Raw genomic sequence first — 50,959 nt, 5'->3', positions numbered from 1 at the left:
CGTGACCAAGGTGATTATTATGCCTTGATCTGATCACTACATATTCTATAAGTTCAATTTATAATGATCTTGCCGTGACTGTGCCATCAGGTAAGGTAACATCAACGTTAAATACAGTGCCTTTTTCAAGTACAGTGAAGGTTTCAACATCGTTACCGTCTTTATCTTTGATAAGTTGACCGCCATCAGTCCAAACTGGAATACTGCCTTTTGAGGTATCCCATTTATATGGCTGCATTGTCGGTTCATGAATATAAAGTGGACCACCTGCTAACGCACCTGTTGAAATAGTTGCAAGGGTTAATGCTGCTGCGATTTTAGAAAATTTCATTATTGTTGTACTCCAGACAGTTTACCTACTAAATCCATAAAAACTCCCACATCGACTGCACCAGGTGTGGTTAAGAGATTTTGTTGCTCTGCTGATAAGCTGCTGGTATCTAACCCTTCAAAAACTCCTTTGTTAGCAAAAATGTTTTCTACTTTGCCATTGCGCACTACAAATTTACCTTGAGCAAGGCCTACGGTCGTTTGAAAACCTGTGATTGATGCTGGCTTATACATAAAGGCAATCACTTGTTCGCCTTCTTGCCATTTAGAAAAACCTTCAGGCGTTGCGCCTAAATACACTTTGCCATTGCCCATAGAGCGAGGTTTTATCAGGCCAAACTGACGAAAAGTGTAATTTGAATCGTCTTTTAACTTGCCTTTTGCATCTGACGAAACCTGAATAGTCACTTCGGTATAGGGACGATTGTTATCAAAACCATCTGTTACGCTTACCACCTGGCCAGCAATAATGCTCTGTGACTCAACAGCCATCTCTTGTAAGTTTTGTTGTTTTAGTTTCATTGCATTGGCTGCGGGGCTCAAAGTCAGCATAGTGCCAAGTGCAAAAGCTGACGCGCATGACAACTTAGAAAGTGCACTGCGTAGTTTCATTGTTCTCTCCTTTGATTATTCAAATTAAAATGAAAGTAAGATTTTTTGTTTAGAAAAAATCAACTCACTAATATTTTATGATTGAATTAGTTCAGGAATTCACGAAAAACCATGTAGCGTTTTGTACACTTGAATTTAACATTTCGATTACAATTTTATTGTTGCTATTTTTCTCTGAAAAGATAGATTAAATTCACACAAAAAAGCAAAAACAAATCATTTTCAACAATTTAAAATAACATCACTTTATCATGGGTAATTAGCTTACCCATGATAAAGTGAACAAAAAGCTAACAACGAAGTGGTGTTTTTACATTTTTTAAATGTGTTATAGAGAAGGTAAATTTATACCAATTAGCTTAGTTGGGTGAGCAAATTGTAAGCGAGTAGAGATTAGGTATGTCAGCAGAGAAGCCCGCTGAAAATAGCTGATTAATAGCAATTTAAAACAGCTGAACTTCTTCAGTTTCAAGCGCAAAGGTTTTGCCGTTTGCAAAACTAATATCGATATAAAAAATATGGCTACTTTCAACTTCAGGAGCTTGGTTAGGCTTTAGTTCAATAAATATGGGTGCAATAGTGGGGAATACGTTTGTGAAGTTTTCAACACTGGCATAGTTGCCATCACTGTAATAATCAAAATCACTATTATACATTTCTTTGATATCAAAAAGGCTATTTAAACTCGTACCCGCAGTGAGTTCATTGTTGTAATCAGCGCTTGAGTAAATATTAATCGCTGTAATGGTGTTCGCGCTCCCTAGTACCAAAGCTGGGATAGCACACTCTGCATACTCTTTATCAGGATCGGGCTCATTTCCTTCACTATAAACGCCTTCGCCAATACCACCTAGTTTAATGGTATAGGCATCATAGGCGAGTGCTGTATTAGCTTCGCTTTGCTCTGGGGTGACAACATAATTATTAATATCGATTGCAATGGGGTAAGGAGAGCACTCAAGCTCATCGTTTGAGTCTGAATTACAGCCAGCTAAACAGCTTGCAAGTAAACTAGCCAGTAAAAGATTTTTCATTATTGTCCTTATTAGTTTTATCATTTCCTGAGTTAATAATTGCCTATAAAATAGCCCACAACAAGTACTTAACTGCTAAAATTCGCTCACACTTTATACCCGTGTTGCTATACATGGTTAGGGTTCATGAAAATGCCATCAAATGACTATTTAATTAAATTAGGAATTTTCACGTAAAGCGCGTATAATTCGCGCCCGTTAATATTTAACCTTTTAAATTTAAAATTATTGGAGCATAAAGATGGCTTTAGAGCGTACTTTTTCAATCGTAAAACCTGATGCAGTTGCTAAAAACCACATCGGTGCTATCTACAACCGTTTCGAAACTGCTGGTCTTAAAATCGTTGCAGCTAAAATGGTTCACCTTTCAAAAGAAAAAGCTGAAGGTTTCTACGCTGAGCACAGCGAGCGTCCTTTCTTCGGTGCTTTAGTTGAGTTCATGACATCTGGTCCAGTAATGGTTACTGTTCTTGAAGGTGAGAACGCAGTACTTAAAAACCGTGAAATCATGGGTGCTACTAACCCTGCTGAAGCACTAGCTGGTACTTTACGTGCTGACTACGCAGACAGCATCGACGAAAATGCTGTTCACGGTTCTGACGCTGTTGAATCAGCTGCACGTGAAATCGCATACTTCTTCGCTGACGAAGAAATCTGCCCACGTACTCGTTAATTTCGAGTTCACAGCTAAGTCTGTGATGCAGAAGAAAAAGGGCTTTCGGGCCCTTTTTTAGTCATTAGCTAAGCCTATTGTAAATCTGTTTAGCTAATGACTAAGTCGATTAAATAATGTACAATCGCGCACCCAAACTACTTACCACCGTCACTGATTGAGGTTGTTTCATGGCCACTGAAAAAAAGATTAATTTATTAGATTTAAACCGAGATGCAATGCGTGAGCTTTTTGTATCATTCGGTGAAAAGCCATTCCGTGGCGATCAGGTGATGAAATGGATTTATCATTTTGGTGTAGACAATTTTGACGACATGACAAACGTCAACAAAAAGCTAAAAGAAAAACTAAAAGCTGAATGTGAAATTGTTGCTCCTGAAATCTCAGTTAGACAACAGGCAAGTGATGGCACCATCAAATACGCCCTGATGCTACAAGGTGGCCAAGAAGTAGAAGCTGTTTGGATCCCAGAAAAAGACCGTGCAACTTTATGTGTTTCATCACAAGTAGGTTGTGCCCTTGAATGTACTTTCTGCTCAACAGCACAACAAGGCTTTAACCGTAACTTATCAGTATCTGAGATCATCGGTCAGGTATGGCGTGTTGCAAAAGACATTGGTTTAGATGGCGATAGCACTAAGCGACCAGTTACTAACGTGGTAATGATGGGTATGGGTGAGCCATTACTAAACCTTAAAAATGTAGTACCAGCAATGGAACTTATGATGGACGACTGGGGTTTTGGTTTATCAAAGCGTCGCGTTACTTTAAGTACATCAGGTGTGGTACCTGCTCTTGATTTATTAAAAGAGAAAATTGACGTAGCGCTGGCTATTTCACTTCACGCACCAAACAATGAGCTGCGTGATGTACTGGTACCAATTAATAAAAAGTACCCTATCGAAGAGTTTTTAGCGGCGTGTCGTCGTTATATTGATGGCTCTAAAGCAAACAAAGATGTGACTATCGAATACGTTATGCTACAAGGTGTAAACGACAGCACAGATCAAGCACACGAATTGGTTAAAACATTAAAAGGTACACCTTCAAAAGTGAACCTAATTCCGTTTAACCCATTCCCAGGTAATGAATATGGCCGTTCGAGCAACAGCCGCATCGACCGCTTCTCTAAAGTATTACAAGCAGCGGGAATTACCTGTATTGTTCGCCGTACCCGTGGTGATGATATTGACGCAGCTTGTGGGCAATTAGTGGGTGATGTTGTAGACCGTACTAAACGTTTAGCGAAAAAGAAAATGCGCGAAGATAACGCTATTGCGGTAAATGTTCACCAAGCATAAGCGTAACTTTTAAAGATAAGCCTTTGTGACAAACTCGTTATTTTTAAAATAATAGATGCAACACAAAGGCTTTTCGGTAAGATAGGCATACGGAATCAAAGAAGAGATTAGGTAATGCGTTCTATACTTGCCATTACTGTTAGTGCAATAGCATTAACAGGGTGTGTTACAGAAAACAGCTACAATGGTAGCGACAGACCCGTTGTTGAAAAAAAGATTAATAATACCGGTGCTGCTCGTACTCGTATCGCCCTTGCGTTACAGTACTTAAAGACAGGCAACAACTCGCAAGCAAAATATAACCTAGAACGTGCCGCAGACTTTGCCCCTGACCTTCCTGAAGTACACTATTCTTTAGCTTATTACTATCAACAGGTTGATGAACCTGAGCTAGCAGATAAAGCCTATCAACGCGCACTAAAAATCGCCCCTAATGATCCGAACACCTTAAATAACTACGGTGTATTTTTGTGTGGCATTGGCGAATACGACCGCGCAGCAGAAGAGCTTCTTAAGGCGATTTCAATTCCTAGCTATATCCGTGTAGCTGAAAGTTACGAAAACTTAGCCTTGTGCGCGATTGAATTTGATGATTTTGAAAACGCAGAAAAATACCTTAAGTCAGCACTAAATCACAGCTCACAGCGTCCTTCTTCAATGATAAGCCTTGCTGGTTTGTATTACGCAAAAAGCGATCTTCATAAAGCTGAAGATATCATTGAAAAATACGAGTCTTTAGGCCGAGTAACACCTCGAGCACTCATGCTCAGCTACTTAATTCAGCAACGCATGGGCCATATTGAAAAAGCTGAAACAACGGCAGGTATTATTCTACAAACCTATCCAGGTTCAGTAGAAGCAAAAACCATTTCATCTGGACAAACTAAACGCTCAGAATTTGAAGTTCTACGAGAAAAATACCGTCAAGCGCAGCTTGAAGAACTGAAAATCTCAAGCGATAACAGCACGGTTAGCAAAGATCAGCCAAAAATTCGCATCGTGAAAAGAAAAGCACCTGCAAAACAAGCTGTTGTTGCACAGGCGTCAGTGGCTGCTACTGGGCAAAGCCTTGTAAAGACCACAAATGTTCCAACAACTAATGAACAAGCTTCTCCAGTTGAGCAGCCAACTGTAAACAAAACTCAACCCGAGCCACAAACTGTAGCGCAAAGTAATAAACAGGTGCCTACTGAGGTAAACTCAGACAGCGGAGAAAAGCCCGTAACAGAGACACTCGCCTCTTCACAAACGAGCGATACAACGCCAGAGACGCTCACAAAGCAAACTGACGAAGGTTTCCAAACAGTTTCCTCTCGTAAAGTTGAACAAACTCCAGTTATTGCAAAGCAGCAAGCAGACGCGCAAAGCAATGATGAAGTGACCATAGTGTCATTTGGTGCACCGCAAACGCCAAGCGTTCAACAACAAACGCCAGCAAACTCGCAAAATACCAAAAATGATGCCAGCACTGTGGTGTTTTACGAAGCAGAAAAAGACGAAAACGTATTTAGTGGCAGTCAAACAACGGCGTCAACCGCAAATAGCACTGACTTTAGCGTGACAAACGAGCCGCTTAACTTACCCATGCTGAACGCAAATGTACCGGCGCTGAATATCCCGTATCATATTATTGAAAATGGTGAAAACCTCTTTAGCATTTCGGTGCGATACAATGTTAAACTACAGAAGATTTTGCTGTGGAATGGCTTAAAAGAATCGGATCGTGTACAAAACGGTACTCGCATTTATTTGAACGATCCGAACATTTATCACGACATCAATGATGGCGACACACTCTTTAGCATAGCCACACAGCATAGCGTATTGATCGATCAGTTAATGCGCTGGAACAAATTGAGCCCAGATGTCGCCCTAGAACCTGGGCATAGACTCTTATTGGTAGATCCAGACTCATACGCATTATGAATGAAGAAAACAATTTAGAACAACCACAAGAAACGCTCGGCCAAGCGCTAAAAAAGCGCCGCGAAGACGCAGGAATGAGCCTTGAGCAACTTGCTGGTGCATTAAAGTTATCAGTTTTACAGTTACAACGACTAGAAAACGACGAGCACGAACTACTAGGCCCTGCGACCTTCGTAAAAGGTTATATCAGAAGCTATTGCCGTGAGCTTAAAATCGATAGCCAAACCATGCTTGAATTACTGCCTGAGCACGTTGAGCCTGAGAAAAAGTCAAAAATGCAGAGCTTTTCTCGCCGCACAGAAAAAGAAGCACATGACAGCCGTTTAATGCTGTTTAGCTACTTTATCTTAGCGGTGATCATTGGCTCGTCTGTGTTTTGGTGGTGGCAAAATAGCAACCAGAATATCGAAGAGCCGGTCACGACTGCGATGCCAAATCAACTTGAAAGCAGTGATATTTCACCTGACTTAGCTGTAGAAGCACCAGCTGAAGAAACCATTCAACCACTCGCTGAAGGCGAGCAAGAAATCGCTCAGCCTGAAGCTGATGCGCCAACGACCAGCAACGAAGCACAAAATCAAGCTGCATCACAAAACCAATCTGCTGCTCAGCCACAAACTGAAAAGGCAGATCCTGAGCACAGCGAAGTGGTGATGCACTTCAATGAAGATAGCTGGGTAGAAATTCACGATGGCAACGGCGATCGCATCGCTTTTGGTGTTAAAAAAGCAGGTTACATTATGACAGTAACCGGCCCACAGCCGTTTAATGTAGTATTAGGCAAACACCAAGTAGTCGATATTACTTTTCAAGGTCAAGCCGTCGATACCTCACATTTTGCCAAAAATCGCTTAGCTAAATTTACTTTACCGTTATCAGAGTAACCGCAATGTTTTCAGAATCTCCTATTAAACGCAGAAAATCGACCCGTATTAACGTAGGTAACGTACCAATTGGTGATGGTGCGCCAATTGCCGTTCAGTCGATGACTAACACCAACACCCTAGATATCGATGCAACGGTTGCACAAATTCAAGCTATTCAAGATGCCGGCGCCGATATTGTGCGTGTGTCTGTACCAACTATGGAAGCAGCTGAAGCATTTAAAAGCATTAAAGAACAAGTCACTATCCCGCTGGTAACAGATATTCACTTTGATTACCGTATTGCATTAAAAGTGGCTCAGTATGGTGCGGATTGTTTACGTATTAACCCTGGTAACATAGGTAGCGAAGAGCGTATTCGTGCCGTTGTAGACTCAGCACGTGAGCATAACATTCCGATTCGTATTGGTGTTAATGGCGGTTCATTAGAGCGCGACTTACAAGAAAAATACGGTGAACCAACACCAGAAGCACTTCTTGAATCAGCTATGCGCCATGTTGAGATCTTACAACGTTTAGACTTTGATCAATTTAAAGTATCTGTTAAGGCGTCAGATGTATTTTTAGCGGTTGGTGCGTATCGTTTACTTGCCAAAGAAATCGACCAGCCTCTGCATTTAGGTATTACCGAAGCAGGCGGCATGCGCTCAGGTTCTGTTAAATCGGCTGTTGGTTTAGGTATGCTACTTGCCGAAGGCATTGGTGACACATTACGCGTATCACTTGCTGCCGATCCGGTACAAGAGATCAAAGTGGGGTTTGATATTTTAAAATCATTACGCATTCGCTCACGCGGCATTAACTTTATTGCCTGCCCGAGCTGCTCACGCCAAGAGTTTGATGTGGTAAGCACCATGAACCAGCTTGAAGAGCGCCTTGAAGATGTGGTTGAGCCTATGTCAGTGTCGGTGATTGGTTGTGTAGTTAATGGTCCTGGCGAAGCGCTGGTTAGTGATATCGGCCTTGCTGGTGCGAACCGTCGCTCTGGCTTATACATCAATGGTGAGCGCCAAAAAGCACGTATCGATAACGATAACATTGTCGACCAACTTGAAGGCTATGTGCGCGACTTTATCGCTAAAAAAGAGAAAGAAACGCCAATCGACATCAAAATCGTTGAATAATTCGCATATACTCGGCAAACCCTTGGGTTTGCCGTTTACCTTTACCGCTTAGACGGTATAATGACGGGTCAATTTTTTAGTTTTTCTTGAGGCGCGATTTTTTCAGCGCAAGTACAGTATTTAGGATTTATCAGTGGCAAAACAAATTCAGGCAGTTCGTGGTATGAACGATTGTCTGCCAGGCGATACGCAAATTTGGCAGAAAGTAGAAGACATTTTACGTGAAACAGTTTCATCGTTTGGTTATCAAGAAATTCGTTTTCCAATTGTTGAATCAACCGACCTATTCAAGCGCTCTATCGGTGAAGTAACCGATATCGTCGAAAAAGAAATGTATACCTTTGCTGACCGTAATGGCGATAACTTGACTCTTCGCCCTGAAGGTACCGCAGTGTGTGTGCGTGCAGGTAATCAAAACGGTTTACTGTATAACCAAGAACAACGTTTATGGTACATGGGCCCTATGTTCCGTCACGAGCGTCCACAAAAAGGCCGTTACCGTCAATTCCACCAATTTGGTTTAGAAACATTCGGCATTGCCACTGCTGATATTGATGCAGAAGTTATTTTGCTGACAGCCCAATTATGGAAAGAGTTTGGTATCAGTGAGCACGTTCGTCTTGAGCTTAATTCATTGGGTTCAAATGAAGCGCGTGCAGACTATCGAGATGCACTTGTTGCTTACTTAGAGCAACACGTCGATGTACTTGATGAAGACTCTAAGCGTCGTATGCACACTAATCCTTTACGTGTGTTAGATAGCAAAAACCCTGATGTACAAGCTATTTTAACTGATGCGCCTAAACTATCTGAGCACTTAGACGCTGAATCAAAAGAACATTTTGAAAATTTATGTGAACGTTTAGACGCTGCAGGCGTCGAATACACGGTAAATGAAAAGCTTGTACGTGGACTTGACTATTATAACCGCACTGTTTTTGAGTGGGTAACCGATAGCCTAGGCGCACAAGGAACCGTTTGTGCCGGTGGTCGTTACGATGGTCTAGTTGAACAACTAGGCGGTAAAGCAACACCAGCGGTAGGTTTTGCAATGGGTCTTGAGCGTTTAGTGTTATTACTTCAAGCACTAGAAAGTGTAGGTGACATCCGCCGTAGTGCTGATGTATATTTGGCAGCCATGGGCGATAAAGCCAGCATTCAAGCGCCTATCATTGCCGCTCAATTACGTAAAGATGTTGCAGGTCTACGTGTTATGGTGCACGCAGGCGGTGGCAACTTTAAAAAGCAATTAAAACGCGCAGATAAAAGCGATGCTCTAGTCGCAGTTATTATCGGCGAAGATGAATTAGAACAAGGCGTTGTGACTATTAAGTACTTACGTGAGCGTAAAGAACAAGTCACCTTAAAACTAGAAGAAGCGAAAACGCTACTAGCTGAACTTATTTAAGCCCAGCTAGCAACAGAGGTAAGCATGGAAATTTATTCAACAGAAGAACAACAAGAAGAAGCGATCAAACGCTTTTTCCGTGAAAATGGTTTAGCACTTGCAATTGGTATTGTTGCAGGTTTAGGTGGTTTATATGGTTGGAAAGCTTATAACCAAAACCAAATCACCACAGCTGAGAAAGCATCTGACTCTTTCACACAACTTGTTGAAAGCGGTGCCGTGCTAGAAAAAGCGGATACGTTTATCAAAGACAATGGCGAGTCAAGCTACAGCACGCTAACAGCATTTGTAGCGGCGAAAGAAGCTGTTGACAAGAATGACCTTGATGCAGCAAGCGAAAAGCTTAACTGGATCATCACCAACGAGCAAAACCCTGAGCTTAAAGCAACGGCAACAACGCGCCTTGCTCGTGTTCACCTTGCACAAAAGCAATATGAGCAAGCGCTAACAACGCTAAACGCCCAGCTTCCAGCATCATTTGCTGCTGCAGTCGCTGAATTAAAAGGCGATGTTTATGCTGCACAAGGCGACAAAGACCAAGCTCGCAGCCAATACCAAGCTGCTGCTGATAATGGCGGCCTTGAAAACAATCCGTTATTACAAATTAAACTTGATGACTTAGCACAAACTAGCCCAGCGGCGTAAGGGGTTAAGATGAAGAAGTTAACAGCGGCAACACTTGCTCTGTGTATCGCAACCCTGACTGGGTGTTCGTCCAGTGATGACGAAGAAGAACTGGTACTGCCTGAAATTGTTAATCAATTTGAGACAGAAGTGGTTTGGCAAGAATCAATCGGTGATGGTGTTAAGCACTATTTCTCGCGCTTAACGCCGGCTATTCATAACGATGTTGTGTATGTAGCAAACCGCGAAGGTGAAGTTGAAGCCCTATCGCTTGAAAATGGCGATACGCTATGGCAAACCGATGTGCGTGAAAACCCAGCCTTCTGGCCTTGGGAAACCACAGAAAGTGCCAAGCTATCGGGCGGTATTTTACAAGCTTACGGCAAAATTTTCGTTGGTTCTGAGCATGGTTACTTAATTGCTCTTGACCGTGAAACAGGTGAAATCGTTTGGCGCAAAACTATGCCAGGCGAAGTACTTGCTAAACCAGCTGCAGGCGACGGCCTAATTTTTGTAAACCTAGGCTCAGGTAAATTATTAGCTGTACACCCAGATACAGGCGAAGAGCGTTGGAGCTTTGAACAAGAAGTGCCACCACTTACATTACGAGGTCAAAGTTCACCAACTGTAGCCAACGGTGGTGTATTACTAGGCCTTGAAACAGGTAAATTAAGCGTATTAATTTCTGAAAATGGTTACTCTGCGTGGAGTGCTGAAATTGCTTCTCCAAAAGGGGCGTCTGAGTTTGAACGTTTGGTTGATGTAGATACACAAGCATTAATTAGCGGCCCATATGCCTATGCAATCGCCTATAATGGTAACTTAGCAGCCGTTGATATTCGTTCTGGTAATGTTGTTTGGAAACGTGAGTACAGCAGCTACCGTGATTTATCGATGGATAGTCAGTCTATCTATGTTGTTGATAGCGATGGTGTTGTTTACGGTCTAGATAAAACATCAGGTATTGAACGTTGGAGCCAACCGGCACTGCGCGGCTGGTACTTAACAGGTCCGACTGTGGCAGGTAAGTACTTAGCACTAGGTGACCAAGAAGGTAACCTACACTGGTTAGACAAAGAAACGGGCGAGCTTGTATCACGCGAAGACTTTGACAGCTCAGGTTTCTTTATTGAGCCAGTTGTTGCCGGTGACAAATTAATTTTATACACCAGAGATGGTGAAGTTAGCGCGGTTAAAATTCCAAACTAACTTACTAATAGTAAACGTTATTTTTCTAAGGCTTCGCTTGGCGAAGCCTTTTGTTGTTTTTTTAAGAGGTAGTTTATGCTTCCCGTGATCGCTCTTGTTGGGCGACCCAATGTGGGCAAATCCACATTATTTAACCGTTTAACACGTACTCGTGACGCCCTCGTAGCCGACTTTCCTGGCTTAACACGAGATAGAAAATATGGCCAAGCTGATTACGATGGCTATGAATTTATCGTGGTAGACACGGGTGGTATTGACGGTTCTGAGCATGGTATCGAAACCGAAATGGCTGAGCAATCGCTACTAGCGATTGAAGAAGCCGATATCGTGCTATTTTTAGTTGATGCCCGCGCAGGTATGACCGCCGCAGACCAAGCGATTGCTAACCACCTTCGTAAACAACAAAAGAAATGTTTTGTTGTGGCAAACAAAGTGGATGGTATTGATGCAGACTCATACTGCGCTGAGTTCTATCAGTTAAGCTTAGGCGACGTACATCACATTGCAGCGGCTCACGGCCGTGGTATCACGCAATTACTTGAAACAACTCTACAGCCTGTTATTGCAGAACTTGCAGGCGAAGCTGAAGAGCTTGAAGAAAGTGATGACGAATTGGTTGATCTTTACAGCGAAGATGAAGAAGGCGAAGACAACCAGCAAGCCTTTGCTGACAAGCCAGTAAAGCTTGCTATTATCGGTCGCCCTAACGTTGGTAAGTCAACACTTACAAACCGTATCTTAGGTGAAGAACGTGTAATCGTTTACGATATGCCGGGTACAACCCGTGACTCTATCTATATTCCGATGACACGTAACGACAAAGAGTACATTCTTATTGATACTGCGGGTGTTCGTAAGCGTAAGAAAGTAAGCGATGTTGTAGAAAAATTCTCTGTGATCAAAACCCTTAAAGCGATTGAAGACGCTAACGTGGTATTGCTTGTGGTTGATGCTCGCGAAGGTATTTCTGATCAAGACTTAAGCTTACTTGGTTTTGCCTTAAACGCAGGTCGTTCATTGGTTGTTGCTGTTAACAAATGGGACGGCCTTGACGATTACGTTAAAGAACGTATTAAGTCAGAGCTTGACCGTCGTTTAGGTTTCATCGATTTCGCACGTTTGCACTTTATCTCTGCTTTACACGGCACAGGTGTGGGTCACCTATTTGAGTCAGTAGACGAAGCATACGAGTCAGCAACTAAGCGTATTAGCACAGCGATGCTGCGTCGTATCATGGATATGGCACAGGCCGATCACCAACCGCCACTTGTTCGTGGTCGTCGTGTAAAACTTAAATATGCTCACGCAGGTGGTTATAACCCACCACGTATCGTGATCCACGGTAACCAAGTTCATGACTTACCTGATAGCTACAAACGCTACTTAATGAACTACTACCGTAAAGCATTAGGCATTATGGGTACGCCAATCAAAATTGAATTTAGAGAAGGCGACAATCCATACGCGGGTCGCACTAATAAAGTGACTTTATCGCAAAAACGTAAAATCCGTGCATTTGCGAAAGAAAACCGCAACAAGTCGTAATTTCTACAGCTAAGCTTTAAGTATTAAAAAAACCTTGTGAGTATGACTTACAAGGTTTTTTATTGCTGAAACTATGCTTTATTTAATAAACGAACAATAAATAGAGCAGCATAAATGGACTTTTTAAGTCAGGTTATTTACGTCGATAACGTAGAAGAAGTACTCGACTTTTACTATCAAGCATTTGGTTTAAATACCAACCATATCAGTGACGATGCTGAATACGGTGAACTTGTGACAGGATCTGTAAAACTTGCTTTTGCGACCCACCCGCATGCGCAATCATACTTCAAGCAAGGGTATATTCGCGCCCATCCTAAGCAACCAGCTCTTGGTTTTGAGCTAAGATTCAGCTGCCATAATTTAGTCGAAAGTTACGATAAAGCTGTGCTTGCTGGTGCTGAGCCATTGTGCCCGCCAACTAAAAAAGACGCCCAGCATTATGCGTATGTTCGCGCTATTGAAGGCACTTTAGTGTGTTTAGTAGAAGATTAGCTTTTTGTAAGGTCCGTTTTTGTTAGGTCAGTATGCAGCTCAAGGGTTAACTCGCGTAATAACTCGATTCGCTCCAAACTCATATTTGAGCGTGCCATTAACTTAGCCGTTAATTCTTCAGCATCAACTTTAAGTTGCATGCCCTGCTCTGTTAACGAAATTACTTTTTTACGCTCATCTTCATTTGATACCTGACGAGTCAATAAACCTTTGCTTTCTAGGCGCTTAACTATTGGTGTTAAGGTGCCTGAATCAAGGTGCGTGTCATGAGAAAGCGCTTTTAAGCTCACTTGGTTATTATACCAAAGAGAATGCATCACAATATATTGCGGATAGGTTAAGTCATAAGCTTCAAGGATTGGTCGAAACGCTCTGATCAACGCATTGGTTGCACTGTATAAAGTGAAACATACATTGTCTGATAACTTGTTGCTCATGCTGCTACCCTAAACTGAAATACAGCCATATTATTGCCTTAATTTAGTTTGCGCGCAAATTATTTTCCGACGATCTATTGCCTTTTATAGTAAAGATCATTAAATTGATCGCAAATAGTTTGCGCGCAAATGTTTTGTGCAACTTATTAATTGATTCTAATCTAGCAGATTCGAGGTTTATATGGCGACAAGTCAACAAATTCATTTAGTTTCACGCCCAACGGGTGTACCAACACAGGCTAATTTTGCGCAGGTAGAAGTATCACTACCTGATTTGAACGACGGCGAAGTGTTAATTAAAAATACCTGGATGTCAGTTGACCCTTATATGCGCCCACGCATGATCGATCGTAAATCATATATCGCGCCATTTAACTTAAACGAAGTGATGGAAGCCGGTGCTATCGGCGAAGTGATTGAATCACGCAATGATGACTTCCCTGTAGGAAGTAAAGTAAGCCATATTAGCGGCTGGCGTACCATGCACATTAGCGATGGCAGCGACTTAACGTTACTACCTAACGTGCCACTACCAGACCAACTGTTTTTAAGTACTATGGGTATGACTGGGTTAACTGCATGGGCAGGTTTAACAAAGGTAATTAGCCTAAAAGAAACCGATACCGTGTTTGTTTCAGCTGCATCAGGCGCTGTAGGTAGCGTTGTTTGCCAAATTGCTAAGCTAAAAGGCTGTAAAGTGATTGCTTCGGTTGGCTCTGACGAAAAAGCACAAATGGTTAAAGCGTTGGGTGTTGATGCAGTAATTAATTACAAAACGGTAGCAAACCTAACAGAAGCCCTTGAACAAGCGGCACCACAAGGCATTGATGTGTACTTTGAAAACGTAGGTGGCGATCACCTTGAAGCAGCACTCAATGTAATGAACGATTACGGCCGTATTCCTATTTGTGGCATGATCTCAGGTTACAATAATGACACTGCACAGCCAGGGCCAAGCAACCTGTTTTATATCAACTCGAAAAAGCTCACCATGCAAGGTTTTATCGTGATTGATTATTTTGATCAGTTCCCTGAGTTTATTGAGCAAATGGGTGCGTGGATCAGCGAAGGTAAAATTAAATCTGAAGAAACGGTTTACCATGGCATCGAAAATGCCGTTGATGCATTTCTTGGCCTGTTCGAAGGTAAAAATAAAGGAAAAATGCTGGTTAAGCTTTAACGCTTAGCATGCAAATAAAGCCTGTATCTTAGATGGTACAGGCTTCTTATTTTCAGTCATTCAAAATCAAAAAATACGCCACCGCTTTTTGATAAATACACGTTAACGTCGCCAATGCTCACTGCTTCAAGGGCTGTTTTAGTACGCGGGCAAAACATAGACCATCCTTGTTTTATAATTAATTTAGCGCTTTTGTAATTAACGGTTTAAGCGGCTCAGGTAAGCTGATGTTACCAGCTAATACAAAGTCATGTGCTTCATTTGACATTTTTTGCCATGTTTTACGAATAATACCCAGCCATTTTTGTTCATCGTAATCAGGCTTACTACTTGCAAAATCAAGCATGTAATGCTCAATAAAAACAAGGCTTGCAATGTCTTCAATCAATTGGCTATCGGGGTTTCGTTTTATGTTCTTTTTAGCAACGGCTGCGTATACGCGCTCACATTCTTCCGGTGCGTAACCCGCCGTTTTCATAAGGGCTGTTACACGCTCGGCATGAAAATCATATAAAGCCGTACGCCATTGATAATAACCTTGCTTTCCCATAGGAAAATCACTGCGAGGAGAGCGCCAACGCTCAATATGTTGGCCTCGCGCAGCAATATGCATCAACTCATCGGCTTGTGGGTTGAAACGGTTTAGCATGTCGGTCATACGCATTGCATATAAAGACTCTTTTGCTAGCTCTTGAGCATCTTGTTTTACACGATTTGGGTCGACAGCATTCGCTGCATCTATCGCTTTTATAACGGCTTGGTACATAGTGTTTAATCTTACTTGTGCTTGCAATTAATTGTATTTAGGTACAATTATTTTTTTAACTTGCTAAAAATTCAACTAAAATTCTAGCTCTTCGCTAGACAACCAGCTAACCCTAAACTAGTATTTTTAAAAGCAAGCTTAGTACTTAAATACCCACTTAATTCAGAGACGCCATTGCGTAATATTACATATTTTTCGTTGTTATTTACTTCTTTTTTTCTCAGTTTCTGCTTGTTTTCGGCGATAGCACTAAAAGTGTTTTATGATAGACAAGAAATGCATGAGATTGAGCTAAGTGCAGCACTTAACAGTTACAGCAATAAACTTGAAAAAGCCCTCGATAACGCACTCCTTGGTCCTTACCTTGTTCGCGCCGCAATGCGTGACTTTGCATACACACAAACTGAATTCGAAACCCTTGCCACTGAGATATTAACTCATAGTGATGGTAGCCAAACTATTCAACTCGCACCAAAAGGGGTAATTCAATACAGCTACCCGCTAACCAGTCACGAGAGTGCGATTGGTGTCGATTTATTTAAGATGCAAAGCATTCAAGAGTCTTTACAAACAGCCATTGATACTCAAAAAATGCAAATCGATGGACCAAAAGAGTTGGCTCAAGGTGGTCAAGGATTAGTCGCTCGATTACCAATTTTTGATCAAAATGAGTTTTGGGGGTTTGCAATCGCGGTGCTGCGCTTTCCAGAATTTATTGCAAATTTGAGCCCTGAGAGCACCTCCCCCTCTCACCTCTATGAGGTTTGGCAAAAAACAGCGAATAACTACGTGCCGCTTTTAAATAACCACAGTTTTGAGCAAAGCCACTGGTCGACCTACAATCTCGATGTTGAAAATCAGCAATGGGTTGTGGCTATTAAAGACGAGTTTGCTTATCGAGCGCATGTTGAATTTTTAGTATTACTACTCATAGCTCTGTTACTTTCATCGGTTAGCTGCTATTTGATTACGATTACTTGTCGGTTACGTGAGCATGAGCAAAACCTCGAAAAACTTGTGCAAAAGCAAACCTTAGAGCTGTCTGAACAGGCACTTGAATTAAAACAAGCTCAGTCACTCAGTGGCGTAGGTAGTTGGCATCTGTCGCCTGATAAAAGCATTAGGCAATTATCATCACAAGCTAAATCGTTATTCAAAGAACAAAGCAAAGCGCAATCAATTACTGATGTCTGTGAAAAAATCGATAGCTTTTATAAAAATTCGTTTTTAAATTTTATTCATACTAAGCCTAGTAGCCCAACTGAAATTGAGTACACGATTAAACTCAATGGAGAAAAACGCTGGTTTCATGAACACGCTGAATGGAACCCTAAAACCAACACCTTGGTTGGTACGATTAAAGACATCAGTGCTGAAAAACAACGCCAACATGAGCTTTACCAGCAAGCACATTTTGACTCGATCACCGGCCTTGCCAATCGCCATTACAGCGAAAAATATATCGCTAGCTTATGCCCTGAAGACCAGTACAGTAGCGGCCTTACTTTATTGTGTGCCGAGATCAAAGGCTATCGTCAATTAGAAGATATTTACGGTCAAGATTACTTAAATGAACTACAGACAACGATAGCTAACCGGCTAATTGAATTTTCTGACTTACATCAAGCGTTTTGCGCACACATAAAACCTGGCTGTTTTTTAATATTACTAAAAGAAGCCATTTTTGATGAAAATCTCGCCGCCCTATTAGATAAATTACAGCATCAGGTCGGCGGTATTATTGAAACCGCTGGTAGCGCTCATTTTTACCACTTATACATTGGCGTGGGTTATCCACACTTACAAAACATCGATGCGGCTGAGCAAATCAATACAGCTCTCATTGCGATGAATGAATGCCCTCGCACACAAAAACCGTTCACAGTTTATAGCCAATCTCTAAAAGATAAGCTTATCGCACAAAGTAACCTAGAAAGTGATCTACGCCATGCGCTTGCGGCCAACGAACAGCTAAGTATGGTCTATCAGCCAATTGTAAGCGCTCTAGATGGCACACTGATTGGCTGTGAAGCGCTTGTACGTTGGCAGCACCATGTTCGAGGGTTTGTGTCACCAGTGGAGTTTATTACCATCGCTGAGCAATCAGAGCTCATTAATTTATTATCTCGTTGGATTGTTGCTAAGGTTGCTGAAGATTGCCACCGCATGGTTGAAAATAACATTCGTATTAAAGTGTCGATCAATCTCTCACGTAAACAGTTCTCTGATGTGCATTTAGTTAAACGACTGAGTAAAGAAAAAGCTAAGCTATTTCCGGCTAATCAAAAAATTAATCTTGAGATCACCGAATCCGCCCTATTTCAAAATACCCAATACGCCATAAACCTAATGCATGAACTTAAATTAGCAGGTTTTAATTTATCACTTGATGACTTTGGAACGGGTTATTCATCACTGTCGTCAATTCAGCAGTTTCCGCTAGATAACGTTAAGATTGACCGTGCCTTTATTTGTAACTGCGTGGATAACCCACGAGATGGTTTATTTTTACAAACGATGAGTGATTTAGTCCATCAACTTGATTTAACGATTACCGCAGAAGGGGTCGAAAGCTCAGAGCAATGGCAATTGGTGAGTGATAAAGGCATTGATTATATTCAAGGTTACTTAATTTCAATACCCTTATCTATTGATGATTTTATAGCGTTTGACCCGGTTGCGTAAGATCCAAAGCCAAGCTTTGTTTTGGCTTTTCGATCATACGGGTAAGCTCTTTTTCGCCATCAAGGACAATAATGGTTGGTGTATACATTAAGTCGTGCTGTTTTGCTAACCCTGCAAGGTCTAGCTTGTCGTAGCCAACGGCCACTAATTTAAGTGAGCCTAACTGCACCTTCGCAGTATCGAGAAGCTTCAAAAATCGAGGCACTTCACGTTTTGAGTCATGACACCAAGTGCCCAAGAACACCAAAACCTGCTTACCTTGCAGTGCTTTTATAGTGCTTAACTCTTCTTTGCTCGGTGAGTATTCATCGTATTCTTCACTGAACGCAGAGTAGTCTTTAAGTAAGTCATCACGACTTATCTCTCCACTGTATGGAGCGGTACCTGCAAATGTCAGGGCAGAGAATAACAAAGCGGCGATGTAAATTAGTTTTTTCATTTTTTTTGTTCTCAAGATATTTTCTTCACCTTAACCAATTTAGCAACAACACTCCAGCAGGCTTTGTGCAAAGAATCGTTATTTTTTGCAGGTTAAATTGGCATGTATAGTAAAAACAAACTACTATATTAGATATATCTAATATAAGGTTTTACTATGTTTTCCCTCAGAACAATTGTGATTTGTACTGTGTTACTTTCACCTAGTATTTATGCTGAAACAAAATCAGCGACTCTAGAAACCCAAGCAGCGGAGCGAGCAACTGAATTTGCCACGACGCTTAAATCAGCATTGGCTGCTGCAATCAAACAAGGTGGTTTAGTTGAAGGGATTAACGTGTGCAAAATGCAAGCCCCGGCTATTAGCGATAGCTTATCAACTGATGGTTGGACTGTAGCACGTAAAAGCACTAAAAACCGTAATCCAAATAATCAACCCGATGAATGGGAAGCTGAAAAAATCGCCCAGCTACTTGATATGATCAGAAATACAGAAAGCATCGACAATGTGACTTTTTCAACCAATAAAGATGGTCAATTTCGCTTTGCTAAAGCAATAAAAGTCGCGCCAGTTTGCCTCAATTGTCATGGCCAAACAATTGCGCCAGAAGTAAAACAAGCACTCAACGAACATTACCCAAATGATTTAGCCACAGGCTATCGGCTTGGTGATCTAAGAGGAATATTCTCTATTACCAAAACGCTCGGAACGTCTAAGCCATAAAATATATACCTTGTGCTCGCATAGTTTACTCTTAGCCATTAAAATACCCTTTTAAAATCAACCATGGTGCCATTTATGTCTTTTCCTCCTTGCCCACAATGTAACTCTGAATACGTGTATGAAGATCAAAACAATTTAGTATGCCCAGAATGCGCTCATGAGTGGGATCCTAATGCGGTTGATACCGATGATGTAATCAATGTGAAAGATGCCAACGGCACTTTATTAGCTGATGGCGATAAAGTGACTGTTGCGAAAGATTTAAAAATTAAAGGCAGCTCACAAGTGATTAAAATAGGCACCAAAGCCGTGATCCGCCGCGTGTTAGATAAAAAAGGCCACGAATTAGACTGTAAAGTTGATGGCGTTGGTGAAATGATGGTTACCGCTAAGTTTGTTAAAAAAGCTTAATAAAAATATTGGGCAGTGCCTAATATAAAAACACTGCCCGATTAGTATACTTTAAAGAAACAAAAAACGTTTCAAATATAATAACATTTTAATTCAATGCTCTAGAACCTCATTGAAAATATATTCAATTTAGAATCAAAATCATAAAAAATACCCAAAAAACACACACTGATCCCAAAACAGATCCAGAATAACTACTTTAAGGTACAAGAATAATAAATTTATACTAATTATTTTGCATTAAATAATTATTCACCTACAATTCTTTTCAATCATTATTTCTTGAACACGGAATATGATTTAAACCACGTTTAAAAAGCAGGTATTTTGAACACTATTTAGGAACTATTAATAGATGTTCATGCAGTCATACAAATATGTTTTAACAAAACTAATGTATTAATACTGCCAAACCTACTGTGAGGTAGGGACGGAAAGCCACGGGTCTTCTCTGAAAGAAATAAGGAAATGGGAAGATAGCCGGGTTGTGGAATTTGGAATCCAGAACAATGAAACATCACATCTTTAGCACAGCATTACTTGCTGTCGCTTTCACATCAACAGCTTACGCAGTAGACGATCCGAATTTTGGTGCGCAGTCATTGCGAGGCGAAATCGGCACTAAAGGAGTTTTCTTGACCATTCCTTACGATGAAGTTCGTTATGGTAATGGCGATAACAAAGCATATATAAAACCTGAAGAATACAAAATGATGTACTCTGATAGCATTGGTGGCAAAGTAACCTGCCCTGCTATTAAAGGGCCTGGTTTAAAAGGGCTTAATTACCATCAATTTAAAAGCGGCATTGAATGCTCATGGAAGTCTCGCCCCGGCAGCAATGCCGAAATTATTACTTTTACTTTAATGCCAGGTGGAGACACAGGAAAGTCGCCAAAACATTATCGAGGTAAAAATAAAGTCGTAACATGGAAAGGCACTATTTACGATGCAAATGGCCAAGGTGTCGTAAAGCAAGGTTATAAAGCAACGCTTAAGTTAGATATGTACGATTACCGTAACGGCAATTCTCACAAAGCTTTTATTTTTAAAAAGAATCATAAAGTGAAGCTTGGGGATTTTACGTCGACTAAAGGTTCAATCCGTGACTTTATTTGTGACTTCAATGGTCAAAAAATAAATGTACTTAAAGATCATGCTCCTGTTGGTCAATTTGGTAAAAAAGGCGTCAAGTGCACTTATATGCTTAAACAAAATGGTAAAGACCCTCATTACTATGGTGAAGTCGTATTTAAATAATAAATTTAAAAACAATTAATAAAAGACTGTTAATTTTCCTTTTCATTCAAAGCCTAGCCTGCGCTAGGCTTTTCTAACTCACTTTAAATAGCAAATATTTTCAACAATAATCCCTGTTACTTCACAATGTTCGCAGCTCAACTGCCAGCCAGCAGCCCATGTGGTTGCGCTAAGATTACCTTTGCAAAGTGGGCAAACTTCGCCAGCAAAGGTACTGGGGGTAATATCTTTAGCTTGCTTAGAAAACGGTCTTAAAAACCACAGAATATTATCGTCGATACTGATGGTTAGATCGTGGCGTAACGTCTCGCAATAAGCATCAAACACCGCTTGTTTGTACTGTTTTTCGTGCTCAGCAGATTGACTGGCATAAACACTCAACGCGTTTTCGATGTTTTTTAGGCGTTCGGGCCATGCTTGTGCGTCGATATTCGCTTTGCAATCTAACAGCTCTTCAAGAGTGTAGCTTGCATAGTTTGGTTCAAGCATAATTGCCTTCCTTGCTTTGGGTTATTAATACTTTGAGCATTCTTGCTATGGATATAATGTACTATTTTGCTTTATTTGCAAAAGCTATTGATCAAATAAATTATGAGGATACTGAGCATTACCAAATTACAAAGGCATTTTTAAACAACCCAAAGCCAATGCTCGAAGAGCTTTTCAAGCCTGAAGATGACTGATTTTATTATTCTGATGCTATGCATGAACAAAGGTAAGCAAGAAAGCTTACCTTTGTAGGGCGTGTTTAGATTTAACTAAATTTGTTTTGGTAATTTAGTCGAAATAAGGGCGGTAATAACAATAAATAATAGTGAGATAGCTAAACAGGCTGCTAAGCCATAAAGCTGAAACACTAAGCCTGACAACACAGTACCAATTAAGCGTCCCATGGCATTGGCCATATAGTAAAACCCGACATCGAGTGACACGCCATCGGCATCAGCCATACTAACAATTAAGTAGCTGTGCAAAGATGAGTTAATCGCGAATAGCACACCAAATAACATCAGTCCGCCTATCAGCATTGGTTTTACTGCCCAGTCAAAACCAATAGCAAGGGCAATGGCTAAGGTGACTAAAGCAAGCAAGGATGCCCACTTAACTGTTTCTGCGCTTGGTGATGTTTGCTTATTAAGCTTAATGATTTTAGGTGCAAAAGATTGCACTATCCCATAACCAATGATCCAGCTAGCTAAGAAGGCCCCCACGGTCCAATGATCCCAACCAAAAGCTTGTGATAAAAACACCGGAAGTGCAACTACAAACCAAACATCACGCGCACCAAACAAAAACAACCTCGCGGCTGACAAGATATTGATTGAACTACTTTTTGAAAATATTTCGTTAAACTTAGGCTTGTTTTTAGCTTTGCCTAAATCATTTTTAAGTGCATAAATACTAAAACACCACACCACCAGCAAAGCGGTAGCCATGGTTAGCATTGCGCCTTTAAACGACATTAATGTCAGTAGTAAGCCACCTAAAAAGAAGCCCACACCTTTTAAGGCGTTTTTAGAGCCTGTTAGTATCGCTACCCATTTAAACAAGGTGCCTTCTTGGCCACTGGCAACCAGCATTTTGATTGAGCTTTTAGCGCTCATTTTATTGAGATCTTTGGCAATCCCAGACAGCGCCTGCGCTAACATCACATAGGCAACACTCAGCCATTCAGGAGGGACTGCCAACATGAACAAGGCTACAACCTGTATAGCAAGGCCAATGTTCATAGTTTTATTTAAACCAAGCCTTGCGCCTAAATAGCCGCCCACTAAGTTAGTGACAACACCAAAAATCTCATAAAACAAAAACAGCATGGCAATACTCAAAGGCGAGTAGCCAAGCGCATGAAAATGCAGTACCACCAACATTCTCAATGCGCCATCTGTTAGCGTAAATGCCCAGTAATTCCCGGTGACAATTAAGTACTGCTTTATATCAACGGGAAGATTAGCCAAACGCGTCATTGCTTTTAACCCTGTAGTGATCGCGCAACTTTATGGGCAAGTTCGGCGGTGCGGTTTGCATAACCCCATTCGTTATCGTACCAAACATACAGCTTAACTTGTGTATCGTTGACAACCATGGTTGATAGCGCATCAACAATGCTTGAGCGTGGATCGGTTTTGTAATCGATAGAAACAAGTGGCTTTTCTTCATAGCCCAAAATGCCTTTTAGCTCGCCCTCTGCGGCTTCTTGCATCCACTGGTTAATTTGCTCAGCGGTGGTTGGCTTTGTCACTTCAAACACACAATCAGTGATTGATGCGTTTGCTAAAGGCACACGAACCGCGTGGCCGTTTAATTTGCCTTTAAGTTCAGGGAAAATATGTGTAATTGCTGTTGCAGAGCCGGTTGTAGTTGGAATTAAGCTCATGCCGCATGCGCGAGCACGACGTAAATCTTTATGCGGCGCATCTAAGATAGTTTGCGTGTTAGTAATATCGTGAATAGTGGTCATTGAACCATGTTTGATACCAATTTTTTCTTGCAATACTTTAACCACAGGCGCTAAACAGTTGGTAGTGCACGATGCTGCTGTAACAATATCATGCTGATTTACATCGTATAAATCATCGTTTACACCCATTACAATATTCAGCACACCGTCTTCTTTTACAGGGGCGGTGACAACAACTTTCTTCACACCTTGGTCAAGATAAGCCTGAAGTAGTGACTTTTCTTTCATCACGCCAGAGGCTTCAATAACGATATCGCAACCAGACCAATCAGTGTCTGCAATCGTTTTATTTTGCGTAACGTTAATTTCGTGGCCATCGATGATCACAGCATTGTCTTTACTTTCAACCTCATGAGGCCAAATACCGTGCACCGAATCATACTTTAGTAAGTGAGCCAATGTAGCTGCATCACCCGCAGGATCATTAATATGCACAAACTCAACGTCGTCCCATGCAAACGCTGCTCTTAGTGATAAACGACCCATGCGGCCAAAACCATTAATGCCTACTTTAATTGCCATTGTTAAGCTCCTACTTTTTGAAAGTTGTCGAAATATGAACGTTGTACTGGGTTATGCAACGATTTAGGGCGAATAGCCTGCACTTGATTAACTATGTCGTTTTTAGCATACCCAAGCTCATGCATTAATAAACCAATAACTAAGCCTGTACGGCCTGAGCCGCCTTTACAGTGCACAGCCACGCTACCACCGCTTTTTATGATGGCAAGAATCTCGTTAAGGTGTTTGTTGAAAGCTAAACTAAACGCTTCGCTTGGCGCGTCATCATCAACAATAGGTAATTGAAACCAGCTAAGACCGGCTTGCTCACATTCGATTGCAAGCTGCTGCGCCCCATTTTTAATAAGCTCTTCATCGTACATTAGAGTAATAATTGCTTTTGCACCTGCCGCTTTTAAATCAGCAACAGACTGTGATAAGCCAACGCCTTTTGTGCCAGGGCAAGGGGTAAAAACAAATGCCCCAGTTTCTAGCTGTAAAATATCAAATGGATGTAATTGCATTATGATTCCCCAATTACTCTTTAAACCAATGTGTTGTTTTATTAACGATTGCAACCAACGACAGCATCACAGGTACTTCGACCAACACCCCAACAACGGTTGCTAATGCTGCACCCGAGTGCAAACCAAATAATGAAATAGCCACTGCGACCGCTAACTCAAAAAAGTTAGAAGTACCAATTAAACAGGCAGGCCCTGCAATGTTGTGTTTAAGCCTGAGCTTTAACGCAATGAAATAAGTGATTGCAAAAATACCGTAGGTTTGCAAAACAAGCGGGATGGCAATCAGTACAATGTTAAGCGGTTGGGCTAAAATCGTGTTCGCCTGAAACCCAAACAGCAAGACTACTGTGGCCAGTAAACCAATAACTGAGTAAGGTTTAATTTTCTCTAAAAATGACTGCACAGCAGCCTCATTTTGTGCTGAATTATTAAGAGCTTTTCGTGTTAATACCCCGGCAACGAGTGGCAGCAATACATACAGCACAACCGAAATCATCAGTGTAAGCCAAGGCACATGAATATCAGATACACCCAGCAGTAAACCCGCAATTGGTGCAAAAGCAAAAATCATAATGATGTCGTTCACAGACACTTGCACTAAGGTATAATTTGCATCGCCTTTAGTCAGTTGTGACCACACAAACACCATTGCAGTACAAGGTGCAACACCAAGCAAAATCATCCCAGCAATATATTCTTGCGCAGTTTCAGGGCTAACGAAATCAGCAAATAACCCTTCAAAAAATAGCCAACCTAATGCGGCCATTGAAAACGGTTTGATAAGCCAGTTAATGATTAAAGTGAGCATCAGCCCTTTAGGGTTTTTACCGACTTCTTTGATTGTTGAAAAATCAACTTGCACCATCATCGGGTAGATCATTACCCAAATAAACAGTGCAACAACAATGTTTACATGCGCCACTTCGGCTTTGGCTATTAACTCAAATAAAGGCGGAAACATCACCCCAAGCGCCACACCGATGGCGATAGCAGCAGCAACCCATACAGATAAATATCGTTCAAAAACACCCATTTTTAGTCCTTAATTGCAGCAACGAGCAACACGGGTTGGGCGATCATCGCCCATCGCATTTAGCCTTGCTAACTCGTTTTCTATGAAATTTGGTTCGTTTACCACGGTCGAGGTAATTGTTTGTTTCATCCACATAGGTAGAGTCGGGTTTAAAGAGTAAAACACCCACTGCTGGTGTTTTCTATCCGACAAAATGCCCTGTTTTTTAAGTTGCGCTAAATGCCTTGAAACCTTTGGTTGGCTCTGCTCGTTAAGTGCCGTCATTAGTTCGCATACGCAAACCTCTTGCTCAACGGCGATAAGCAGTAAGCTTTTTAAACGAATATCATCTGCAAGGGCTTTATAAAATGTGGTTGGCGAAATCGATGCTGGTTTTTCTTTGTTATGGGATTGCACAAACTGTTTGATTCGCTCATTGATTTCTTGCAAGGTTTTTTCAAAAACGTGAGGTTCAGGACGCGTTTTAGGATCGATAAAATCCCATGCAAGGCAATGTGTACCATCAACACGATTTGCACACTCTTTTGCTGCTTTGTCGCACAATGTAATTACATAATCAAAATACAGGTTAGTTACATCATTTAAGTGCTTTGAGTGTAAGTCATCGGTTTTTAAGCCAAAATGCTCAATCGCCGCAAGCGTACGAAGGTCTACCGCATGAGGTTCTGTACCCGCACTAAATACTTCAAACTCACCTTTACCATGATGTTTAAGCAACGCCTCAGCCATAATTGATCGGGCTGAATTTTCTGTACATAAAAAGAGAACTTTCACGACTCACTCCATAACAATTTGGTTATATAATATTTTTGCTATATAAAGTGCGCAAGTTATTTTTCTTATTTAATGGCTTAGCTTAAATTGAACTAAAGAAAGAATCTGGCGCATCTGTGCGCCAGCTTAGGTTTTGGCGTGTTTAGAGTGCTGATTTTGCATGTAAAGTTAAATAGTCACTCATTACTTTTTCAAGCTGGGCGTAGTCTTTTTGCTGAGTAACAGCCCCTGCGACCACCACCTGCGTTGTTGGTTCATACATCACCAAAGTGCCCCAAAAGCCACCATGTTGATAAACCAAGGTGCCGTTATATTCTTTTGCAAATACACCTAAACGGTAAGGGCTATCTGCTGGTAAGCCTTTATCCGAGAGCATGAGTTTGAGCGTTTCTGGATGTTTGAAGACCTTACCTGAAAATAAAGCCTGATAAAATTTAGCCATACCGATTGGGCTGGCAACAAGCCCACCACCACCATATAAATCGACAGTTGGGCTCCAATTAAAAGTATCGGTGCCATGCAAGTATTGATGTACGCGTCGAGATTCATCCACAGCAACCGTATCACCCCGTTCCCAGACCACATTTTCAATCTGGTTTTTATCGAAACTTAAATATTGGCGAACCGCTTCAGGTAGCGGTAAATCTGTCACTCTTTCAATAATATGGCCGAGTAACACATAACCGGTATCTGAATATGAAAAACGCTCACCGGGTTTACCAACTGGGTCGCCCCACTCTACACACCCTTTAATTTGCTCGCGCATCGTAATATCTTGCTGCGGGTTTGCCATTATGCCAGCTAAATACTGATCGCTTTGAGCGTGATCATATAATCCTGCCGTATGACTCAGCACTTGCTTTATCGTTATTTTATCAAGGGCATAGCCATCACTTTCAAGAAGCGCAAAAAAGTCGTCAGAAATTAACTTATCGAGCGTTGTATCAAGGTTTAATTTACCTTCTTCATGCAAACGAAGTACCGTTGCCGCAGTGAAGGTTTTGGTCACACTGGCAATTCTAAATAAACTATTTGGGTTAATAACTTGCGGCGCATTTTCTTTACTTTGCTTTGCCGTTGAAAAAGCATGTCCATCATCAACAATTACATGAAGTGCAAAACCTGAAAGGGGTGTTTGTTGATTTGCACTGAGAATTTGGCCCATTAAAGCATGGTGAGTCTCGAGAGGTTTTGTAGGCTCAGCAGTCACTGGCAAAGCCATTAGCGATAGAGCAACAAATAAAGAGCTTAGTGTTTTTTTACTCGCTTGAAAGCACCGACGATCCATAGCATGTTCCTTAAAAAAGAGTCCTTAATTAGCGCCTACAGCTTTCGAAAAAAGGCAGTTAAGCAGCCTAAAAACTGCTTAACTGACATTAACAAACGACTTTCGTGTTGTCGAATTAATACGTTAACACTATTTAGATAGCATATTTACAGCCATAATAACCAACAGCCCCGCAAAGATCTTTTTGATGGTGGAGACAGGTAAATGATGCGTTGCTTTTGCACCTAATGGTGCGGTAAACCACGAAGTACACACAATGCCAAACAAGGCAGGCAAATAAACAAAACCAGCAAAGCCTTCTTTTAATGTAAAGTACTGGCTGCCCGAACTGATGTAACCCACTGAGCCAAATAGCGCAATGACAATACCGCAGGCCGAAGCACAGCCAATGGCTTTTTTCATATCAACCGAGAAAAACGTCAGTAACGGCACAAGTACCGCACCACCGCCAATGCCTATCATGGCAGAAAGCCCCCCTGTGATGCTTGTATAAAGCGTTAAAAGCCCTTTATTAGGTAGCGAGTGTAATATTTGGCTGTCGTTTTTACTGCTGAAAATCATTTTTAATGCAATAAGCACCACACTCACAGCAAACACTATTCGCACCACATTTGCAGGTAATAGCGAAGCCAAAAAACCACTGATAAGTGCGCCTAGTGCAACCCCAGTCATCACCCACGGAGCCAATTGCCAAGGCACATTACCATTTTTATGGTGAGCGATAGCTGATGACGTAGATGTAAAAAGAATTGAGGCAAGCGATGTAGCAATTGCCACCAGCACCACTTGCTCTGCGGGTAACACCTGAAAATGCAGCAAGATCATGCTTAATATAGGCACAATTACTAGGCCTCCACCAATTCCTAATAGCCCAGCTAAAAAGCCCACTCCGCTACCAAGTATGGCGCAAGCAATAATAAGCACGATTAATTCATTCATTGTATTTGTCTGTGTTGTTGGTTTAGGAAGACGAGTATAACAACAATAAAGTACGGGGTTGCTCTCAAAAGTCCTGTTAAGTAGTGAATATTACTCACGTTTTATATGAAATTACTGCAACTCGAACAAACAAATTCAGAAGTCTAGACGTCCAAATTGGCTTTGAAGCATTTTTTCACTATCCCTTCTTAAATGTTTTATTAAAACAGCAAATATTCATGAATCTGCCTCATGTTTTACCTGAAATAAAAACGTTTTTCTTCATGGTGATGGGCACGTATAAATAGATACCAAGCCACCTCAAGGTTAATGACCTAGCGATTTAAGGAAGGTGAGCAGCAATCATTTATCTCAGGACTTTAGGATACATTGCCATGAACAACGATTTCAGATTTACAATTAAAAGTATTTGCCTCGACGAAAATTATCATCCGTCAAATAGCACACGACTTACCACAAACTTTGCAAACCTAGCTCGCGGTGAAAGTCGCCAGCAGAATTTGCGTAATGCATTAAAAATGATTGATAGCCGCTTTAATGCGCTAGCAAACTGGGATAACCCGCAAGGCGACCGCTACTCAGTAGAGCTTGAGATCATCTCAGTTGATCTAGAAATTGCACATAGCACAGAGGCATTCCCGTCAATTGAAGTGCTAAAAACTAATATCATTGATCACCAAACTAATGAACGTATCGATGGTATTGTTGGTAATAACTTTTCATCTTACGTGCGCGATTATGATTTTAGCGTACTGCTGCTTGATCATAATAAAGCGAAAAGCGAATTCAGCATTCCCGAAAACTTTGGTGACTTACACGGTAAACTATTTAAATACTTCATTGACTCAGAGACTTACAAGCAGCACTTTACAAAAACACCGGTTATTTGTTTAAGCGTGTCTGATAACAAAACGTACCATCGTACAGAAAACCAACACCCAATTTTAGGTGCAGAGTACCTACCAAATGAGTCGTCATTAACCGAGCAATACTTTAAAAAAATGGGCTTGCAGGTGCGCTATTTTATGCCACCAAACACAGTTGCTCCGCTGGCGTTTTATTTCTTTGGTGACTTGCTGAACGATTACACCAACTTAGAGTTGATCAGCACGATTAGCACCATGGAAACATTCCAGAAAATCTATCGTCCAGAAATTTATAATGCCAATGCCGTGGCGGGTAGTTGCTATCAACCAAATTTAAGAAACGCCGATCACTCGATCACGCAAATTGTCTACGACCGTGAAGAGCGCAGTCAACTAGCAATTGCACAAGGTAAATTTACTGAGCAACACTTTATTAAGCCTTATCAATCAGTACTTGAAAAATGGTCTGCCAACTACGCAATTTAATGAGAGTAAAAATGAAAAAGTTATTACCTACATCGACAGCAGGCAGTTTACCAAAACCAGCTTGGCTTGCTGAGCCTGAAACCTTATGGTCACCTTGGAAATTGCAAGGTGCAGAACTTATCGACGGCAAACAAGACGCGCTGCGTGTTGCCTTACAAGAGCAACGACAAGCTGGCATTGATATCGTGAGCGATGGCGAGCAAACTCGCCAACACTTTGTAACGACCTTTATAGAACACTTAAATGGCGTTGATTTTGAAAACCGTAAAACAGTGACCATTCGTAATCGCTACGATGCCAGTGTACCAAGTGTATTTGGCCCGGTATCACGCAGCAAACCCGTGTTTGTTGAAGACGCCAAGTTTTTACGTTCGCAGACCAAGCAACCTATAAAATGGGCATTGCCAGGGCCTATGACCATGATCGACACCTTGTATGACGCACACTATCAAAGCCGTGAACAACTAGCGTGGGAATTTGCCAAAATCCTCAATCAAGAAGCGAAAGAGCTCGAAGCTGCGGGTGTTGATATTATTCAATTTGATGAGCCTGCGTTTAATGTGTTCTTCGATGATGTTAATGACTGGGGCATTAAGTGCCTAGAAAGAGCAATCGAAGGCTTAAAATGCGAAACTGCCGTGCACATTTGCTACGGCTATGGCATTAAAGCCAACACAGATTGGAAACAAACATTGGGGAGTGAATGGCGTCAATACGAAGAAGTATTCCCAAAACTTCAAAAATCGAATATCGATATTATTTCACTTGAGTGCCACAACTCTCGCGTACCTATTGAGCTATTAGCACTTATACGCGGCAAAAAAGTGATGGTTGGTGCCATTGATGTAGCAAGCAATGAAATCGAAACCCCTGATGAGGTAGCACAGACATTACGAGAAGCCCTGAAATATGTTGATGCCGACAAGCTTTCCCCATGTACAAACTGCGGTATGGCTCCCCTCCCTCGCCACATAGCAAGCGCCAAGCTCAGTGCGCTAAGTAAAGGCGCAGAGATTGTGAGGGGGGAGGTTTTAGGGGCTAGGATTTAGGCTCTGGGCTCTAGGCTTTAGGAGTAGTTAGCGAGTTACTAGGGTAAAGGGGGAAGTTACGACGATCGAGTTACGAAGTGCAAGAAACGCATCGACCTCTCCCCTTGTCGCCATAAATGACGACCTCGTTTCTCGTAATATTTATCAATGACGCGGCATAAAGCCGCTGCTACAACGTAGGCGAGAAACTTGTTTCAAGCACCCTATTCTCTATCCACTAACTACTACCCCCTAATGCTTTTAAACCAACCCATTCAGAAAGAGTTAATCCAAAAGCTGCAAAATTGAATTGGCTAAAGTAATTATTTTTTGCTACATTTCTTTCGTACCCAAAGGATGGGTGTAATATTGAGGGATTAAAATGAACGAATTTGATATTTTCATCAGAAATATTGTTTTAGATTGTATTCGTGAGCAAGGCACCTGTAGCGACATTTGCGAAGAAGATGAGCAATTAACTTTCTATGTTGAGATTGAAAACCACGACAATGTGATATCGCATAAACAGTTTAAAGTAACCTACCCAATTATTTATTCTATTCAGTCTGCCCTAAAACATGAAATTGATTTACTGAGATATTTAGACTCTGGTGAAATAAGAACGCCTTTTACAACGGATATTGTCGAAGTACTTAAATCTGAGTTACAAGCCTTTATGTTCAGCAACAAACCCCGTGGCGAATACCATATTTGCTAATTCTTGATTTATAGCCTGAAGCAAAACAATCAGGCTATAACTTAACGAAATCACTATTATAAATACGGTAGCGTAAAGTGGTTTTCTTGCTGGGGCAGCAATGAGGATCACTTTCATCATATGTACGTAATTGTATAACAAGCTGTTCGCCAATCTTTTTCGTACTTTCTTCAACGTCGTTAAAAGAAATAGACGACAATTCGCTATAACCATCATCTTGCACCTTAATGAGAGTCAGCTTCTCTAACCAAACATTGCCAGATTGATAAGTCCAAAATATTGAGACTCTTCCATCACTATGCTCATAAAAACGCTTTAATCGGCCAATTTCATCATCAGAGACTAATTCTGGAAAATGATCTTTATATTGCCTTGAATAAACACAATTACTCGTTGCTGTATTTTAAGTTTGCTGGTTTTTCCTGCTAAAGACTGCTAAGTGAAACTTTTAAACACACAACGAGAATGCTTCAATTGGCTATTTTCAAACATCCTCATTGTGTATTCCAATTAATTCATCAGCTTATTGGAAAAGTAATTTTAATTTGTTTGGTAATAAAAGCTTGTTTTAGAGAGTGGTTTGATTATTTCGTACTCAAGGCCAAAAGCATTTCTATCACCACTTTTAGGTATAGTGTATTTGTCTAAAAGGACTACTCCCCAATGATTATCGCTAATGCCACCAAAGATCACATTGACGCTGTCATACTCATCTTTTGTAATAGCTGCAACCTTATACTCAACCATTAAATCTCTGAGTTCTTGTGTATCAGCTGATAGCTCCATCAAGTTTGGCTCTGCATCAGGGCTTAGAATTTTATAATCGGCAGAGGGTACAAACCCAGCATATGTTGATGGTGTATAGCTTATTAATTGGGTGGGAGAATAAAAAGTATTGTTAACACGGTACACGTGCGGCGCAGATTGCTGTACAAGTTTTAAAGTTTGGTTATTTTTAAATACCAAAATCTCAGCTTCCGATACATCTAAAAATGACCGAATTAACTTAAGTCTTTGTTCAGTACACTTTTCTTTTTTACAAATAACTAAATTTGGAAGTTTTGTTCCAACTTGCTCTTTAACATTTAAAAACTGGCTGCCAAGCACACCTAAGTTAAAGTTAGTGAACGCTTGCTTATCTTTGTCATTTTTAAATTTAGTGGCATGAATATCGAATATGCTAAACGGATAAAAAGAGGGTAAGTAGGCAAGCTCTACATCGGTTTGCGGCATCATTTCGTCCATATGCTTTAAAACCGCGAGATACTCTTGCTCTATCTCATCATTAAAATAGTCTGGTCTTTCAGCCAGTGCTGTAACAGAAAATAACAAAGCACTACACAGTAATATTTTGTTTAACATGAAAAAAACATCCTTTTAATTAAAACTATTTAAAGTAACCACACCATTTTAGGTACACAATTCCATTACTTTGTGTTGAGCTGCTTTCAAATCCCAAAAGTAACCAATCATAGCTTAAAGCATTAAATTATTGATATTTTTCAACGCAAAATCTTATAAGCAAAAATTTCATTATGCTAAGCTACCTGCAATTATAAGAAAATATCATTGATTGGTATCAGAGTAGCTTTATGGAGTAATGCTCAAATGATAAGGATATTGTGCTTGTTGCTATTTTTTACAACCAATGTGGCTGCAAAGGATGTTCAGAGTGAAATCAGCCGTGTTCTTCACGGTTATACAACATATTCTGAATCTGTCGAAATTTTAGCTAGATTAGAAAAGCAAATGCCTTATGAAAATGCGCTAGATGATGCGCAAGTAATGGCTTTTAAATGTTGGTTTTCTAATGTATCAACCCCAAACGGGATTAGCGAATATAAACAGTTTCTAGAAACAGCCAAACCAGTCATTCATCAAGCAAACAATTTAAACTTAATACAGGAACTTGCTGTCTGTGAAGCAAATCAAGAGTATACGCAAGGTAACTACCAGAAAGCCCTCGAACACTTAAAACCAATAATTAACACACCGTCATTAGACGAAATAACCTCTTCAAAAAAATTGTCAATCATTGCTCTTGCCCACATAGTACTTAACCGTATTCAGTTAGCTAAAGGCAACTATCAAGAGGCATTCGACTCTGCTAAAACTGCTTATCAGTTATTTGAAAAAGCAGGTAATGATTACGAAAAAGCACTCGCATTAAAAGAAATTGCCGATATTCACATAGCGTTGTACAACTATGAACTTGCAATTGAACAACTGCAGCGAGCCAAATTAGCGTTAACGAAATTCAATGAGCAAGAGCAGTACAAAGTAGCGGATCAACTCGCGTATACCTATGAAGAAAAAGGTGACTTAATAAAGGCAATTGAGCTATACGAGTCGATTAAAAAAGATGTTCGTCGTTTCGAAAGCGATAATGGCTATGCTTACATATTAATTAAACTTACAGAACTCAATATAAGACTTAATAGTTTATCTCAGGCTGAGTCATATCTCACTGAGTTGAGCACGCTCTCTGTTACTGACAGCTGGATTTTGACTCTTTACAACTTCACTAAATCAGAATGGTATTTGGCTACAGCTCAGTTGCAAGCCGCCCTTACATCTTATGAGAAGATAGCCGGGCAACAACAAGCTTGGCCCGCGACCTTAAAGGAGCGTTATTTAAATTTAACCTCACAGCTTGCAGCTGCAACAGGAGATACTTCCTTACAAATAGCATCTCAACAACAATTAATCGCTTTAATTAAAAATAAACAACAAGCTATCGCAAATAATACGCTTATTTCTGCCAGATTAAACTTTAATTATGAACAGCAGAACCTTGAGATTTCTCGTTTAGAGCATGAATCAAAGCTACAACAAAAGCTTTTAGCAGTAGCCGAAGATAAGTCTTTTTGGCAAGGCTTAACTATGATGATAACTTGCTTGTGTTTACTCTTATTCGCCGTTTATACATTCAAACAAGTTCGCCAGAAAAAGTACTTTGAAATACTCGCTTTAAAAGATGAACTAACAGGCATAGCGAATCGAAGAGCTATATTAAATTTAAAACGAAGCGTCATGCTGCAAAACAAACTCAATCAGCAAGTCAGCTCATTAATTTCTATCGATATCGATCATTTTAAAGCGGTCAATGATCAATACGGTCACGATATTGGTGATGAATTAATCATATCTATTACCAACACGATTGTGCAAACCGTCCGTTGTTCTGATCGGGTAGGTCGTGTCGGCGGCGAAGAGTTTTTAATTGTGCTTGAAAATCAATCTTTAGATCATGCAAAAGATATTGCCGAGCGCATCAGACTTTCTGTTGCCGAAAAGGAACATACATCATTGTCTATAAGCGCAACGATAAGCTTAGGTGTTATAGAAATTGCACCAAATGAAACGTCTGAACAGGCAGCCAAAAGGGTAGATTTAAACTTGTATACAGCAAAGAGATCTGGCCGTAATAGTGTGGTGGTTTAAATATAAGCTAACGTAAATAATGACCTAAACTGAGGCACTTTCTAAGTGCCCCATGATAAATTGATTTTTACCTGAACTTTTAGCTTTGTATAGGAGTGTGTCTGCTTTTTCGTATAACAACTCAAAATGATTAGCCTCAACACTACCTTTATCGAGGCCTACACTTATAGTGACTTGCTTTAGATTTTCGTTTAAATCTGAAAAATCGAGTGCGCTTACAGAACAAATTAATCTTTGGGAGATCATCTTTAGTTGGTTACTATCTTGTGAAGGAAAAAATATCACAAACTCCTCCCCCCCATAACGAGCTACAATATCACTATCACGAACTTGCTGTTTTAATGTTTTCGCTACGCGATGTAAAACCTTATCACCAATATTATGCCCAAAGCGGTCATTGATAGATTTAAAGTTATCTATATCTGCGATTAATAAAAAACCTGATTTATTATCAAGTCTATCAACGCTTTGGTGGAAACCATGACGATTGAATAATTGTGTTAAGGGGTCTAACACACTTTGTTCATAATGATGTTGATTGACTCGTTTAGTTTTTACTAATTGCCACAATGTTAGTACTAGTACAACAGCAAAAATAGCAATATTAATAAACAAAATAATATTGAGCCTTGTTTGCTCTATTGCTTGTTTTTGCCAACTTACATCACTTGCAATGCAAAAATGACTAAGCAAGCTTAATATTATTAATAGAATATATTTTGTAGTACGCATTTTTTATTATCATATAAAGCAAAGTTCCAAAACAAAGTATCGAATGAACCAACAAGCCTTGTACACCGATACTTAAAAATGAGCCAACCTGTTGCGGCTCTGTTACATCAACCAAAATACCCCAGCTAACTAACATATAGCCGATCCCAAGAAAAAGCATGATAGCTGAAATTGTGTAACCTGTTAACGGTTGAACAATACGTGAAAATAGCAATAACAAAACAAATGTGAGGATACCTGCAATACTTGTTGCAGGCTCAAACCAAAATGCTGGTGCTTCCAAAAATGAATGATTGGAATTCGCATACCAGTATTCTGGTAAAGCTAGAATCGTAAACAAATTAAGCTCTGTCATTGCATAGAGTAGCTGTGAAAAAGTCATACTTGCGACCTCATCGGTAAATGCAATGAATGTAATGAAACCATCTGCAAGCCAAATACTTAAGCTAGAAATAGCTAATAAGAACAACATTGCGAGGGTTTGGAATGAAAACACGAGGACAAACTCCTTCCTTGAAAAGCGTAGCTAGAGTAGCACTAGTTTTTACATTTACACAATATCCCTATCAATTTCTTGATCTTATTGCATAAAAATAATCCTAATAGCAACCACACAATAATTCATATATTTTTATACTACTAAGTAAGAAACTCGCGTATATGCCGTGTTTTTATTCGTAACTCCTGATACTTTGAGTTAATCTTGTTCAAGGAGCTAAATATCTAGATCATACAAACGTTCCGTAAACTACGAAATCTATATGTATCTACATTACGCATTTCCCCCACGCAATCTCATAGTAGAAAAGTTTATGTCTGAATAACACTATTCAGCCCCAAACAGTTATAACAAGTACACCTCTGAAACTAACCAAATAAGGTATCACATTACAGCTTTGTCAGAAGTCATTTCAGTTTTGGAATGAAACATTCAACTTTCCTCTGTTTTTGATATAAATAATCCGCAATATGACAATAGTCATAATTCTGTCATCTAACTGATCAATAATTGACGCTAATTTAATCACCTAACGTAATGAAGAAGTAATGGACAGTGCCTTGGTGCAACTTTCGTTTGCACTCCCATCTAGTGAAGACCCTTTATGTGCTGCGCTTGCGCATACTATGGAATATGAACAATTGCATTTTGCGGCTAATGAGCAAAAGCATGTTGTATTTTGTTGTGTGCTGCCAGATGATGCCCATGAAGGTGATGTGATCTCTATCAGTGCAACGCGCCCTGATGCTCGTGAATCGGCCTATTTTACTGCGCACACATTAACGCAGCACGATCTAGATCAGCACGTTATTATGCTTACGTTAGAGGATGTTACTCACAGTGGTGAATTTGTTTTGCAATTAATGCTACACGGCATGCATGCAACACTTAAAGACAGCGCCCAGTTTGATGTCAGCATTGCTGCGAGCACATCACCAGAGCTGTTAACTGGCGATCAATCTAAAAGCAATGGCTTACGCCATTACATCAGCAATATTGGCGCAAGCTTTTTAGCTTTTTTTTAATCAGCAAAGCTAATTTTACCCATGGTAATATCGGGGATCCCTTGCTCGGTATTACCAAAGCGTTGTTGCCCGCCCGACAAACATTCGTTCGCTAAAATAGCAAATAACACGGCTTCTTTTGCATCTGGGTTTATACCCAAAGAATCGGTGTTATTTATCACAGAAAGTTCTGGGCAATTAGCCAAAATAGTTTTCATTAATAATGGGTTATGAACCCCACCACCACTGGCGTATACAGCCACATCGGTCAAACCTTCACTGCATTGGTTAATTGCTTTAGCTATCATTACCCCTGAAAACTGCACTAAGGTTGTCATCACATCAAAGTGCGATAAGCTCTGCGTATTCGAGCGTGCTTGCGCCGCTGCTAAATAGTCTAGATTAAACACTTCTGGCCCGGTGGTTTTTGGAAACCCTAAAGCAAAAAATGCATCATCACAAAGCGCAGCTAGTAAAGCTTCATTTACCGTGCCTTTTGCTGCAATAGCGGCATCTTTATCATAATGAAGTGGTGCAAAATAACGCTGCACATAGGCATCCATAATGGTATTGCCAGGGCCAATGTCAGAGCTGAAAACCGCTCGTGCATCTGCTGATTTTGGTAAGTAGGTTAAGTTTGCAATGCCGCCCATATTTAGCAAAATGCGGTTTTCGCTGGTGCTTGTGAAATACAAGTAGTCACCATATACCGCAAGCGGTGCGCCTTCGCCACCCGCTGCAATATGCTTTTGTCTAAAATCAGCTATGGTCGTAATACCTGCAGTCACGGCTAGATGATCGCTATCACCAATTTGCAGTGTTGCATTACCATATTCTGCACGCTTGTGTTGATTTTTAGGGCAGTGATAAATGGTTTGCCCGTGGCTGGCAATCACATCAACAAGTTCTTTTGCTATTCCCCAGCTTGCTAACGTGTTGGCGACCATTTTACCATGTAATTGGCCAATCCAAGGGTTAAGCAAAGTGACTTCTTCAAGGTCACATTCACGTTTGGCGAATACTCGTTTTACACGCGTTTTATAATCATCGTCATAATCAACGGTAGTAAACTTTAATACTTCTACATGAGTGTTCATGCCCTGCCCTGATACTTCACACAGTGCGATATCAAGACCATCTAACGAGGTACCACTCATCAGACCAATAATTAATTTTTTTTCTTTCTTTGCGCTTAAATACAGTTTCTCAATATGTTGATGCATAAATAAATCACTTAAAATCAGCTTATTAGATGTAAATAAGCGGGTTAACGACTTGGAATAGTTTATATTTTAAAATAATAGATTTAAAGAATAATTATTGCAAAGATTTTTAAATTGCTTTAAAACTGTATCGGTGGACTCCCTAAAAGGAGAACACACAAGCATCATAACAAAAAGTATGGCTCATTAAATTAACTAAATGGTCTAGGTCATCCACCAACCTGTGTTGATTTAAATGATAAAACGCAAGGTAATCATCATGAAAGCAAATGCATCAACAGGGCATCGCTCGCTATTGCTGCTATCACCTTTAGCTCTAGCTGTAAGTTCAGTTATTAGTTATGCCCACGCAGAAGAAACTACTGAAGTAAAAAAACCTGAAGTGATCACCGTAACAGGTTCACGTATTCAACGTACAGAGCTGGTCTCAAGTAGTCCAGTGGTGAGCGTTGATGAAGCACAAATTCACCTAGACCGCGCAGTGAACGTTGAAGATATTACCGCAAAACTGCCACAAGCTGCGGCGGGTGCAAACAGCACAGGTGCCACAGTCGGTGACTCATTTGGCTCATCAACCATAGATTTACGCGGCCTTGGCCAAAACCGTACGTTGGTACTTATTGACGGTACTCGCGCAGTACCATTTAGTTTTCGTAACTCGGTTGACGTAAATACTATTCCAGCCGGATTAATAAAACGCGTTGATGTATTAACCGGTGGTGCCGCAGCGGTTTATGGTGCCGATGCAGTAGCCGGTGTTGTTAACTTTGTTTTAGACGATGATTTTACTGGCGCTGAGTTCTCAACCAGTTACGAAAGTGCCGACGGCGGTAACGAAAAGGTTAACTTTGAAGCAATTTTTGGCGGTGACATCGCCGATGGCCGCGGTCATGTAACAGGCTACATAGGTTACACCGAACGAAAAGAGCTATTAGCCGGCGAGCGTGACTATGCGCTTGAAAACTCAACGGCAATGATCAACAGCGGTGGTTATTATACTGACGTTGCATCTGGCAATAGCATTGGTATTGCTGACTCAGGAGCTGTAACAAGTGATCGTCAAACATCTGATTTCACTCCTGATCGTTATTTAACTCAACCAATGGATCGTTTTTCTGCAGGCTTATTATTCGACGTTGATGTCAGCGACAGTGCCATTGCCTATGGCCGCGCAATGTATTCTAAAGTGACCGTAAATGGTGCGGGTGCCAGTGGCCAAACACCGATTTTTGTTAACGAGCAAGTAACCCTAACGCAAGACAATGCATATATTCCTGATGAACTACGCAACCAACTCACGTTTGATAGCGAAGGCGATGCCCTTGTTAATGTTGAACGTAACCTAGGTTTAGGTGTACAACACACCGAAGCGGTACGTGATTCAATGCAATTTCAACTAGGTTTAAAAGGTGATATAACAGACTACCTATACTACGACGTATATGGTCAGTACGGCAAAACTGACGAAGTAGCAACCATTTACAATAACGCATACCGCAACGATAACAGCGGTAATAGTCGCTTTGCTGCCCTTGCAAATTCAGTGGATATTTTTGATCCAAACCATGATTTCAGCGACTTTAGCGATCCGCTGCTTTATACCACTCGCGACCGTACACAAAGTGTGATCTCAGCAACACTATCGGGTGATTCTGGATTCTTATTTGAATTACCAGCCGGTCCTATCGATTTTGCAATTGGTTATGAATACCGTAAAGAAACCGGTAAACAAACCCCAGGTGATGCATTTAGAAACGGTACCAGCTTTGCGTCTATCAGCGCATTTGATATGGATGCAAGCTTTAGCTCTGAAGAGTTCTACGCCGAAATTTTAGTGCCTATCTTAGTTGATAAACCTTTTGCTGAAGAGCTTAGCTTTGAAGGTGCCTACCGTATTTCTGATTACTCAAATACCGAAGCAGAAGACACTTACAAACTAGGTATCAACTGGGCTATAAACAGCGACATTCGTATTCGCGCAAACCGCTTAACCGCGTTTAGAGCACCTAACTTAGGTGAATTTGCCAGCCCAATCACAGCGCTATCGTTATCGTTATTTGACCAAAACAGCGATCAATTTGTACCACGCCTAGCAGGGCGTTATAACGGCGATCCATGTTTACTGGGCACCGGTGATGCAACTCAATGTGCAGCGTTTGGTGCGCCACCTGTTGGCACTGAGTTCGATTCAAGTACCGCAGAGTACACCTATGGTGGTAACCCGAATATTAAACCTGAGCAAGCCGAATCAGATACATTAGGCATTGTTTATACACCTAGCTATTTAGAAGGTTTTGATTTATCACTCGATTACTACAGTATTCGTGTAACAGATGCGGTGAGCCAAATTCAACCTGGTGCAGCACTGCAAAGCTGCTATGTTGATGACCCGAACCCGAATAACCCACTGTGTGGTGCGGTACTTCGCGATCCAAACACTGGCTTTATTAGCACAGCCATCGTTAATGACTTTAACTTAGCCGCTATTGAGCAAGAAGGTATCGACGTTGCAGCAAATTATGTGATTGATGCACCTGAGCAAATGGGTGGTCGTTTTAGATTTTCGTACCAAGGTAACTTTGTTACTAAACAAACCCGTCAGAACAACAGCACTGTACCTGAAGTAGACTGTAAAGGAACTTATGGCAGCGCCTGTTCGGGCGACTTTGCGAGTATCTTGCAAGCTGACTACAAACACCGCGCAAGCATTGATTGGCAGTTAGACAACATGAACTTCCAACTTGGCTGGCGCAGAATCGGTGAAGTAGAGTATGCTGTCGACCGTTCAGAAACAATCTCAGCACAAAATTACTTAGACTTTGCCGCTGCATGGCAAGTTAATGAGGAACTTGCTGTTAACTTTGGTGTCGATAACTTATTAGACCGTGAACCACCAACACCTGAGGTAGGCGCAAATCACTTTAACACCGTGAGTGATTATAGTGTAATTGGCCGCTCAGTCGGTGTTTCACTGAGATATGCTCCAAGCTTTTAATTAATCCTACTGTTTTAGCTACACAGGATTGATCCCCTCAAGCGCACCCTGCCCGGTGCGCTTTTTTATTACCTAAAAATTAGATTTGCTATGTAAAATTAATATGGCAAAGTACCTTCAATAGGGAAGGAAAATTATGCAAGTAGATGACATCCGTGCTTTTGTACCAAGTAAGGACTACCAACAATCTCAAGCTTTCTACAAAGCATTTGGCTTTGAGTTAACCACAGTTTCAGACACACTTTGTCTATGTGAAAGTGGGGAATGCGGTTTTTTCTTACAAGATTTTTATCAACCTCAATTAGCAAACAACCTGATGTTGCAGTTGAGTGTATTAGATATTGATGAAGTGTATTCACAACTACGTAGACTAAATGACTTTAACGTGAAGCACAGCGACATAACTCAGCAACCTTGGGGAAAAGAGTTAAACCTTTGGGGTCCTGCAGGCGAGTTATGGCAAATCATTGAGTTTATTTAATCAACAAGGAACGAACAAATGCCATTTAGCGAGCAAGAGCGCAGCGCTTTATTAGCACTCAAAGGTGTGGGGCCTACGGTGATAAAACGGTTTGAAGAAATTGGTATTGAATCGTTTGAGGAGTTAGCGGGGTTTGATGCAAACACCATTGCTGAGCGAGTAGCGTCGATGTTGCACTCAAGTTGCTGGCAAAATAGTCCACAGGCAAGAGCGGCAATCACCGCCGCGATTGCACGAGCAAAACAAGGCTAAAGCTCAATGACTTCTATTGCACCACGCTTTTGCATGGTGACATACACTTTGTTTTGCGTCTCGTTGAAAGCCAAATTCGTTGGATGCTGGCCTTTTAATTGATAGCTATTTAAGAGCTTGCCCGTAGGCGAGACTTCAAGCACTTTTCCTGCGCCGTAACGAGTAATAAACACATGCCCTTGATTATTAACGCGCATGCCGTCTAAGCCATGATCAGCAAACTTAATCAAAAGCTTTTTATTACTAATGTTTAGGTTCTCATCTAAGTCATATTGCCAAACAACTCGCTGCACACTCTCGTTCACATAAAGCTTAGTGTTGTCGTGATTAACCGCCACCCCATTGGTAGTCCCCATGTTTTTTTCGAGTAAATGGGTGCTGCCATCCGCATTTATACGCCACAGCTGACCCGTTTCGTTTGCCCAGTTAGGGTCACTTGCAAACAGCGCCCCACGTTGAGTGATAGCAATGTCATTGGGCTGATTCATTTTACTATTATGGGCGAACACTTCTGCTTTATTGCTGCCAGCAGGTACTTTTAAAATGTTGTGGTTAACATAATCAGCAATAAACAAATTGCCTTGTGAGTCAAACTGTAAGCCATTACCAACGCTGTCATCGGGTAAGCGCACAAATAACGATGTTTTGCCCATGTTATCAACTCGGCCAATGGTTCCTTGCTGGGCATAGTTCACTGCGTATAAAGCACCGTTATACATGGTTGGCCCTTCAACGCCTTGCGTAAAAACGTTGTCTTTAACAAAGTCTTGGCTATCAACTGCAAAGGTTAACGGTGAGTTTAAAAGTAATGTAATTGCCAGTGGCTTAAGTAGTTTCATAGGTCTTCCTTTTACTCATCTAAACTCGTGTATACCGCTAAAATTGGGTATTCGTTTTCACCAAAAGATAAGGTCAAAGAACGCTTTTCGCCATCATCTAACTTAATACCTTCGTCAAAGCTCTGAGGATGTACACGACGCCCATCGGCAAACAGCGCCATAATATGGTCAGCCTGAAGAATTCGCGATCCCGATGCTTTATTTTCAATCGTCACAACCGCTAAACGGCGACCACTTTCACTGCTCATTAATACACTATGGACAATGCTAAATTGGCTTTGCTTAGGGTAGCGCTTGGCATCATTCTCAAATGAAAAAGCACTGCCAGAGAGCATAACCGGATCCACTGATAATACATCAGTATTGGCTTGCAAAGAGGTTGCAAAAACCGCTACACAAAATAGTAAAATACGCTTCATATCAATCCTTTTTCAATTAGCTCAGTGTTTAAAACAGCATACACCGTTCCTATAATTAGTTCAAAACCGTAAGTGACCTTATAATGAGTCTGTTATTCAGCAATTACAATTTTAGTATTGATTTTTAATGTTATGCCCGCAAAACGTTAAAGGCGTATCTTAATTTACTGCTGGCAAAAGGAGCTTAGTATGTCTGATATTCAGAATCGTCAATATATTCTTGAGACACGTCCAAAAGGCGTAGCGAATGATAAAAATGTTGTATTAAAAACAAACTCAGTACCTGCGCCAAAAGAGGGTGAGGTATTACTTAGAACAATTTATCTATCACTTGATCCCTACATGCGAGGACGAATGAGCGATGCTGAATCATACGCTGATCCTGTAAAGATTGGTGATGTGATGGTAGGCGCAACCGTATGCCAAGTTGAGCAGTCGAACCACCCTGATTATCAAAAGGGCGAATGGGTATTGGCATACACAGGCTGGCAAGAATACGCAATAAGCGACACTGAAGGCTTAATGAAACTGGGGAAAAACCCTGAAAATCCTTCTTATGCACTTGGTATTATGGGTATGCCTGGTTTTACCGCTTACATGGGGCTTTTAGATATTGGTGAGCCAAAACAGGGCGAAACAGTAGTAGTTGCTGCAGCTACAGGGCCTGTCGGTGCAACTGTAGGGCAAATAGCTAAATTAAAAGGCTGTAAGGTCGTTGGCGTAGCTGGCGGTAAAGAAAAATGTCAACATGCTGTTGAAAACCTAGGCTTTGATGCTTGTATTAACCATAAAGCAGATGACTTTACTGAACAGCTAAACTTAGCCTGCGAGAAAGGTATTGATGTTTATTATGAAAATGTGGGTGGCCATGTATTTGATGCCGTGTTCCCCCTGTTGAATACAAAAGCACGGGTGCCACTGTGTGGGCTAGTATCGCAATATAATGCGACCGAATTACCGCCGGGTCCAGATCGCTTATCTATGCTTATGGGTCACATTTTAAAGAAACGCATTAAAGTGCAAGGGTTTATTATTTTTGATGACTACGCCCATCGTTATGAAGAATTCGCAAAAGACATGCAAACATGGTTAAGCGAAGGAAAAATCAAATATAAAGAGCATCTTGAAGCTAATTTCGAAAATACGCTGAACGCCTTTAATGCGATGTTAAATGGTGAGAACTTCGGTAAAACTGTCGTGCAAGTTCAGCAGCCAATTTAAATTTCAAGGCGTAGTCAGCATGGCTACGCCGTTATTAAGGATAACAAATGATTAAATTACACCATTTAAATAAATCACGCTCTAAACGTATTATTTGGTTACTGGAAGAGCTAGATGTAGATTACGACATTATTGCCTACCAACGTAATAAAGAGACATTCTTAGCACCTGATGAGTTAAAACAAATTCACCCGCTGGGCAAAGCTCCTGTTCTTGAAGATAACGGCAAAGTAATTACTGAGTCTGGCGCAATTACCGACTACTTAATTAGTAAGTACGGCAAAGGTAAGTTTATGCCGAGCCTGCAAAGCGACAACTATGTTGATTATCAGCAATGGCTTCATTTTGCCGAAAGCTCAGCAATGGTCCCTTTTTTATTAAAATTATTTATTACAAAAGATGGCTGTAAAACCAACTTTATTGGTGATTATGCTGATCATGAAATTGGCAAGATACTGAGTTATGTTAACCAGCAATTAAAAGGTAAGCAGTACTTAGTGGATGACACATTGACCGGCGCTGACTTTATGATGTCTTTTGTTGTAGAGAAAGCTGATGAGGCAGGCCTGCTAGAACATTTCCCTGAAATTAAACGTTATTTAGAGCAACTGAAAACTCACGAAAGTTATCACACAGCAAACGAGTTAGAAGCGAAATACGACTGACCTGATGTGCAGTGACAGTGTGTATACTGTCACTGTTTCCCTGTTCAATAAAATAAAGCTCCAAAGCTACCAATCAAGCCACACACACTCGATTGCGACCTGACTTTTTAGCCTGATACATGGCTTGGTCGGCTCTTTCGATTGCCGTTTCGATATCATCATTAGCATTTATTAGCGCAACGCCAAATGAGCCTGTTACATTAATATGTTGATCATTGCCTATATCGATTTTTAAAGCAGCAACCCCAGCTCGCAATCGCCCAGAAAATGACTTGGCACCTTCAAGCTCGGTTTGAGGTAAACAGACTAAAAACTCTTCGCCGCCATAACGATAGAGTTGGTCATACTCTCTCAGATGAGATTTAATGCATTTAACTAGCGCGATTAACACCTTATCGCCCGCAGCATGGCCAAACTCGTCGTTCACTTGCTTAAAGTGATCAAGGTCGATCATTATCATTGCACAGCTCAGTGATTTACGTTTACAAAGCTCATGCTCTTTTTGCAGGTTTTCTACTAAGTTTGTGCGGTTTGATGCGCCCGTTAAAGGGTCTCGGGTGTGCAGTAGTTCAGAGAACTCATCAATAAGGGTGTCAAATAACACTCGTAATCTATCTAAATCGGCATGAAACTGATCCAATAGATTGACCGAAATAGCAGACTTAGTTTCTTTCAACGATAACAGAACCTTGGCACCTTGATGCATCTTTTGGTGTGCACAAGCGATTTCTGAAAAATAAGGATGAAGGTTTAGGGTCTGCTCGGGAAGCTTATTAAACCATTGCCCAAAGCGACAAAGGTTATGAGCATTATCGCTTAAGTCTTGTTCATCTGCAGGTATGTCTGCAATTAAGCACCTTAATAAATTTCTATACCATGACTGGTGCCACTCAATGGCCTGCTCGATTTCTGCAATCACGTCTTCAAGCTGTGTATTCGACAGAGAATTAATGCCCTGCTCGGTATTTTGATGCATAGCCAATGAAAAGATTTCCGCTTTGGTATTTTATTTCCTAAAACAGTACCTAAGGCCAGTTACAAAAACAACTTAAAGCGATGTTAAAAGATATTTTATTCTACTAATCGATAACCTACGGCGGGCTCGGTTAAGATATGTTTAGGGCTCGCCGCATTTTGCTCAAGCTTTTGTCTTAACTGACCAATATGTACACGCACGTATTCAGGGCGATTAATATACTGCTCTCCCCACACCTCAGATAAAATAGCGTTATGCGTTAACACCTTGTCTTTTTGCTGAAACAATAACAGCAAAATAGCGTACTCTTTTTTAGTTAGTTTGACTTCTTCAGCGCCTTTACGGACCACGTGCTTATGTGGGTCGATGTGAATATCGCCACATTGAAGAGTTAGGCTTGGTGCTGTTTGTGTGCGCAATAGCACCCGAATACGTGCTAATAATTCGTTTGCGCTGAATGGTTTGGTTAGGTAATCGTTAGCGCCATTATCAAGCGCGGTAACTTTTTCTGTTTCGCCATCGCGTGCAGAAAGTACTAATACAGGGAGCAGACTCCACTGCCTAAACTCCACCAGCCAATCTTGCCCATCCATATCAAGTAAGCCTAAATCAAGCAGCACTAAATCAAACTGCTGCTGGCTTAAAAGTGCAAACGCATCAAGCCCTTTGGCGCACACACTGACTTCATGATCACTGGCTTTTAATAGTGTTTTTAAAAAACTTTGCAGAGGTGGTGAGTCCTCTAAAACCAAAATATTAGCCACGGCTGTTACTCCAAATTAATATAGCTGTTGCCTGCTTTGTCTGCTCATTAAGGGTTAATTCAAAGCGCCCCTGATGACATTTAGCAACCACATCGCAAATAACACTCCCTAGGCCAACGCCTTCATCTTGACTCGTCTCATACTTATTATCAAAAGAATTGGTTAACACAATTTGGTATTCATTGTGCGTTTCAATAAATTGCATGTTCGCCGAACCATCTCCGTAACGAGCTGCGTTTTCGAGCATATTAGCCAAGGCAATTTCTAGTAGGGTTTCATCGCCAAAACAGATGCTTTGTTGCTGAGCCTGAGTGCTTAGTTTAAAGTTTTGCAATTGCTGCTGACGACGAGATTTTGCCTCGCTAATTAAAGTCAAAATGGGTAGTTTTTGCCATTTAATATTCTCAGCTAACTTATTCACTTTACTGAGCTCCATGACTTTATCAAAGTGCTGGTTAAGTATTTTACTTTGCTCATAAATATTAGCGGCTTGCTCTTTGATAACCTCAGAGCTTAGTTGAATATCATCATCAGCCAACATGCTTGATGCGCCCATAATGGTCGCTAATGGCGTACGTAAGTCATGGGATAAACTGCGCAATAAAGTGTTTTTTGACCTCTCTAGCTCCGCCTGTACTTTTATCGCCGCTGATTGCTCGCGTAGTAAGGTTTTTTCTTGAACCTGATACAACAAAGAGCACGCTGTATTCGCCAAAGCCTGTTGCTCGGCATTAAGTGCTTTGGCAAACGCGATGCCGCCAAATTCAGCTTGTTGTTCATTTAAATAAATAAACTGCTTTGACGCTGTTATCTGCCAGTCACAGGCAACCTTTAAATGCGCGGCCATGGTTGTTAAAAACAGCTGCTTTTGCTCCTCAAGGCTATCGAGATCATTAAGCTTTTTTGCTAACTCATACAATAAGCGACTATTACTAGCATGAGCTTGCACATCGCGTACCTTGGTATTGAGCTCCCCGGCAAGGTGACTTATCACTAAACCCACAATCAACATCACCAAAAAGGTGACCACATATTCAATATTTTCGATATGAAAAGTAAAATACGGCACCACATAAAACCAGTCAGTACAGGCAACACTCACTAAGGTGGTAAGTGCAGCAACACGACGATTACTGCGCACCGCAACCCATGTCACCCACAAAAGCTGTAGCATCACAATATCGGTGGTTGTAAACAATTCTCGAAACGGAAATATCGCGAGCACCACGACAAGTGGCATCAACACACTTAAAAATGCGGCTTTTAAATACTGTATTTTGAATAATGACTGCATCATCTTTTCACTTATTGTTTGTCCCTATTAGATTAAAGGGTTTTCAATTTTGTCACTATAAAGTTTTTATAAAGTTTTTTTATCTCGGCATAAAATCTTTATAAAGCTTTCAAGCTCTCTAGAGACTTCTGTTTTTTTGCCATTAGCATTTAGCGCGTACCCACAATAGCGAGAAAGACAATGGCTCAGTTTGCAGTAATCGGATTAGGACGTTTTGGCGTAACCGCCTGTTTAGAACTTTCAAAACAAGGTCATACAGTGTGTGCCGCCGATATTAGCGAAAGTACCGTTAATCACTATGCCGACCAACTCAGTTTTACCGTGGTGGTTGATGCCAGTGATGAAACACAATTAGCACGGCTCGATTTACCCAGTTGCCAAGCCGTATTGGTGGCCATTGGCGAGAATATTGAAGCCAGTATTTTATGTGTATTGCACTTAAAAAACTTAGGCGTAAAGCAAATTTGGGTAAAAGCCTGTACCAAAAGCCACCATCAAATACTAAGTAAACTTGGCGTTGACCGCATAATTCACCCTGAAGAAGAAATGGGCGTGAGGGTTGCGCAAGCGCTTAACTACCCAATGGTTAATCAATATTTCCCGCTTAACCAATCCACGTTTATTGTTGAACTAGGCATTGATCTGCAGCTTTCAGGTCGCAAAATTGGCTGGCTACTCAAAGAACGTAATAGCGATATTAAACCACTCACACTACGACGTGATGATTACTTCAATACAGAGCTGACTAACGACACCGAACTGCGTCACGGCGATAGTCTGGTGCTACTGGGCTCTAAAACTTACTTAACTAAATTAGCAAAACGGTTTCGTGCATTATGATTAACTGGCAAGCCAACGTTTATCCAAAACAATTTAGCGGTGTAAAGTGCCGTAAGCGGCAAAAAATAAACCCACCTTTAGTGCTTACTATCGGCTTTATTGTGTTAATTATGCTCGGCACGGGCTTGCTTATGCTACCAATGGCAAGCACCCAACCGATCAGCTGGCTCGATGCATTATTTACGGCAACCTCTGCGGTTACAGTAACAGGGCTGGTGGTCATCGACACAGGTACTGATCTGACTGTATTTGGTCAAAGCGTGGTCATGCTGCTGATTCAAATAGGTGGCATTGGCTTTATGACCGTGGCGGTGATTTCAATACTAAGTTTAGGAAAAACCCTAGGCTTACAACAACGCTTACTCGCTAGCCGCGCTTTTGACACTAACGATTTAACCTCGGTGATCAAGGTTGCTAAGTATGTTTTAGTGTATTCATTAGTGATTGAGTCGGTGGCATTTTGCTTACTCTTTATTAGTTGGTTCGATGACTATGGCGCACTAAAAAGCGCCTATCACAGTCTGTTTTATACGATTTCGGCGTTCAATAATGCGGGCTTTGCGTTAAGTGGCGATAGCTTATCGGCATTCAAGGGCGATATAACCGTAAACGTAGTGATCACCGCTTTGTTTATCATCGGTGGTTTAGGGTTTACTGTACTGATTGATATCTACAAACAAAAGCGCTGGTCATTACTATCGACCAATACCCGCCTGGTGTTAATTGCCACCTTAGTGCTCAACTGCATCGCATTTATATTGATTTTTTTCTTTGAACACGCCAATCCCGCGACACTAGCGCCGCTATCAACGTCTGAGCAAATATTAACGGCTTGGTTTCAAGCGGTGACACCTCGTACCGCAGGGTTCAATACCCTACCGATTGATGGCTTGAGTCAAGATTCAACGCTTTTGACTATGCTGCTGATGGTAATTGGCGGTGGTTCAGTCAGTACGGCGAGCGGCATAAAACTAGGCACCTTTGTGATCCTAATTTTAGCGATGCGCAGCTATTTAAAACAGCAAACCACGGTCACCGTGTTTAACCGTCAGCTGAGCGACAAGTTAGTGATCAAGGCATTAAGCGTCATGATACTGTACTTATTTATCGCTTTTACCAGCATTATGATCATCACCAAGCTTGAACAAGGGTCGTTACTTGATATCACCTTTGAGGCAATTTCGGCACTCAGTACCGTAGGCCTTTCGCGGGGTATAACTGGGGATTTAAGTGCGCCTAGTCAGCTCATCATCATACTGCTGATGCTGATAGGTCGGGTTGGGCCATTAACCTTTGCTTATTGTTTTGCTCGCCAGCACAGCCAACCTTTAACCTACCCGACTACCAGTATTCAAATTGGTTAAAAATCTGTAAAAAAGGCAACCAAGAAAAGGTTGCCTTTGGACTTTATTTGAAATTTCTAAGTAGAAATTAACTTAAATTCTTCATCTTCAAAACTAGTAGCAAAACTGTAGATACTTTTCCTATCTTCAAAGAGAGTGAATTTTGTATTAAGCATTTCCATTTCATTAGTAACTTCATCGTACGCTTTTAAAAGCTCTGTTTTTTTGCTTTTGGGCTTCTCAAGTGTAAATAGCATGTTTTGTGCTTCAATAGCTCCAGCC

53 protein-coding genes and 1 riboswitch (1 of these 54 running past the window's edge) are annotated in these 50,959 nt (G+C 41.0%); of the genes, 28 read left to right on the top strand and 25 right to left on the bottom strand.

The annotated features are described in order from the left end of the window. Positions 1-58: 58 nt before the first annotated feature. From HUS62_RS10840 to HUS62_RS10830, 3 genes are all read right to left on the bottom strand, one after another. Positions 59-331: a hypothetical protein gene (locus HUS62_RS10840; RefSeq protein ID WP_175079524.1), complete on the bottom strand. Its 273-nt coding sequence runs from the start codon at positions 329-331 to the stop codon at positions 59-61. Then, positions 331-942, bottom strand: a complete 612-nt coding sequence (locus tag HUS62_RS10835; RefSeq protein WP_063704208.1) for a hypothetical protein — start codon at positions 940-942, stop codon at positions 331-333. The genes HUS62_RS10840 and HUS62_RS10835 overlap by 1 nt, the downstream gene beginning before the upstream one ends. A gap of 443 nt (positions 943-1,385) precedes the next feature. After that, positions 1,386-1,976, bottom strand: coding sequence for a hypothetical protein (locus HUS62_RS10830; RefSeq protein WP_175079523.1), 591 nt, complete (start codon positions 1,974-1,976; stop codon positions 1,386-1,388). 241 nt (positions 1,977-2,217) lie between these two features. Here HUS62_RS10830 and ndk point away from each other — a divergent pair, with 241 nt between their 5' ends. The 10 genes from ndk to HUS62_RS10780 all read left to right on the top strand — a co-directional run bounded on the left by ndk (position 2,218) and on the right by HUS62_RS10780 (position 13,165). Further along, positions 2,218-2,649, top strand: coding sequence for a nucleoside-diphosphate kinase (gene ndk / locus HUS62_RS10825; protein WP_036972405.1), 432 nt, complete (start codon positions 2,218-2,220; stop codon positions 2,647-2,649). 170 nt (positions 2,650-2,819) lie between these two features. Then, the gene (locus HUS62_RS10820) at positions 2,820-3,950 is read left to right on the top strand and encodes a bifunctional tRNA (adenosine(37)-C2)-methyltransferase TrmG/ribosomal RNA large subunit methyltransferase RlmN (RefSeq protein WP_175079522.1); all 1,131 of its coding nucleotides are present in this window, start codon (positions 2,820-2,822) and stop codon (positions 3,948-3,950) included. Positions 3,951-4,064: 114 nt separating this feature from the next. Further along, entirely contained in the window at positions 4,065-5,876 is a 1,812-nt protein-coding gene (pilW, locus tag HUS62_RS10815) for a type IV pilus biogenesis/stability protein PilW (RefSeq protein WP_175079521.1), read from the top strand. Further along, on the top strand, positions 5,873-6,760 hold the full coding sequence (locus HUS62_RS10810) for a RodZ domain-containing protein (RefSeq protein WP_175079520.1): 888 nt from the start codon (positions 5,873-5,875) through the stop codon (positions 6,758-6,760). Before pilW ends, HUS62_RS10810 begins: the two co-directional genes overlap by 4 nt. Before the next feature lie 5 nt (positions 6,761-6,765). After that, positions 6,766-7,884, top strand: coding sequence for a flavodoxin-dependent (E)-4-hydroxy-3-methylbut-2-enyl-diphosphate synthase (gene ispG / locus HUS62_RS10805; RefSeq protein WP_054553525.1), 1,119 nt, complete (start codon positions 6,766-6,768; stop codon positions 7,882-7,884). A 133-nt stretch (positions 7,885-8,017) separates the two neighbouring features. Beyond that, positions 8,018-9,292: a histidine--tRNA ligase gene (gene hisS, locus HUS62_RS10800; RefSeq protein ID WP_058584526.1), complete on the top strand. Its 1,275-nt coding sequence runs from the start codon at positions 8,018-8,020 to the stop codon at positions 9,290-9,292. A gap of 24 nt (positions 9,293-9,316) precedes the next feature. Then, positions 9,317-9,937 (top strand): tetratricopeptide repeat protein, encoded by a 621-nt coding sequence (locus HUS62_RS10795; protein ID WP_175079519.1) that lies wholly within the window; start codon positions 9,317-9,319, stop codon positions 9,935-9,937. Positions 9,938-9,946: 9 nt separating this feature from the next. Continuing rightward, positions 9,947-11,125, top strand: coding sequence for an outer membrane protein assembly factor BamB (gene bamB / locus HUS62_RS10790; RefSeq protein ID WP_175079518.1), 1,179 nt, complete (start codon positions 9,947-9,949; stop codon positions 11,123-11,125). 75 nt (positions 11,126-11,200) lie between these two features. Next, positions 11,201-12,670: a ribosome biogenesis GTPase Der gene (gene der, locus HUS62_RS10785; RefSeq protein ID WP_175079517.1), complete on the top strand. Its 1,470-nt coding sequence runs from the start codon at positions 11,201-11,203 to the stop codon at positions 12,668-12,670. A gap of 114 nt (positions 12,671-12,784) precedes the next feature. Then, on the top strand, positions 12,785-13,165 hold the full coding sequence (locus HUS62_RS10780; protein WP_062565866.1) for a VOC family protein: 381 nt from the start codon (positions 12,785-12,787) through the stop codon (positions 13,163-13,165). On the opposite strand, the gene HUS62_RS10775 is transcribed toward HUS62_RS10780, so the two are convergent. After that, the gene (locus HUS62_RS10775) at positions 13,162-13,602 is read right to left on the bottom strand and encodes a MarR family winged helix-turn-helix transcriptional regulator (protein ID WP_175079516.1); all 441 of its coding nucleotides are present in this window, start codon (positions 13,600-13,602) and stop codon (positions 13,162-13,164) included. The two genes, HUS62_RS10780 and HUS62_RS10775, sit on opposite strands and share 4 nt — an antisense overlap. 181 nt (positions 13,603-13,783) lie before the next feature. On the opposite strand from HUS62_RS10775, the gene HUS62_RS10770 reads away from it, so the two are divergent. Further along, a complete protein-coding gene (locus tag HUS62_RS10770; RefSeq protein WP_175079515.1) occupies positions 13,784-14,782 on the top strand; it encodes an NADP-dependent oxidoreductase in 999 nt (332 codons plus the stop codon). 56 nt (positions 14,783-14,838) lie between these two features. Here HUS62_RS10770 and HUS62_RS23115 read toward each other — a convergent pair whose 3' ends face one another. Then, positions 14,839-14,940, bottom strand: coding sequence for a zf-TFIIB domain-containing protein (locus HUS62_RS23115; RefSeq protein ID WP_175079514.1), 102 nt, complete (start codon positions 14,938-14,940; stop codon positions 14,839-14,841). A 20-nt stretch (positions 14,941-14,960) separates the two neighbouring features. Next, positions 14,961-15,548: a DUF4202 domain-containing protein gene (locus HUS62_RS10760; protein WP_175079513.1), complete on the bottom strand. Its 588-nt coding sequence runs from the start codon at positions 15,546-15,548 to the stop codon at positions 14,961-14,963. A 255-nt stretch (positions 15,549-15,803) separates the two neighbouring features. Between HUS62_RS10760 and HUS62_RS10755 the strand changes: the two genes are divergently transcribed. Continuing rightward, positions 15,804-18,233 carry an EAL domain-containing protein gene (locus tag HUS62_RS10755; RefSeq protein WP_175079512.1) on the top strand — a complete coding sequence of 810 codons (2,430 nt, stop codon included), beginning with the start codon at positions 15,804-15,806 and terminating at the stop codon, positions 18,231-18,233. Here HUS62_RS10755 and HUS62_RS10750 read toward each other — a convergent pair. After that, positions 18,208-18,672 carry a thioredoxin family protein gene (locus HUS62_RS10750; RefSeq protein WP_175079511.1) on the bottom strand — a complete coding sequence of 155 codons (465 nt, stop codon included), beginning with the start codon at positions 18,670-18,672 and terminating at the stop codon, positions 18,208-18,210. The genes HUS62_RS10755 and HUS62_RS10750 overlap by 26 nt on opposite strands. A 156-nt stretch (positions 18,673-18,828) precedes the next feature. Here HUS62_RS10750 and HUS62_RS10745 point away from each other — a divergent pair, with 156 nt between their 5' ends. From HUS62_RS10745 to HUS62_RS10735, 3 genes are all read left to right on the top strand, one after another. Continuing rightward, positions 18,829-19,395, top strand: a complete 567-nt coding sequence (locus HUS62_RS10745; RefSeq protein WP_175079510.1) for a DUF3365 domain-containing protein — start codon at positions 18,829-18,831, stop codon at positions 19,393-19,395. Positions 19,396-19,470: 75 nt separating this feature from the next. After that, entirely contained in the window at positions 19,471-19,806 is a 336-nt protein-coding gene (locus HUS62_RS10740; RefSeq protein WP_175079509.1) for a zinc ribbon domain-containing protein YjdM, read from the top strand. Between the two features lie 397 nt (positions 19,807-20,203). Further along, a riboswitch (cyclic di-GMP riboswitch) is annotated at positions 20,204-20,299 on the top strand. A 16-nt stretch (positions 20,300-20,315) separates the two neighbouring features. Continuing rightward, positions 20,316-21,065, top strand: a complete 750-nt coding sequence (locus HUS62_RS10735; RefSeq protein ID WP_175079508.1) for a hypothetical protein — start codon at positions 20,316-20,318, stop codon at positions 21,063-21,065. 78 nt (positions 21,066-21,143) lie between these two features. Here the strand turns inward: HUS62_RS10735 and HUS62_RS10730 are convergent, their stop codons facing one another. After that, positions 21,144-21,554, bottom strand: coding sequence for a hypothetical protein (locus HUS62_RS10730; RefSeq protein ID WP_175079507.1), 411 nt, complete (start codon positions 21,552-21,554; stop codon positions 21,144-21,146). A 47-nt stretch (positions 21,555-21,601) separates the two neighbouring features. On the opposite strand from HUS62_RS10730, the gene HUS62_RS10725 reads away from it, so the two are divergent. Then, a complete protein-coding gene (locus HUS62_RS10725) occupies positions 21,602-21,748 on the top strand; it encodes a hypothetical protein (protein ID WP_220095011.1) in 147 nt (48 codons plus the stop codon). 75 nt (positions 21,749-21,823) lie between these two features. Here the strand turns inward: HUS62_RS10725 and arsJ are convergent, their stop codons facing one another. From arsJ to HUS62_RS10690, 7 genes are all read right to left on the bottom strand, one after another. Next, a complete protein-coding gene (gene arsJ / locus HUS62_RS10720) occupies positions 21,824-23,032 on the bottom strand; it encodes an organoarsenical effux MFS transporter ArsJ (RefSeq protein WP_175079506.1) in 1,209 nt (402 codons plus the stop codon). Positions 23,033-23,037: 5 nt separating this feature from the next. Beyond that, positions 23,038-24,048 (bottom strand): ArsJ-associated glyceraldehyde-3-phosphate dehydrogenase, encoded by a 1,011-nt coding sequence (locus HUS62_RS10715; protein ID WP_175079505.1) that lies wholly within the window; start codon positions 24,046-24,048, stop codon positions 23,038-23,040. 2 nt (positions 24,049-24,050) lie between these two features. Continuing rightward, positions 24,051-24,551 (bottom strand): dual specificity protein phosphatase family protein, encoded by a 501-nt coding sequence (locus tag HUS62_RS10710; RefSeq protein WP_175079504.1) that lies wholly within the window; start codon positions 24,549-24,551, stop codon positions 24,051-24,053. A gap of 13 nt (positions 24,552-24,564) precedes the next feature. After that, positions 24,565-25,587, bottom strand: a complete 1,023-nt coding sequence (gene arsB, locus HUS62_RS10705; RefSeq protein ID WP_175079503.1) for an ACR3 family arsenite efflux transporter — start codon at positions 25,585-25,587, stop codon at positions 24,565-24,567. Positions 25,588-25,596: 9 nt separating this feature from the next. Continuing rightward, positions 25,597-26,361 (bottom strand): metalloregulator ArsR/SmtB family transcription factor, encoded by a 765-nt coding sequence (locus HUS62_RS10700; RefSeq protein WP_175079502.1) that lies wholly within the window; start codon positions 26,359-26,361, stop codon positions 25,597-25,599. Between the two features lie 142 nt (positions 26,362-26,503). Continuing rightward, a complete protein-coding gene (locus tag HUS62_RS10695) occupies positions 26,504-27,649 on the bottom strand; it encodes a serine hydrolase (RefSeq protein ID WP_175079501.1) in 1,146 nt (381 codons plus the stop codon). Positions 27,650-27,778: 129 nt separating this feature from the next. Next, positions 27,779-28,588, bottom strand: a complete 810-nt coding sequence (locus HUS62_RS10690) for a sulfite exporter TauE/SafE family protein (protein ID WP_175079500.1) — start codon at positions 28,586-28,588, stop codon at positions 27,779-27,781. A 374-nt stretch (positions 28,589-28,962) separates the two neighbouring features. Here HUS62_RS10690 and HUS62_RS10685 point away from each other — a divergent pair, with 374 nt between their 5' ends. From HUS62_RS10685 to HUS62_RS10675, 3 genes are all read left to right on the top strand, one after another. Next, complete coding sequence (locus HUS62_RS10685) at positions 28,963-29,940, top strand: DUF1852 domain-containing protein (RefSeq protein ID WP_175079499.1); 978 nt, start codon at positions 28,963-28,965, stop codon at positions 29,938-29,940. Positions 29,941-29,951: 11 nt separating this feature from the next. Next, on the top strand, positions 29,952-30,989 hold the full coding sequence (locus HUS62_RS10680) for a methionine synthase (protein WP_175079498.1): 1,038 nt from the start codon (positions 29,952-29,954) through the stop codon (positions 30,987-30,989). Positions 30,990-31,350: 361 nt separating this feature from the next. Then, a complete protein-coding gene (locus HUS62_RS10675) occupies positions 31,351-31,686 on the top strand; it encodes a hypothetical protein (RefSeq protein WP_175079497.1) in 336 nt (111 codons plus the stop codon). Positions 31,687-32,226: 540 nt separating this feature from the next. Here HUS62_RS10675 and HUS62_RS10670 read toward each other — a convergent pair. Then, positions 32,227-33,048 carry a hypothetical protein gene (locus HUS62_RS10670; protein WP_258536764.1) on the bottom strand — a complete coding sequence of 274 codons (822 nt, stop codon included), beginning with the start codon at positions 33,046-33,048 and terminating at the stop codon, positions 32,227-32,229. 264 nt (positions 33,049-33,312) lie between these two features. Between HUS62_RS10670 and HUS62_RS10665 the strand changes: the two genes are divergently transcribed. After that, positions 33,313-35,130: a GGDEF domain-containing protein gene (locus HUS62_RS10665; RefSeq protein WP_175079496.1), complete on the top strand. Its 1,818-nt coding sequence runs from the start codon at positions 33,313-33,315 to the stop codon at positions 35,128-35,130. A gap of 24 nt (positions 35,131-35,154) precedes the next feature. Here the strand turns inward: HUS62_RS10665 and HUS62_RS10660 are convergent, their stop codons facing one another. Together HUS62_RS10660 and HUS62_RS10655 are read right to left on the bottom strand one after the other, a co-directional pair. Beyond that, positions 35,155-35,862 carry a GGDEF domain-containing protein gene (locus HUS62_RS10660; protein ID WP_175079495.1) on the bottom strand — a complete coding sequence of 236 codons (708 nt, stop codon included), beginning with the start codon at positions 35,860-35,862 and terminating at the stop codon, positions 35,155-35,157. Then, positions 35,816-36,358 carry a hypothetical protein gene (locus HUS62_RS10655; protein WP_175079494.1) on the bottom strand — a complete coding sequence of 181 codons (543 nt, stop codon included), beginning with the start codon at positions 36,356-36,358 and terminating at the stop codon, positions 35,816-35,818. The genes HUS62_RS10660 and HUS62_RS10655 overlap by 47 nt, the downstream gene beginning before the upstream one ends. A gap of 551 nt (positions 36,359-36,909) precedes the next feature. Here HUS62_RS10655 and HUS62_RS10650 point away from each other — a divergent pair. Then, entirely contained in the window at positions 36,910-37,386 is a 477-nt protein-coding gene (locus HUS62_RS10650) for a hypothetical protein (RefSeq protein ID WP_175079493.1), read from the top strand. Here HUS62_RS10650 and HUS62_RS10645 read toward each other — a convergent pair. After that, positions 37,383-38,588: an anhydro-N-acetylmuramic acid kinase gene (locus tag HUS62_RS10645; protein ID WP_175079492.1), complete on the bottom strand. Its 1,206-nt coding sequence runs from the start codon at positions 38,586-38,588 to the stop codon at positions 37,383-37,385. The two genes, HUS62_RS10650 and HUS62_RS10645, sit on opposite strands and share 4 nt — an antisense overlap. A gap of 259 nt (positions 38,589-38,847) precedes the next feature. Between HUS62_RS10645 and HUS62_RS10640 the strand changes: the two genes are divergently transcribed. From HUS62_RS10640 to HUS62_RS10630, 3 genes are all read left to right on the top strand, one after another. Next, complete coding sequence (locus HUS62_RS10640) at positions 38,848-41,583, top strand: TonB-dependent receptor domain-containing protein (protein WP_175079491.1); 2,736 nt, start codon at positions 38,848-38,850, stop codon at positions 41,581-41,583. 136 nt (positions 41,584-41,719) lie between these two features. Then, positions 41,720-42,064, top strand: a complete 345-nt coding sequence (locus HUS62_RS10635; RefSeq protein ID WP_175079490.1) for a lactoylglutathione lyase — start codon at positions 41,720-41,722, stop codon at positions 42,062-42,064. A gap of 18 nt (positions 42,065-42,082) precedes the next feature. Then, on the top strand, positions 42,083-42,316 hold the full coding sequence (locus HUS62_RS10630) for a helix-hairpin-helix domain-containing protein (protein WP_175079489.1): 234 nt from the start codon (positions 42,083-42,085) through the stop codon (positions 42,314-42,316). On the opposite strand, the gene HUS62_RS10625 is transcribed toward HUS62_RS10630, so the two are convergent. Together HUS62_RS10625 and HUS62_RS10620 are read right to left on the bottom strand one after the other, a co-directional pair. Next, complete coding sequence (locus HUS62_RS10625) at positions 42,313-43,155, bottom strand: SMP-30/gluconolactonase/LRE family protein (RefSeq protein WP_175079488.1); 843 nt, start codon at positions 43,153-43,155, stop codon at positions 42,313-42,315. The two genes, HUS62_RS10630 and HUS62_RS10625, sit on opposite strands and share 4 nt — an antisense overlap. 11 nt (positions 43,156-43,166) lie before the next feature. After that, positions 43,167-43,574: a hypothetical protein gene (locus HUS62_RS10620; protein ID WP_175079487.1), complete on the bottom strand. Its 408-nt coding sequence runs from the start codon at positions 43,572-43,574 to the stop codon at positions 43,167-43,169. A gap of 189 nt (positions 43,575-43,763) precedes the next feature. On the opposite strand from HUS62_RS10620, the gene HUS62_RS10615 reads away from it, so the two are divergent. Both HUS62_RS10615 and HUS62_RS10610 read left to right on the top strand, forming a co-directional pair. Next, positions 43,764-44,795, top strand: coding sequence for an NADP-dependent oxidoreductase (locus tag HUS62_RS10615; protein ID WP_175079486.1), 1,032 nt, complete (start codon positions 43,764-43,766; stop codon positions 44,793-44,795). A gap of 47 nt (positions 44,796-44,842) precedes the next feature. Beyond that, positions 44,843-45,460, top strand: a complete 618-nt coding sequence (locus tag HUS62_RS10610) for a glutathione S-transferase family protein (RefSeq protein ID WP_175079485.1) — start codon at positions 44,843-44,845, stop codon at positions 45,458-45,460. 73 nt (positions 45,461-45,533) lie between these two features. Here HUS62_RS10610 and HUS62_RS10605 read toward each other — a convergent pair whose 3' ends face one another. The 3 genes from HUS62_RS10605 to HUS62_RS10595 all read right to left on the bottom strand — a co-directional run bounded on the left by HUS62_RS10605 (position 45,534) and on the right by HUS62_RS10595 (position 48,497). Beyond that, positions 45,534-46,436: a diguanylate cyclase gene (locus HUS62_RS10605; protein ID WP_258536766.1), complete on the bottom strand. Its 903-nt coding sequence runs from the start codon at positions 46,434-46,436 to the stop codon at positions 45,534-45,536. Between the two features lie 95 nt (positions 46,437-46,531). After that, complete coding sequence (locus tag HUS62_RS10600) at positions 46,532-47,200, bottom strand: response regulator (protein ID WP_175079483.1); 669 nt, start codon at positions 47,198-47,200, stop codon at positions 46,532-46,534. Beyond that, positions 47,193-48,497 carry a DUF4118 domain-containing protein gene (locus tag HUS62_RS10595; protein WP_258536763.1) on the bottom strand — a complete coding sequence of 435 codons (1,305 nt, stop codon included), beginning with the start codon at positions 48,495-48,497 and terminating at the stop codon, positions 47,193-47,195. The genes HUS62_RS10600 and HUS62_RS10595 overlap by 8 nt, the downstream gene beginning before the upstream one ends. Before the next feature lie 177 nt (positions 48,498-48,674). Between HUS62_RS10595 and HUS62_RS10590 the strand changes: the two genes are divergently transcribed. Continuing rightward, positions 48,675-49,334 (top strand): TrkA family potassium uptake protein, encoded by a 660-nt coding sequence (locus HUS62_RS10590; protein ID WP_054553462.1) that lies wholly within the window; start codon positions 48,675-48,677, stop codon positions 49,332-49,334. Continuing rightward, the gene (locus tag HUS62_RS10585) at positions 49,331-50,698 is read left to right on the top strand and encodes a TrkH family potassium uptake protein (protein WP_054553461.1); all 1,368 of its coding nucleotides are present in this window, start codon (positions 49,331-49,333) and stop codon (positions 50,696-50,698) included. The genes HUS62_RS10590 and HUS62_RS10585 overlap by 4 nt, the downstream gene beginning before the upstream one ends. Before the next feature lie 56 nt (positions 50,699-50,754). On the opposite strand, the gene HUS62_RS10580 is transcribed toward HUS62_RS10585, so the two are convergent. Further along, positions 50,755-50,959 carry the 3' end of a DUF3037 domain-containing protein gene (locus HUS62_RS10580; RefSeq protein WP_175079482.1) on the bottom strand. 641 nt of this gene lie beyond the right edge of the window, so 205 of the gene's 846 nt are visible here — the last part of the coding sequence; the start codon falls outside the window, past its right edge; it ends in the stop codon at positions 50,755-50,757.

This window comes from Pseudoalteromonas sp. 0303, from assembly GCF_013349995.1.
Lineage (GTDB): Bacteria > Pseudomonadota > Gammaproteobacteria > Enterobacterales > Alteromonadaceae > Pseudoalteromonas.
This window is presented reverse-complemented; position numbering and strand designations above follow the sequence as displayed.

What these genes read in the sequence shown, in the direction of transcription:
- HUS62_RS10820 (WP_175079522.1), top strand. Translation starts at nt 2,820, where the DNA reads ATGGCCACTGAAAAAAAGATTAATTTATTAGATTTAAACCGAGATGCA.
- arsB (WP_175079503.1), bottom strand. Translation starts at nt 25,587, where the DNA reads ATGGGTGTTTTTGAACGATATTTATCTGTATGGGTTGCTGCTGCTATC.
- HUS62_RS10745 (WP_175079510.1), top strand. Translation starts at nt 18,829, where the DNA reads ATGTTTTCCCTCAGAACAATTGTGATTTGTACTGTGTTACTTTCACCT.
- HUS62_RS10835 (WP_063704208.1), bottom strand. Translation starts at nt 942, where the DNA reads ATGAAACTACGCAGTGCACTTTCTAAGTTGTCATGCGCGTCAGCTTTT.
- HUS62_RS10740 (WP_175079509.1), top strand. Translation starts at nt 19,471, where the DNA reads ATGTCTTTTCCTCCTTGCCCACAATGTAACTCTGAATACGTGTATGAA.
- HUS62_RS10725 (WP_220095011.1), top strand. Translation starts at nt 21,602, where the DNA reads ATGGATATAATGTACTATTTTGCTTTATTTGCAAAAGCTATTGATCAA.
- HUS62_RS10730 (WP_175079507.1), bottom strand. Translation starts at nt 21,554, where the DNA reads ATGCTTGAACCAAACTATGCAAGCTACACTCTTGAAGAGCTGTTAGAT.
- HUS62_RS10615 (WP_175079486.1), top strand. Translation starts at nt 43,764, where the DNA reads ATGTCTGATATTCAGAATCGTCAATATATTCTTGAGACACGTCCAAAA.
- arsJ (WP_175079506.1), bottom strand. Translation starts at nt 23,032, where the DNA reads ATGACGCGTTTGGCTAATCTTCCCGTTGATATAAAGCAGTACTTAATT.
- HUS62_RS10595 (WP_258536763.1), bottom strand. Translation starts at nt 48,497, where the DNA reads ATGATGCAGTCATTATTCAAAATACAGTATTTAAAAGCCGCATTTTTA.
- HUS62_RS10810 (WP_175079520.1), top strand. Translation starts at nt 5,873, where the DNA reads ATGAATGAAGAAAACAATTTAGAACAACCACAAGAAACGCTCGGCCAA.
- bamB (WP_175079518.1), top strand. Translation starts at nt 9,947, where the DNA reads ATGAAGAAGTTAACAGCGGCAACACTTGCTCTGTGTATCGCAACCCTG.
- HUS62_RS10585 (WP_054553461.1), top strand. Translation starts at nt 49,331, where the DNA reads ATGATTAACTGGCAAGCCAACGTTTATCCAAAACAATTTAGCGGTGTA.
- HUS62_RS10750 (WP_175079511.1), bottom strand. Translation starts at nt 18,672, where the DNA reads ATGAAAAAACTAATTTACATCGCCGCTTTGTTATTCTCTGCCCTGACA.
- HUS62_RS10685 (WP_175079499.1), top strand. Translation starts at nt 28,963, where the DNA reads ATGAACAACGATTTCAGATTTACAATTAAAAGTATTTGCCTCGACGAA.
- HUS62_RS10605 (WP_258536766.1), bottom strand. Translation starts at nt 46,436, where the DNA reads ATGCATCAAAATACCGAGCAGGGCATTAATTCTCTGTCGAATACACAG.
- HUS62_RS10660 (WP_175079495.1), bottom strand. Translation starts at nt 35,862, where the DNA reads ATGCGTACTACAAAATATATTCTATTAATAATATTAAGCTTGCTTAGT.
- HUS62_RS10650 (WP_175079493.1), top strand. Translation starts at nt 36,910, where the DNA reads ATGGACAGTGCCTTGGTGCAACTTTCGTTTGCACTCCCATCTAGTGAA.
- HUS62_RS10610 (WP_175079485.1), top strand. Translation starts at nt 44,843, where the DNA reads ATGATTAAATTACACCATTTAAATAAATCACGCTCTAAACGTATTATT.
- HUS62_RS10715 (WP_175079505.1), bottom strand. Translation starts at nt 24,048, where the DNA reads ATGGCAATTAAAGTAGGCATTAATGGTTTTGGCCGCATGGGTCGTTTA.
- HUS62_RS10645 (WP_175079492.1), bottom strand. Translation starts at nt 38,588, where the DNA reads ATGCATCAACATATTGAGAAACTGTATTTAAGCGCAAAGAAAGAAAAA.
- der (WP_175079517.1), top strand. Translation starts at nt 11,201, where the DNA reads ATGCTTCCCGTGATCGCTCTTGTTGGGCGACCCAATGTGGGCAAATCC.
- HUS62_RS10770 (WP_175079515.1), top strand. Translation starts at nt 13,784, where the DNA reads ATGGCGACAAGTCAACAAATTCATTTAGTTTCACGCCCAACGGGTGTA.
- pilW (WP_175079521.1), top strand. Translation starts at nt 4,065, where the DNA reads ATGCGTTCTATACTTGCCATTACTGTTAGTGCAATAGCATTAACAGGG.
- HUS62_RS10760 (WP_175079513.1), bottom strand. Translation starts at nt 15,548, where the DNA reads ATGTACCAAGCCGTTATAAAAGCGATAGATGCAGCGAATGCTGTCGAC.
- ndk (WP_036972405.1), top strand. Translation starts at nt 2,218, where the DNA reads ATGGCTTTAGAGCGTACTTTTTCAATCGTAAAACCTGATGCAGTTGCT.
- HUS62_RS10635 (WP_175079490.1), top strand. Translation starts at nt 41,720, where the DNA reads ATGCAAGTAGATGACATCCGTGCTTTTGTACCAAGTAAGGACTACCAA.
- HUS62_RS10640 (WP_175079491.1), top strand. Translation starts at nt 38,848, where the DNA reads ATGAAAGCAAATGCATCAACAGGGCATCGCTCGCTATTGCTGCTATCA.
- HUS62_RS10830 (WP_175079523.1), bottom strand. Translation starts at nt 1,976, where the DNA reads ATGAAAAATCTTTTACTGGCTAGTTTACTTGCAAGCTGTTTAGCTGGC.
- HUS62_RS10620 (WP_175079487.1), bottom strand. Translation starts at nt 43,574, where the DNA reads ATGAAGCGTATTTTACTATTTTGTGTAGCGGTTTTTGCAACCTCTTTG.
- HUS62_RS10695 (WP_175079501.1), bottom strand. Translation starts at nt 27,649, where the DNA reads ATGGATCGTCGGTGCTTTCAAGCGAGTAAAAAAACACTAAGCTCTTTA.
- HUS62_RS10710 (WP_175079504.1), bottom strand. Translation starts at nt 24,551, where the DNA reads ATGCAATTACATCCATTTGATATTTTACAGCTAGAAACTGGGGCATTT.
- ispG (WP_054553525.1), top strand. Translation starts at nt 6,766, where the DNA reads ATGTTTTCAGAATCTCCTATTAAACGCAGAAAATCGACCCGTATTAAC.
- HUS62_RS10680 (WP_175079498.1), top strand. Translation starts at nt 29,952, where the DNA reads ATGAAAAAGTTATTACCTACATCGACAGCAGGCAGTTTACCAAAACCA.
- HUS62_RS10690 (WP_175079500.1), bottom strand. Translation starts at nt 28,588, where the DNA reads ATGAATGAATTAATCGTGCTTATTATTGCTTGCGCCATACTTGGTAGC.
- HUS62_RS10675 (WP_175079497.1), top strand. Translation starts at nt 31,351, where the DNA reads ATGAACGAATTTGATATTTTCATCAGAAATATTGTTTTAGATTGTATT.
- HUS62_RS10630 (WP_175079489.1), top strand. Translation starts at nt 42,083, where the DNA reads ATGCCATTTAGCGAGCAAGAGCGCAGCGCTTTATTAGCACTCAAAGGT.
- HUS62_RS10780 (WP_062565866.1), top strand. Translation starts at nt 12,785, where the DNA reads ATGGACTTTTTAAGTCAGGTTATTTACGTCGATAACGTAGAAGAAGTA.
- HUS62_RS10625 (WP_175079488.1), bottom strand. Translation starts at nt 43,155, where the DNA reads ATGAAACTACTTAAGCCACTGGCAATTACATTACTTTTAAACTCACCG.
- HUS62_RS10670 (WP_258536764.1), bottom strand. Translation starts at nt 33,048, where the DNA reads ATGTTAAACAAAATATTACTGTGTAGTGCTTTGTTATTTTCTGTTACA.
- HUS62_RS10735 (WP_175079508.1), top strand. Translation starts at nt 20,316, where the DNA reads ATGAAACATCACATCTTTAGCACAGCATTACTTGCTGTCGCTTTCACA.
- HUS62_RS10840 (WP_175079524.1), bottom strand. Translation starts at nt 331, where the DNA reads ATGAAATTTTCTAAAATCGCAGCAGCATTAACCCTTGCAACTATTTCA.
- HUS62_RS10590 (WP_054553462.1), top strand. Translation starts at nt 48,675, where the DNA reads ATGGCTCAGTTTGCAGTAATCGGATTAGGACGTTTTGGCGTAACCGCC.
- HUS62_RS10775 (WP_175079516.1), bottom strand. Translation starts at nt 13,602, where the DNA reads ATGAGCAACAAGTTATCAGACAATGTATGTTTCACTTTATACAGTGCA.
- HUS62_RS10795 (WP_175079519.1), top strand. Translation starts at nt 9,317, where the DNA reads ATGGAAATTTATTCAACAGAAGAACAACAAGAAGAAGCGATCAAACGC.
- HUS62_RS23115 (WP_175079514.1), bottom strand. Translation starts at nt 14,940, where the DNA reads ATGTTTTGCCCGCGTACTAAAACAGCCCTTGAAGCAGTGAGCATTGGC.